At 48.9% G+C, this 48,016-nt stretch carries 48 protein-coding genes (1 of these 48 cut by a window edge); 43 read left to right on the top strand and 5 right to left on the bottom strand.

Annotated elements, in window-relative coordinates; all coding sequences use genetic code 11:
• The 10 genes from traD to traA all read left to right on the top strand — a co-directional run.
• On the top strand, positions 1–1,457 hold the 3' portion of the coding sequence (traD, locus tag ACMHXH_RS05500; protein ID WP_413737752.1) for a conjugative transfer system coupling protein TraD. It extends 364 nt beyond the left edge of the window; the window shows 1,457 of its 1,821 coding nt (coding positions 365–1,821); its start codon lies off the left edge, out of view; its stop codon occupies positions 1,455–1,457.
• A gap of 9 nt (positions 1,458–1,466) precedes the next feature.
• Positions 1,467–2,027, top strand: coding sequence for a conjugative transfer protein (locus tag ACMHXH_RS05505; protein WP_145573973.1), 561 nt, complete (start codon positions 1,467–1,469; stop codon positions 2,025–2,027).
• Positions 2,014–2,649: a DUF4400 domain-containing protein gene (locus ACMHXH_RS05510; RefSeq protein ID WP_258500915.1), complete on the top strand. Its 636-nt coding sequence runs from the start codon at positions 2,014–2,016 to the stop codon at positions 2,647–2,649. Before ACMHXH_RS05505 ends, ACMHXH_RS05510 begins: the two co-directional genes overlap by 14 nt.
• Before the next feature lie 138 nt (positions 2,650–2,787).
• Entirely contained in the window at positions 2,788–3,894 is a 1,107-nt protein-coding gene (locus tag ACMHXH_RS05515; RefSeq protein WP_248953081.1) for a Fic family protein, read from the top strand.
• 189 nt (positions 3,895–4,083) lie between these two features.
• Entirely contained in the window at positions 4,084–4,365 is a 282-nt protein-coding gene (traL, locus tag ACMHXH_RS05520) for a type IV conjugative transfer system protein TraL (protein WP_000433891.1), read from the top strand.
• Entirely contained in the window at positions 4,362–4,988 is a 627-nt protein-coding gene (locus tag ACMHXH_RS05525) for a TraE/TraK family type IV conjugative transfer system protein (RefSeq protein ID WP_096070665.1), read from the top strand. Before traL ends, ACMHXH_RS05525 begins: the two co-directional genes overlap by 4 nt.
• On the top strand, positions 4,972–5,871 hold the full coding sequence (locus tag ACMHXH_RS05530; protein WP_413737783.1) for a type-F conjugative transfer system secretin TraK: 900 nt from the start codon (positions 4,972–4,974) through the stop codon (positions 5,869–5,871). The genes ACMHXH_RS05525 and ACMHXH_RS05530 overlap by 17 nt, the downstream gene beginning before the upstream one ends.
• A complete protein-coding gene (locus ACMHXH_RS05535) occupies positions 5,871–7,160 on the top strand; it encodes a TraB/VirB10 family protein (protein WP_102136958.1) in 1,290 nt (429 codons plus the stop codon). Before ACMHXH_RS05530 ends, ACMHXH_RS05535 begins: the two co-directional genes overlap by 1 nt.
• Positions 7,161–7,234: 74 nt before the next feature.
• Positions 7,235–7,807 (top strand): type IV conjugative transfer system lipoprotein TraV, encoded by a 573-nt coding sequence (traV, locus tag ACMHXH_RS05540; RefSeq protein WP_002011400.1) that lies wholly within the window; start codon positions 7,235–7,237, stop codon positions 7,805–7,807.
• Positions 7,804–8,190, top strand: coding sequence for a TraA family conjugative transfer protein (gene traA, locus ACMHXH_RS05545; protein ID WP_000180225.1), 387 nt, complete (start codon positions 7,804–7,806; stop codon positions 8,188–8,190). Before traV ends, traA begins: the two co-directional genes overlap by 4 nt.
• 40 nt (positions 8,191–8,230) lie before the next feature.
• Here traA and ACMHXH_RS05550 read toward each other — a convergent pair whose 3' ends face one another.
• On the bottom strand, positions 8,231–8,737 hold the full coding sequence (locus tag ACMHXH_RS05550; RefSeq protein ID WP_000512925.1) for a GNAT family N-acetyltransferase: 507 nt from the start codon (positions 8,735–8,737) through the stop codon (positions 8,231–8,233).
• On the bottom strand, positions 8,728–8,994 hold the full coding sequence (locus tag ACMHXH_RS05555; protein WP_000212004.1) for a DUF1778 domain-containing protein: 267 nt from the start codon (positions 8,992–8,994) through the stop codon (positions 8,728–8,730). The genes ACMHXH_RS05550 and ACMHXH_RS05555 overlap by 10 nt, the downstream gene beginning before the upstream one ends.
• Positions 8,995–9,362: 368 nt before the next feature.
• Here ACMHXH_RS05555 and ACMHXH_RS05560 point away from each other — a divergent pair, with 368 nt between their 5' ends.
• The 9 genes from ACMHXH_RS05560 (at position 9,363) to ACMHXH_RS05600 (ending at position 20,394) form a co-directional block, all read left to right on the top strand.
• Positions 9,363–10,055 (top strand): DsbC family protein, encoded by a 693-nt coding sequence (locus tag ACMHXH_RS05560; RefSeq protein WP_001228925.1) that lies wholly within the window; start codon positions 9,363–9,365, stop codon positions 10,053–10,055.
• Positions 10,056–12,458, top strand: coding sequence for a type IV secretion system protein TraC (gene traC, locus ACMHXH_RS05565; RefSeq protein ID WP_413737758.1), 2,403 nt, complete (start codon positions 10,056–10,058; stop codon positions 12,456–12,458).
• Positions 12,451–12,798 carry a hypothetical protein gene (locus tag ACMHXH_RS05570; protein ID WP_024008830.1) on the top strand — a complete coding sequence of 116 codons (348 nt, stop codon included), beginning with the start codon at positions 12,451–12,453 and terminating at the stop codon, positions 12,796–12,798. The genes traC and ACMHXH_RS05570 overlap by 8 nt, the downstream gene beginning before the upstream one ends.
• Entirely contained in the window at positions 12,782–13,294 is a 513-nt protein-coding gene (locus tag ACMHXH_RS05575; RefSeq protein WP_335910082.1) for a S26 family signal peptidase, read from the top strand. Before ACMHXH_RS05570 ends, ACMHXH_RS05575 begins: the two co-directional genes overlap by 17 nt.
• Before the next feature lie 10 nt (positions 13,295–13,304).
• Positions 13,305–14,429, top strand: a complete 1,125-nt coding sequence (locus tag ACMHXH_RS05580) for a TrbC family F-type conjugative pilus assembly protein (protein ID WP_331797660.1) — start codon at positions 13,305–13,307, stop codon at positions 14,427–14,429.
• Positions 14,413–15,441, top strand: coding sequence for a TraU family protein (locus tag ACMHXH_RS05585; RefSeq protein ID WP_208150281.1), 1,029 nt, complete (start codon positions 14,413–14,415; stop codon positions 15,439–15,441). The genes ACMHXH_RS05580 and ACMHXH_RS05585 overlap by 17 nt, the downstream gene beginning before the upstream one ends.
• A 2-nt stretch (positions 15,442–15,443) precedes the next feature.
• The gene (traN, locus tag ACMHXH_RS05590) at positions 15,444–19,136 is read left to right on the top strand and encodes a conjugal transfer protein TraN (RefSeq protein WP_413737761.1); all 3,693 of its coding nucleotides are present in this window, start codon (positions 15,444–15,446) and stop codon (positions 19,134–19,136) included.
• A gap of 82 nt (positions 19,137–19,218) precedes the next feature.
• Positions 19,219–19,701 carry a hypothetical protein gene (locus tag ACMHXH_RS05595; protein WP_335909201.1) on the top strand — a complete coding sequence of 161 codons (483 nt, stop codon included), beginning with the start codon at positions 19,219–19,221 and terminating at the stop codon, positions 19,699–19,701.
• Positions 19,702–19,731: 30 nt separating this feature from the next.
• Positions 19,732–20,394: a hypothetical protein gene (locus ACMHXH_RS05600; protein WP_145573990.1), complete on the top strand. Its 663-nt coding sequence runs from the start codon at positions 19,732–19,734 to the stop codon at positions 20,392–20,394.
• A 90-nt stretch (positions 20,395–20,484) separates the two neighbouring features.
• On the opposite strand, the gene ACMHXH_RS05605 is transcribed toward ACMHXH_RS05600, so the two are convergent.
• A complete protein-coding gene (locus ACMHXH_RS05605; RefSeq protein WP_025574392.1) occupies positions 20,485–21,087 on the bottom strand; it encodes a hypothetical protein in 603 nt (200 codons plus the stop codon).
• A gap of 367 nt (positions 21,088–21,454) precedes the next feature.
• On the opposite strand from ACMHXH_RS05605, the gene ACMHXH_RS05610 reads away from it, so the two are divergent.
• The 12 genes from ACMHXH_RS05610 (at position 21,455) to ACMHXH_RS05665 (ending at position 31,716) form a co-directional block, all read left to right on the top strand.
• Complete coding sequence (locus ACMHXH_RS05610) at positions 21,455–21,781, top strand: plasmid-related protein (RefSeq protein ID WP_145573992.1); 327 nt, start codon at positions 21,455–21,457, stop codon at positions 21,779–21,781.
• A gap of 15 nt (positions 21,782–21,796) precedes the next feature.
• Positions 21,797–22,216 (top strand): single-stranded DNA-binding protein, encoded by a 420-nt coding sequence (locus ACMHXH_RS05615; protein ID WP_145573994.1) that lies wholly within the window; start codon positions 21,797–21,799, stop codon positions 22,214–22,216.
• Positions 22,217–22,295: 79 nt separating this feature from the next.
• Entirely contained in the window at positions 22,296–23,114 is an 819-nt protein-coding gene (gene bet / locus ACMHXH_RS05620; RefSeq protein WP_000414662.1) for a phage recombination protein Bet, read from the top strand.
• Between the two features lie 285 nt (positions 23,115–23,399).
• Positions 23,400–24,416: a YqaJ viral recombinase family protein gene (locus tag ACMHXH_RS05625; protein ID WP_145573996.1), complete on the top strand. Its 1,017-nt coding sequence runs from the start codon at positions 23,400–23,402 to the stop codon at positions 24,414–24,416.
• 209 nt (positions 24,417–24,625) lie between these two features.
• On the top strand, positions 24,626–25,585 hold the full coding sequence (locus tag ACMHXH_RS05630) for an AAA family ATPase (RefSeq protein ID WP_413737765.1): 960 nt from the start codon (positions 24,626–24,628) through the stop codon (positions 25,583–25,585).
• Positions 25,585–26,352 (top strand): hypothetical protein, encoded by a 768-nt coding sequence (locus ACMHXH_RS05635; RefSeq protein WP_088585949.1) that lies wholly within the window; start codon positions 25,585–25,587, stop codon positions 26,350–26,352. The genes ACMHXH_RS05630 and ACMHXH_RS05635 overlap by 1 nt, the downstream gene beginning before the upstream one ends.
• Before the next feature lie 98 nt (positions 26,353–26,450).
• On the top strand, positions 26,451–27,404 hold the full coding sequence (locus tag ACMHXH_RS05640; RefSeq protein WP_145574000.1) for a DUF3150 domain-containing protein: 954 nt from the start codon (positions 26,451–26,453) through the stop codon (positions 27,402–27,404).
• A gap of 61 nt (positions 27,405–27,465) precedes the next feature.
• Complete coding sequence (locus ACMHXH_RS05645) at positions 27,466–27,906, top strand: hypothetical protein (RefSeq protein ID WP_022614431.1); 441 nt, start codon at positions 27,466–27,468, stop codon at positions 27,904–27,906.
• A 69-nt stretch (positions 27,907–27,975) separates the two neighbouring features.
• Entirely contained in the window at positions 27,976–29,631 is a 1,656-nt protein-coding gene (locus ACMHXH_RS05650; protein WP_413737768.1) for a VWA domain-containing protein, read from the top strand.
• Between the two features lie 83 nt (positions 29,632–29,714).
• Positions 29,715–30,212 carry a RadC family protein gene (gene radC, locus ACMHXH_RS05655; protein ID WP_413737770.1) on the top strand — a complete coding sequence of 166 codons (498 nt, stop codon included), beginning with the start codon at positions 29,715–29,717 and terminating at the stop codon, positions 30,210–30,212.
• Positions 30,212–30,553 carry a plasmid-related protein gene (locus ACMHXH_RS05660; protein WP_087504538.1) on the top strand — a complete coding sequence of 114 codons (342 nt, stop codon included), beginning with the start codon at positions 30,212–30,214 and terminating at the stop codon, positions 30,551–30,553. Before radC ends, ACMHXH_RS05660 begins: the two co-directional genes overlap by 1 nt.
• 89 nt (positions 30,554–30,642) lie before the next feature.
• Positions 30,643–31,716: a primase-helicase zinc-binding domain-containing protein gene (locus ACMHXH_RS05665; protein ID WP_262678477.1), complete on the top strand. Its 1,074-nt coding sequence runs from the start codon at positions 30,643–30,645 to the stop codon at positions 31,714–31,716.
• A 184-nt stretch (positions 31,717–31,900) separates the two neighbouring features.
• On the opposite strand, the gene ACMHXH_RS05670 is transcribed toward ACMHXH_RS05665, so the two are convergent.
• On the bottom strand, positions 31,901–32,527 hold the full coding sequence (locus ACMHXH_RS05670; RefSeq protein WP_115389053.1) for a glutathione S-transferase family protein: 627 nt from the start codon (positions 32,525–32,527) through the stop codon (positions 31,901–31,903).
• Between the two features lie 242 nt (positions 32,528–32,769).
• On the opposite strand from ACMHXH_RS05670, the gene ACMHXH_RS05675 reads away from it, so the two are divergent.
• Both ACMHXH_RS05675 and ACMHXH_RS05680 read left to right on the top strand, forming a co-directional pair.
• The gene (locus ACMHXH_RS05675) at positions 32,770–33,372 is read left to right on the top strand and encodes a TetR/AcrR family transcriptional regulator (protein ID WP_115389052.1); all 603 of its coding nucleotides are present in this window, start codon (positions 32,770–32,772) and stop codon (positions 33,370–33,372) included.
• A 61-nt stretch (positions 33,373–33,433) separates the two neighbouring features.
• Positions 33,434–34,447, top strand: a complete 1,014-nt coding sequence (locus ACMHXH_RS05680; RefSeq protein ID WP_115389051.1) for a zinc-dependent alcohol dehydrogenase family protein — start codon at positions 33,434–33,436, stop codon at positions 34,445–34,447.
• Between the two features lie 13 nt (positions 34,448–34,460).
• Here the strand turns inward: ACMHXH_RS05680 and ACMHXH_RS05685 are convergent, their stop codons facing one another.
• Entirely contained in the window at positions 34,461–35,372 is a 912-nt protein-coding gene (locus ACMHXH_RS05685; protein ID WP_115389050.1) for a LysR family transcriptional regulator, read from the bottom strand.
• Between the two features lie 160 nt (positions 35,373–35,532).
• Here ACMHXH_RS05685 and ACMHXH_RS05690 point away from each other — a divergent pair, with 160 nt between their 5' ends.
• The 10 genes from ACMHXH_RS05690 to ACMHXH_RS05735 form a co-directional block, all read left to right on the top strand.
• The gene (locus tag ACMHXH_RS05690) at positions 35,533–36,498 is read left to right on the top strand and encodes an aldehyde dehydrogenase family protein (protein WP_206194664.1); all 966 of its coding nucleotides are present in this window, start codon (positions 35,533–35,535) and stop codon (positions 36,496–36,498) included.
• 356 nt (positions 36,499–36,854) lie between these two features.
• Positions 36,855–38,021: an alkene reductase gene (locus ACMHXH_RS05695; protein ID WP_052324032.1), complete on the top strand. Its 1,167-nt coding sequence runs from the start codon at positions 36,855–36,857 to the stop codon at positions 38,019–38,021.
• A gap of 342 nt (positions 38,022–38,363) precedes the next feature.
• On the top strand, positions 38,364–39,755 hold the full coding sequence (locus tag ACMHXH_RS05700; RefSeq protein WP_006814859.1) for an NAD-dependent succinate-semialdehyde dehydrogenase: 1,392 nt from the start codon (positions 38,364–38,366) through the stop codon (positions 39,753–39,755).
• Between the two features lie 76 nt (positions 39,756–39,831).
• The gene (locus tag ACMHXH_RS05705; RefSeq protein ID WP_115389049.1) at positions 39,832–40,248 is read left to right on the top strand and encodes an organic hydroperoxide resistance protein; all 417 of its coding nucleotides are present in this window, start codon (positions 39,832–39,834) and stop codon (positions 40,246–40,248) included.
• Between the two features lies 1 nt (position 40,249).
• Positions 40,250–41,407, top strand: coding sequence for an iron-containing alcohol dehydrogenase (locus tag ACMHXH_RS05710; RefSeq protein WP_115389048.1), 1,158 nt, complete (start codon positions 40,250–40,252; stop codon positions 41,405–41,407).
• 12 nt (positions 41,408–41,419) lie between these two features.
• Positions 41,420–42,457, top strand: a complete 1,038-nt coding sequence (locus tag ACMHXH_RS05715; RefSeq protein WP_115389047.1) for an NADP-dependent oxidoreductase — start codon at positions 41,420–41,422, stop codon at positions 42,455–42,457.
• A 9-nt stretch (positions 42,458–42,466) separates the two neighbouring features.
• Positions 42,467–43,144 (top strand): type 1 glutamine amidotransferase domain-containing protein, encoded by a 678-nt coding sequence (locus tag ACMHXH_RS05720; protein WP_115389046.1) that lies wholly within the window; start codon positions 42,467–42,469, stop codon positions 43,142–43,144.
• Positions 43,145–43,357: 213 nt separating this feature from the next.
• The gene (locus ACMHXH_RS05725) at positions 43,358–44,326 is read left to right on the top strand and encodes an IS5-like element ISEc68 family transposase (protein ID WP_413737785.1); all 969 of its coding nucleotides are present in this window, start codon (positions 43,358–43,360) and stop codon (positions 44,324–44,326) included.
• 182 nt (positions 44,327–44,508) lie between these two features.
• Entirely contained in the window at positions 44,509–46,098 is a 1,590-nt protein-coding gene (locus ACMHXH_RS05730) for a sensor domain-containing diguanylate cyclase (RefSeq protein WP_413737777.1), read from the top strand.
• 852 nt (positions 46,099–46,950) lie between these two features.
• Positions 46,951–48,016 (top strand): IS3 family transposase gene (locus tag ACMHXH_RS05735; RefSeq protein WP_413737779.1). Its coding sequence is split into 2 segments (ribosomal slippage), with 1,067 coding nucleotides annotated over them: positions 46,951–47,194 and positions 47,194–48,016; the frame shifts between segments, so codons are not numbered across the junction. This gene is flagged as partial in the annotation.

Here is a 48,016-nt window from a genome sequence, read left to right on the forward strand (position 1 = left end):
TGCTTAACCAGGATCATGGCAAGCAAATGGGCTCGACCTGGATTCATGGTGTCGAGCCCAAAGAAGACGATGTGTACCAGCCAGTTGGTCACACTGAGGGGCACACCTTAATTGTCGGAACGACCGGTGCCGGAAAAACCCGATGCTTTGATACGATGATCACTCAGGCCATTTTGCGTAATGAAGCCGTGATTATTATTGACCCCAAGGGAGACAAAGAACTTAAGGATAATGCACAGCGAGCCTGTATTGCCGCCGGTAGTCCTGAACGCTTTGTGTATTTTCATCCGGGTTTTCCAGAGCATTCAGTACGTCTTAATCCCCTGAGAAACTTTAACCGGGGCACTGAAATTGCCAGCCGAATTGCGGCATTAATTCCATCTGAAACCGGTGCTGATCCATTTAAAGCCTTTGGCCAAATGGCACTGAATAACATCGTGCAAGGTTTGTTGCTTACGTCACAACGTCCTGATCTGAAAACACTGAGGCGTTTTTTGGAAGGTGGCCCAGAAGGCTTGGTAGTAAAAGCCGTCACAGCCTGGGGGGAGCAGGTGTATCCCAATTTTAGTGTGGAGATCAAGCGCTTTATCGAAAAGGCCAATACCTTGGCTAAACAAGCCATGGCGATGCTGCTTTTCTACTACGAACGCATTCAGCCCGTTGCCGCCAATACTGATTTGGAGGGGCTATTGAGTATGTTTGAGCATGACAGAACCCACTATTCAAAGATGGTGGCCTCATTGATGCCGGTGCTCAATATGCTCACATCAAGTGAACTAGGTCCATTGCTATCACCGCTTGCAAACGATGTGGATGACAGCCGGCTAATTACGGATTCTGGCCGTATTATCAACAATGCCCAAGTGGCCTATATCGGGTTGGATTCATTGACCGACGCCATGGTTGGCAGCGCCATTGGTTCGTTGCTTTTATCCGATCTCACCGCCGTGGCCGGTGACCGCTATAACTATGGTGTTGAAAATCGTCCCGTAAATATTTTCATCGATGAGGCTGCTGAAGTCGTCAACGATCCCTTCATTCAACTGCTCAACAAAGGTCGTGGCGCAAAAATGCGTTGTGTGATTGCTACTCAGACCTTTGCTGACTTTGCAGCTCGAACAGGCAGTGAAGCTAAGGCTCGCCAGGTGTTAGGTAACATCAACAACTTGATAGCCCTTCGGGTGATGGACGCCGAAACGCAGCAGTATATTACTGACAATCTGCCTAAGACTCGGTTGCAGTACATCATGCAAACTCAAGGTATGTCGTCCAACTCGGACAGCCCCGCGTTGTTTACCGGCAATCATGGCGAACGCTTGATGGAGGAAGAAGGCGATATGTTTCCACCGCAGTTATTAGGCCAGCTTCCCAACCTGGAGTACATCGCCAAGCTTTCAGGTGGCCGCGTGATCAAAGGCCGCATTCCTATTTTAACCAGCTCTACACAGGCAGCATAAGGAGTCTGTATGCATCATTCTGTCTGTCTGAAAATGACAACACTTACCAGTAAAGAAATGCTCGCTCAGTGGCAGCAACATAACCCTCAATTCAAGGAAGCCTTAAGACTGCTTGAAACCGACTGGCCTCATGCTTTGGCTTCAGTGCACTGTTTGGCGGACTATTTAACGGATGCGCTCACTTTAGATGGCCATTCCATCTTTGATTTGTGTCTGTGCAATGGCTTGGGTAGTTATGAAGAAGTCAGTTGTGATGATGACAGTGTACGACTGTGGCATTTCATTGAGGCACTTACCTGGACTGCCGCCAGTGCTTTAACGGGGATTCGCCTGCGTGATCCTGACCATTTCGAGTGGGCTGCCGTAGATGGTGTGTATTTCTACTCCTGGATTCGTAATCGTCCAAATCGGATGGCGTATTTGGCTGAAGGACGCATCGATGTGCGTTATGTCAGCGGTCATACGACGACAAAGCGGCTTCAACAAGTGATTAAAGCCCGGATTATGACGCCAACCGTTGCAGCCATGCTGGCGCGAGTTGAAGAGGATGTTTGGCATGAGCAAGCATAAGTCGGTTTGGCTACTGTGTCTGGCACTGATGCTGGAGATTATTGCTATTGGCGTGTTAGTGCCCGGTGATTGGACTGGCCGGGTCATCAGTAAAGAGAAGCTGATGATCCAAAACCAATTGGGCGCACAAACAAGCTATTGGATTGGTCAAACTAGCCATCGCTGGTATCAGTCATGGATTGTGGATACGCAGGTGGAGCAATCTGTGCGTGATTTTCTAATCCCCACTGAAGAGCAGCGACTGCGCTCTAAAGGGATGGAGAACATGGGAGGCTTTTGGTTTGTCTGGGTAGAAGACCGTATTCAGGCATTTTTTGATGTGTTGTACCAAGTGTTCACTCGATTTGCTTTGCTGATGGTCTGGTTGCCCTTTGCGCTTATTCTCATGTTACCGGCGCTGTGGGACGGATTGATGACCTGGAAGATTAAGAAGACAACCTTTGATTTTTCGAGCCCTATCATTCACCGCTACAGCATGATTATCCTGGGCTCAGGCGTTATTTTGCTGTTTATGGGATTGTTCGCCCCGCTGGCTATTCCACCGGTGGTGTTACCGTCGCTGATCATCGGCTTGGCATTGATGGCGGGGTTGGCGTTAAGTCACTTGCAGAAGAAGATTTGAGGCCTCGGTTAATGGCCACCAAGACAGGATGATATGAATATCTGGCTTATTCCTATCATTATTTGATTCGATTGTGGGTTTGATTCGAATCATGCTATGATTTGAATAGACTGTTATTTAAATCAAAAAGGCGACAAGATGTGGATCTGGCAACAAGCTGATTGGCCAAACTTTATCTGGGATGAAAAAGTCATTGAACCCAAGTTACGCGACATTCGCTTTCACCAAGGAATGTTGTTGGGCAAGATGTCGAGCCAACCTAAAGACCAAAAGCAAAGTATGTTAGACACGTTATTGGCGAACATTATTCATTCGAGTGCCATTGAAGGTGAGAAGCTCAATGCTTTTTCTGTTCGCTCGTCCTTGGCCAATAAGCTTGGTCTTTCTGAAGAAAAACCATTTCCAACTACTGAACGCACTGATGGCTTAGCAGAAATAATGTTAGATGCGGTGGAGAATTTAGACTCGCTGCTCTCACTTGAAAGAATATTGCAGTGGCATAAACGACTGTTTCCTGAGGGTTACACCTTGTTCAATCCTGTTATAGGAGGGCAGTTGCGCGGGGACGAGCCAATGCAGGTTGTGTCGGGAAGAATAGATAAACCCACGGTGCATTTTGAAGCACCGAGCCGAGATGTGCTTGAGTCAGAACTGGACGTGTTTATCCGCTGGTTTAATGACTCTCGTGAGGACCCCGCTTTAGACCCTTTGCTTAGGGCTGCGATAACGCACTTTTGGTTCGTGACGCTCCACCCTTTGGATGACGGCAATGGCAGGATCACCCGCTTACTCACTGATTTGGCGCTGGCCCAGGCTGAGCGTCAATCTGTCCGTTTCTATGCAATGTCAGTGGCGATTTTAGCCAACCGTAAAAGCTACTACGAAATATTAGAGCAATCCCAGAAAGGTGAACTTGATATTACCGCTTGGCTTATGTGGTTTTTAAACACCTTAGGTGAAACATTCACCAATGTGCTTGAAGAAATCGACCAAACGGTTTTTAAAACAAACTTCTGGCGAAATGTCGATCAAACGCGACTGTCCTCGGAACAAGTAAAAGTGCTCAATCGAATGCTTGATGGAGATTTTGACCAAGGCATTAATACGTCGCAATATCATAAAGTGGCGAAAGTGAGTAAGCCAACCGCTTCTCGTCATTTAGCGGCTTTGGTCGAGCTTGGTTGCTTGGTAAAAAGTGAAGCCGGGGGGAGGAGTACTCGTTATAAGCTCGCGCACTTGTGTTAAAAACACGAAGATTGAGAGCCAATTATCGTGCACTAATTGTAACCATTAAGGTTGCGATATCAATCTGATTGTAAGAGCAGAATCACCAAGCCACCTCAAAACCTTCAAGAATTCGGCATCTAGCTGACCACTGAACCTGCCAATCCCAAGGCATTCTTCACTTCTCAATTCAAACAACGAGGAGTGACTATGGAACCTGTGAGTATTCCGTCCTATATCGATGATCCGCCGCACTTCCTGCTTTGGAGTGCCGATGAGATGGCTCCCATTCTGTTGGGGCTAGTGATCGGCATTTTTACCGGTAATGCCTTGGTTTTATGCCTGTTGGGGTTGGTAACAACCAAGCTCTATCGGCGTTTTCGTGATGGTCGCCCAGATGGTTTTATTCTTCACGCCATCTACTGGGCTGGACTGTTGCCCACCAAGGCCAAGACGATCCCTAACCCATTTATCAGGAGCTATCTGCCGTGAAGTTCGACGTGTTTTTAAAATCATGGCAAGGCACGCAATTAGAGAACCGATGGCAGCGGTTCCTGATAGCAGTGCTGGTGCTATCTAATTTGCTGCTTGCGGTAGCGGCATTTTCTCGCAATACCGTGGTAGCTATTCAACCACCAACCTTGTCTGAAACGGCTGAAGTGTCACGAAACCAAGCCACTCAACCTTACCTGGAATCTTGGGGACTCTACCTGGCTGAGCTTATGGGCAACGTGACGCCGGGTAATGTGTCTTTCATCCGGGTTGCCATTGAGCCGCTACTTTCTCCAGCGGTGTACCAGCAAGTGGTCGATGCACTGGAGATTCAGGCAAGACAAATCCGCGAAGACCGGGTCACGCTCAAATTCCAACCCAGACAAGTGGAGTATGAGTATGAAACCGGCCATGTCTTTGTGACCGGTTATTCCTTGGTCTCTGGACCATCTGGAGATGAGCAGCGCCAAACTCGCACCTATGAGTTTGACATCGATATTGAGCAATACCGTCCAAAGCTCAGTTGGATGGATACGTATGAGGGGCAAGCTAGAACGAAGCGAGTTCGTGAAAAGTTGACCCAAGAGCAAAACCGGAGGGTGAATGATGCGAACCAAACTTAGTCGATGGATGACACCAAGCTTAATCGCAATGAGCTTGAGTGGCGTCCTGTTATCTCAAGCTTCTTATGCAGACGTGGAATTGCCGATTGTGCCAGCAAGTGTGATGAAGCAGTCTGCTACTGCAAATCCACCGACTCAAACCAATACGGCTTCAACGGATGTGCCAACAACGCTACTGATGACACCGGGGGTTAATGAACTGATCCCTGTAGCACTTGGCCATCTGAATCGGATTGTGACGCCGTTTGAATCGCCTCAGGTGAGAACAACCAGTGATGCTCAGACGCAAATCAAGGGGAATGTTGTATATGTGGCCACGGACAAAGAATCACCGGTTTCACTTTACATCACTCCGCCTGGTCAGGAAGCGCCTGCGTTATCTCTCACCTTAGTACCTCGTCGTATTCCACCGCGTGAAATCACCTTAGCTATTGATGGTCAGCAGTGGCCTATTAAGGGCGTCGTGAACCGCAAAGCCGCCACTTGGGAAACGGCTCAGCCATACGTCGATAGCTTACGTGATTTACTCAGACGCCTTGCACTAAATGAGTTACCACAAGGCTATGACATCCGTTTGGCTGGCCAAACTGACACAAGCCCGAAATGTTTTCAGCCGGGCTTAAAGTTTGGTTTTAAGCAGGGGCAAATTGTGACAGGCCATTATTTCACCGTCTTTGTAGGACTGGTTGAAAGCTTTGCCGATGAGCCGATAGAAGCCAGTGAGATAGCCTGCAACGCACCAGATATAGTGGCAAGCGCCTACTGGCCTCGCAATATCTTGTTGCCGGGTGAAAAGACTGAGTTGTATGTGGTTGTTCGCAATCATCGTGAAGAAGCGGTGGAAAGTCAGCGACCTTCGCTTCTTGTGGGAGGTGAGCTTTGATGAAAGCACAATGGGAACAAATGAGCCCGAACATGAAGCGGGGTCTATCGGTTGCTGGTATTGCTGGTGGTCTCATCCTTATGGTGATGGTGTTTTCACCTAATCCTGATGATGGCGCGAGCAGTCGGAACCGGCAGGAAACGATCCGGCACATTCTTACGGATACCAATACTCGTGATGTTGGGGTCGATAGTTTGGCTGCGAACGTAAAACTACTCAGTGAGCGCAATGAACAGTTACGTCGTGAAGTTGAGCGCTTGCGTCGTGACGTCGATTCAGGACGGCTAAGCCCAGGTTCGCCTTCTATTCCAAGTGAGGTCAATGCGGAGTTGGCTCGCCTTAGAGCGGAACTTGATGATGTTCGCGCTGGAGGTGATGCAGCAGTTGAAGGCACAAATAGCCGTTTCGAAGTGCCTTTATCTGCCATGGAATTGCCTAAAGACGAAAAGCCACTGCCGTCTAACCCAGACGACTATTTTGCCAATGCGCCGCTGCCTGCTCCGCTCTATCAGCAGCCAGTCAATGGTCAAGGTACACGAGCACGAGATGTTCCATTGCCGCCAATCACGATTCGTATGATTGAGCCTGAAATGGTTGCTGAACCAGAGGTTGTTGTGCAAGAAGCGCCGCCTTTGTATCTACCGGCGGGCAGCATTATCTCGGGTACTTTGATCACGGGTTTGGATGCACCTACTCACGAGTCCGCAAGACGCGAACCTTTTCCTGCATTGCTGAGGATTCAAAAGGAAGCCATTTTACCCAACCGATTTAGAGCGGATATCAAAGAGTGTTTCTTGATCGCCGCAGGTTACGGTGATTTGAGCTCTGAGCGTGCCTATTTGCGAGGCGAGACCATTTCATGTGTGAGAGAAGATGGTGGCGTCATTGAAACACGACTGGATTCTTATGCCGTGGGTGAAGACGGCAAAGCCGGTATTCGTGGCCGATTAGTGTCGAAACAAGGCCAACTGGTGGCCAAATCAATGATGGCCGGATTCCTTCAGGGCTTGGCAGGCGCATTTGATGTGAATCCTGTACCAACGATTCAGACGGGTAATGCCGGTGATACTCAGCTTTACCAGCAAGTCATGAGCCAAGAAGCATTACAAGGCGCTGCGATTAAAGGCACCGGTAAAGCATTGGATCGCGTGGCCAAGTTCTATTTGGACATGGCAGAAAATATGTTCCCAGTCATAGAGGTAGACGCTGCAAGGAAAATTGAAGTCATAGTCACTCGTGGTGCCTCGTTGTCGTTGGCCACTTCGCAAGGGGGAGGTGCAAGAAGATGAAAAAATCCTGCATGTTGCTAACCGATCGAAGTCCGTTTCAGACAATAGGATGTGTATCCAGAGGAGAGTTAACCATGACGACATCAATGCAGAACAACCCAAAGCACCATTCAAAACTGTGGTCTAAAGCTGGATTACTTTTATTGGCAGTCGGCTCAACCTTATTGTCTGGCTGTAGTTCATTGGGTCTTGGGAGTAGTGAATATGGATGCCCAGGTATGCCTGACGGTGTGCGCTGTTTATCCGCTCGTGAAGTCTATGAGCTTACAAGTAATGGGGCTGCACCCAAGACGATTGATGCTGTGGCGACTCGAATTGGTTCTCCCTCTGGGTATTCACAATCTGATTTAGAGACAGGACTGCTGAGCCATCCTGCATTACCTGAGACGCAGCAATCTGCACCTCTTCGCATTCCTTCAAGGGTGATGCGGATTTGGATTGCGCCTTGGGAGGATGACCGTGGAGATCTGAATTTATCCAGCTACGTGTTTACCGAAATTGAACCGCGCCGGTGGGATATTGGGGTGTCAGCACCTCGAACGGTTTCGCCAGTGCTACGTCCACTTCAGACTCAAAGCGATTCAGCCTCAGCGGGAGCTGATGGTAAGCGCGATAACTTGAGTATCTACGGAGAAACTAACGAATGACAAATGCAGTTCGCACTATTCAAACTCAGCGCCTAATGACCATTGGTGCGCTTGGTTTGATGGCGTTAATGATTTCGGAGCCCTCATTTGCGGGCACCGGTGGTGATGCTTTCACTGATGTGTGGGATACCCTAAAAGATTGGACCCAAGGTACTTTGGGACGGATCGTAGCGGGAGCCATGGTTCTGGTGGGTATTGTGGGCGGTATCGCTCGCCAAAGCTTGATGGCTTTTGCTCTGGGCATTGGTGGCGGTATGGGTCTCTACAATACGCCAACAGTCGTTGAAAGTGTTATGTCTGCAACTTTACCTGTTGTTGCCAGCACTCAAGAAGTCATCGGCACAACAGTTCCAGCAATCAGCGCCGTTTTACTGGGCACTTGATAATATTGACGGCTTCTCTTGTGAAAGGGGAGCCGTCATCTCAGTCTATCGACAATGATTTTTCGATATCGCAGATCCTTGCCATGAGGACTAAAGGATCAAACGTCGATTCTTTGAAGCCAAATTTCTTGTAGAACGTTTGCGCACTACCATCAATAGCATGGACTAAAATTCCTGCTCCACCGACAGCGTTCATTGCTTGTACTGAGCGAATGATGCAATCTTTTAAAAGACCTGCTGCAATGCCTTGACCTTGATAGGCGTTATCCACTCCAAGCCTGGCTAGAATCACCATGGGAATGGGATCTGGGCTATTTCTTCTTAATGAACTGAAAGCTTGCTCTCTGGAAACTGATCCCATGGCAATGGCATAGTACCCAGCCACTTGATGGGCGTTAGTGTCATTGACCACATACACTCTCGCGGTTCCCCGCTTTTGACTCTTTAACGCCTGTTTTCTTAACCAAATATCGAGTTCTTCGATGCCACATTGAAAGGCGTTAATCTCGTGCTCATCAGTGAGTAGGGTTGGTGCACTTATTCCCAAGGCGCTTTCCTTTTAAACAGATCTTTCATGCCCTCAAGAGTCTGTGGCTCTGCACGAAGTTCGTTATCAAACGCTTCAAAAGCTTTTGCTTCAAGAACAAAATCCCGCTGTTCTGCCAGTATACTATGCGCTTCATTGAGCGCTGCTTGCTGAATGAACACGGTTCTATCAACTTTTTTTAAACTTGCTGCGGCATCGATGATGTCTCTTACCGATGGCAGTACTCGCATGTTGATTGGGGCTGTCTTTGTAGCCATGACACCATCCTCTGTATATCTATTTAATACACAGTTTAAATGACTTTTCCGTGTAGTCAATGGATATACGAATTGTTGGGCATGAAACTTTGAGAGTAGGTCTGTTTGATTTCGAGGGGATGTCACTCTTTCTGGTTTAAAACATTGCAAAAATTAACACCTAAGGTATGAAAAAAAGGAATCAGCTAAACCAGATGACTTGAGGGGAAGCCTGTAAGGCTGCCAGAATGAAAGCTATACCTGAACTAATAGTGCGTAACAACAAGTGGCACCCTAGCAAGGCATCCAATTCTTCAATCTATCTAACCGAGTCCACATAGGACAACTGCATAGACTGGAGCCTCGATTTACATTAACGAGGACTCCTCATGCGAAAACTATCTCCAATTATTCTGGCGCTTGCGCTGTCTCCTTTGGTTCAAGCTGAACCTGTGTCTGAAGTGTCGCCCGTTGGCAAAATTGACGGCATGGTTTCTTTGCCGGTCACGGGTATGAAAGCGGTCGAAAGCAATGGCCGTATTGTTTTCATGTCAGACAGTGGCCGGTTCGTCATTGATGGCACACTCTATGATGCCTGGTCCAAAAAGCCGCTTACCAGCCTTGAAGAAATTCGAGAAGCGGGAAACACGCTGGACTTAAGTCGTCTTGGCTTAAAAATGGATGATTTGAATCCACTGACGCTGGGTGAAGGCAAAAAGAAAGTGGTGGTCTTTGTTGATCCACGATGCCCGCACTGCCATGAGCTTTTGAAACAAGCTTTACCGCTAACCAAAGAATACACCTTCCAAATTCTCCCTGTGCCAGTGCTTGGTCCTGATTCAGAGCGTCAGGTTCGCCAGCTTGGCTGTGCGCGTGACAAGAAAGCGGCCACCGATGCATTGCTCAATGGTCGAATTAGTAACTTAGAGCAGGATGATGCCTGCAACTTAGAGCCAATGCAGCGTACCTTGGTGACCGCTCAAATCCTGGGCATTCAAGGTGTGCCTTTCATTGTCGCCAATGATGGTCGCATCAGCCGAGGCCGTCCTTATGACCTTTCTGCTTGGTTGGAGGGGATTTAGATGAAAGCCTCTCTGTATTCAGGGCAACGCGCTTCAGAGCTCTTGCCAGTATTGGCCTATTCCGACGATGAGCAACTGTTTTTCATGGAAGACCAAAGTGTTGGCTTTGGTTTTCTATGTGACCCATTGCCGGGTGGTGATGAGTCTGTTGCAGACAGGGTTAATGTTCTACTCAACAACGACTGGCCAAAAGATACTTTGCTGCAATTTGGCCTGTACGCCTCGCCTGATATTCAAACCGACCTTCAGCGCATGATGGGCTTACGGCATCGTCAATCCGATCCATTGCTCAGGGCGTCGATACGCAAACGTGCGGATTTCCTCGATGGGGGCACGGTTCAACCGATAGAAGAATCGACCCAGACTCAGGTACGCAACTTTCAACTGATAGTCACCTGCAAATTGCCTTTGGAAAATCCTATACCGACGGAGCGTGAGTTGAGTCGAGCATCCGCGCTTCGGGCTTCTTTCTCGCAAGCGCTGGCAACGGTTGGTTTTCGCGTCACTGAGATGACTGACCGAAACTGGCTCGCGGCATTAAGTGCGCAGCTTAACTGGGGAAAAGATGCTTCCTGGCGTAATCCATCTCCAATTCGAAGTGAGGGAGATAAACCACTTCGAGAGCAAGTGTTGGATTATGACCGAGCTATCAAGGTGGATAGCCAAGGTCTGATGCTGGGTGATTACCGAGTTAAAACCTTATCGTTTAAGCGCTTGCCTGAGCGGATCTGGTTTGGTCATGCCGCAAGTTTTGCGGGCGATATGATGACGGGCAGTCGCGGTTTACGTGGCAGCTTCTTGTTGAATGTCACTATTCACTTTCCTTCAGCTGAGAGCATTCGCTCTCGCTTAGAGACCAAACGACAATGGGCAGTCAATCAGGCCTATGGTCCGATGCTGAAGTTTGTGCCGGTGCTTGCAGCCAAGAAAAAGGGATTTGATGTTCTTTTTGAAGCCTTGCAAGAAGGTGATCGCCCTATTCGGGCAAATATGAATTTAACGCTGTTTTCACCAACGGAAGAGGCGTCCATCAGCTCTGTTTCAAATGCTCGAACTTATTTCAAAGAACTCGGATTTGAGCTGATGGAAGACAAGTACTTCTGTTTGCCCATTTTCCTGAATGCCTTGCCATTTGGTGCTGACCGCCAGGCGATGAACGACTTGTTTCGATTCAAGACCATGGCGACACGGCATGTGATCCCTCTGTTGCCTTTGTTTGCGGATTGGAAAGGCACGGGCACGCCAGTGATTAACTTTGTTTCCCGTAATGGCCAGATCATGAGTGTATCCCTTTATGACTCGGGCAGTAATTACAACTGTTGCATAGCTGCGCAATCTGGGTCGGGCAAGTCTTTCCTGGTGAACGAAATCATCTCCTCCTACTTATCAGAAGGCGGGCAATGCTGGGTGATTGATGTTGGCCGCTCTTATGAAAAGCTGTGTGAAGTCTATGACGGTGAGTTCTTACAGTTCGGGCGGGACAGTGGCATTTGCTTAAATCCGTTTGAAATCGTTGAGGACTATGACGAAGAAGCGGATGTACTGGTTGGGTTATTGGCCGCAATGGCCGCACCTACGCAGTCATTAACCGATTTTCAGATGGCCAATCTAAAGCGTCAGACCCGTGAACTGTGGGAGAAAAAAGGTCGTGCTATGTTGGTTGATGATGTGGCAGAGGCCTTGAAAAATCACGAAGACCGTCGTGTGCAAGACGTGGGTGAGCAGCTCTATCCGTTTACGACACAAGGCGAATATGGCCGCTTCTTTAATGGCCACAACAATATTCGCTTCAAAAACCGTTTCACCGTTTTGGAGTTAGAAGAGCTCAAGGGACGCAAGCACCTACAACAAGTAGTGTTGCTTCAGCTTATCTACCAAATCCAACAAGAGATGTACTTAGGTGAGCGGGATCGTCGCAAGATTGTGTTCATTGACGAAGCTTGGGATCTGCTGACTCAAGGTGATGTCGGTAAGTTCATCGAAACCGGTTACCGTCGATTTCGAAAATATGGCGGCAGTGCTGTAACGGTAACGCAGTCGGTCAACGATTTGTATGACAGTCCTACAGGTAAAGCCATCGCTGAAAACTCGGCCAATATGTACCTGCTTGGCCAAAAAGCTGAAACCATCAACGCGCTCAAAAAAGAAGGCCGCTTGCCACTAGGTGAAGGCGGTTATGAATACCTGAAAACCGTTCATACCGTCACGGGTGTCTATTCCGAAATTTTCTTTATTACCGAGATGGGCACCGGGATTGGCCGCCTCATCGTCGATCCGTTTCACAAGCTGTTGTACTCGTCCCGTGCAGAAGATGTAAACGCGATTAAACAGTTAACGCGCAAAGGCCTTTCTGTTGCTGATGCCATCTCTCAGTTGTTGAAGGAGCGAGGCTTTGATGAATAAGACCACGCTTTGGCCATTTATGGCCTCTATTACTTTGTCTATTGCTGGTAGCGGTTTAATGACCAGCTGGCTTTTAATGAAAACACTCGAACCCATCCACAGCCAGTTGGCGTTAAGTACGCCCATTGCAGTCGTGGATTTTGGGGAGGCGGTGTTGTCACTGGGCCCCAATGCCAGCGAACAAGACATCGAGTCCAGGTTGCTTCAGACCAATCAGCAAATTGAAAAGCTAAAAGCAGCCGGTTTTATCGTGCTGGATGCCCAAGCGGTGGTGGGTGCTGATGATTCCATATTTGTGCCTGTAGGCTCAAAGGAGGTGTCTCATGCAGATACTCCGTAAAAGAATGCCTTGGCGGCCATATCTCATCCGGTTGACCGTTCTTGCGTTAATCATGGCCTTGGTAGGCACCTACGCCATGATGCGCTACCGAATAGGTATCGATACCCAGCAAGAGCGATGCCTGCCTGATACCACGGTGTATCTGATTGACCTATGGAATAAAGAGCCCGTTAAGGATGGTCTGTATGCCTTTCACTCAAAAGGACTCGCTCCGTTATATAACGACGGTACTCGGATGCTGAAACGCCTAACAGGGATGCCTGGGGATGAAGTCAAGGTGACGCCTGAGCATGTGCTGGTGAACGGTGCTGAAGTCTCTACCGGCATGGCATTAGCCCAGTGTCTTGGTGTAGCGGAATCACAATTTAGCCGCTCATTGACGCTGCAAGAAAACGAATATTGGTTTTCCGGCGAGGCTGCTACGAGTTTTGACTCCCGCTATTGGAATGCCGTTAAGCGCGAGCAGATTGTCGGTCGCGCTTGGCCGCTTTGGTAGGAGGTAGATGATGCAAAGACTATGTCTCTTATTTTTGTTGGTTGCTCCATTGTCTTGGGTTCAAGTTTCCTGGGCACAAGAGCCTTTTCCGTTGTCTGACGAGGACAAAAAGATCGTCGAAATGAGCCGCAGCATTTTACAAAGTGCTGTGCATGGCTCATCTGAATTTATTGAGCCTTTTGCACCGGTTGAACAACCTGTGTCGCTCAAACACAGCGATGAATGGTTGATATTTGCGTCGTCCTCACTGGGGGATTCCTCACTGAAGCAGCTATTTAAAGAGGCCAGTGCTACCGGCGCTATTGTGTTGTTTCGGGGAATTCCTGAAGGAAAGACCTTGGGGGCAGCTATCCGTGATTGGCATACGCTGATGACAGGGCTTGATCCTGTTCCTCAGGTTCGAATCGATCCGAAAGCCTTTGTGCACTGGCGGGTGACTAGCGTGCCTGCCATTTTCCGCATAGAAGATGACAAGGTGACTGCAAGTGCACTAGGGGTTTACAGCAAGGACTGGTTGCAGCGTCAAATTGAAACAGGCAATACCGGTTCATTGGGTCAACGCGGTCCTATTCATTCGATTTTAGAACCGGATTTGATGCAAGTGGCGATGCAGCGTTTACAGTCGCTTGACCTGGGCGCGTTAAAGAAAAAAGCCATTGAGCGTTTCTGGTCTCGCCAAACATTTACTGAGTTACCCAAAGCGACGCAGTATCGGATAAGAATGGTTGATCCAACCATCGTCATGCAGCGGCCACTATTGGATGCCAATGGCCGAACATTGATCCCAGCAGGAACGCGTATTAACCCGCTAAAAGCCTTGCCGTTTACTCAGCAGCTTGTGGTGTTTAATGCGTCGAACGCTGAAGAAGTGGACGCAGTTGCGCATTGGCTTGAGACGCAAGATAGGACACTGCGCCGCATTACGCTTATCACCACGCAGCTCGACCGTACTCAAGGTTGGAATCGCCTCAATGCGATAGAAAAGACATTGGACAGTCCGGTTTACCTTCTCAATGCCTCGCTAAAGCAGCGCTTTGATCTGCAAGTCACCCCATCGTTTGTTCAAGCAAAGGGGCTCGCGTTTGAAATAGAAGAAATTCCAGCAAAGGAGCTTGTTCATGAAAAAGCTCAATAATACGTATCGTCTCATGCGGACTCTCGTTGTCATGTTTGTCCTTGGCGCATCTATTCCTGCAAAAGCCGAACTGACCTGCCCAGACGCGGGTTTATTGTCGGGTAAGTTGCTGACGGATGTTTGCTGGTCATGCATTTTTCCTATCCGGGTTGCCGGTCTTCCTCTTGGCTCTGGCAATGTCCCAAGCGGCGCATCAAACAAGTCGTTTTGCTTATGTGAAGACAACTTAGGTGTACCAAGGCCAGGTATTGTTACCAGCATGTGGGAGCCAGCGCGTCTGATTGAACTGGTCAGAACGCCGGGTTGTTCGCCTTCCCTGGGAGGGATTCGTTTACCGTTAGGTGATAGACGACTGCAAGGTGGTCATGGCGAGGGTGAATACGACACCGGTGATCTTGCTTTCTACCATTACCATTATTACGCCTTTCCGCTTTTGGTCATGCTCGATTTGTTCATGGATGGCAATTGCAATGCCGATGGTTACATGGACTTTGACTTGATGTATTTGTCGGAATTGGACCCAACATGGCTGAACGATGAACTGGCCTTTTTTACTCAGCCTGAAGCGGCTGCCGTTGCCAATCCATTGGCTATATCTGCTTGTACCGCTGACGCAGCTTCATCAACGCTTGGTAAACCCATCGACCAGTTGTTTTGGTGTGCTGGCAGTTGGGGCCATCTCTACCCGTTATCTGGCCATACCTTAGCGTTTGGCTCATTAGCAGAAAACACCAGCCATTTAGCGGCGCGTGCAATCGCGGCTCAACACAGGCGTGGTCTTGCTAGACGAACAATGGGGAACAGTGCGCTATGCCGACCTGTTATCGAACCCATGCTGCCGAAATCCCAATACAAGATGAGTATGTTCTTCCCTGTACCAGAAACTGAAAGTGCGCATGTCATCGGTGAAAGCACCATGAAATGGGGAGAGTGGCGAACGATCCCCGGTGCCGGTGAAGATGCGCTCTACATTTTGTGGCGCTGGCAAGACTGCTGTAACTCGGGAGGTTAACCATGAAACCAACACTTTTTACCCGAGTGTTAGCGGGTGTTTTATCAATCACTATGGCGTGCTTGCCCTTACATGGTGTGGCCGCTGATGTGCAGCGCCAATCCGGCCTAAGCGGACAACAAGAAGGTAAGCAATTGCTGCAAAACTGGACGATGCCCGCACTCAATGGCAATACATTGTCGGTGCCGAATGGCAGTGGTAATGAGTCCATTAACTTGCAAGAGCTTTTCCCTGGTATGGATCAGGGCTCATTGGATGTCTTAACGGGCGTTTATGGCTCTGATGCCAGTATGAATCAATTGGGGACGCAGCGCCAAGAGAGCATGGCATCCGAAAGTGGCGCTACGGGTGAAGCATTTCGCTCGCTCCAGCAAATCAAAGACAGGTCTCGGCCAGATATGGTCAATGATCCGCTTTGGGCATTAACTGACGCGGTTCAAACTGACCCCAATCTATTAACTCAAAGCTTCCCCGGCTGTGAGTCTCAAGGTGAAGGCAGCCCAAATTACCAGCAATGTGACAGGCTCAATACAGCGGTTAACAGCTGCACTATTACTCACGATTACACGGCAGGCATTATTGAGCATGTTTCAGGGCCGATGAACCTTCGCTCTTGTGGTGAGGGGTGTCTTGAAGTTTGGATAGGACGTATTGGCGACAACTACTGGAGTGGTAGTTGTAAAGTGTTCGAACAGGCCATCACACTCAAAGTCGTGAACCCCGATGCGATTACCTCAGCCGTTCTTGAGTACGCAAAATGGGATGACTACATGCAAGTGTGGCTTGGCGATCAGAAAGTCTGGTCTGGGCCGAACAATAACTTTCCACCAGAAACGGCAGGTCGCTGCGAGCTCAGTACCAGTTGGGAGCGCAATCCAAATACCGATCTCACTTCCAAGCTAAAAGCGGTAGAACCAGGTTTAGAAGTGCCGGTAAAAATTCGCGTATCGGTTACGGGCAGTGGTGAGGGGTATGCACGCATCAAGGTGCGTTTTGATCCAACCAAGGTGGTGATGAATGATAGTTGGTCACCACAGTCCTGTATCGAACAAGCAGCGGATATCCCGACGAAGTTTTCAGACTACAGCATTCAATGCACGGATCAGCCGTCTTCAACCAACGGATGTACGGTGGTCAATGGTGTTTCAGTTTGTGAATCCTACTTTGCACCAAGCCCAGTTGCTGGCATATCGCCTTTGTGTCGGCGTGTACAAGTGAGTGTGGATGACGAAAGCTATAAGGGGATTGAAAATCAGGCCTGCCAAGTGCTTGAAGCGAATCCTTCCTGTGGATTCATGTCGTCAGAATGTGCCGAGACCAATGATAAAGGTGAATGCATTCGTTTTACCGATACCTATGACTGTGGATTGCAAACCAGCGATCCAAAGTGTGTGGTATCCAACCTTATACCAAGTAGTTTTGAGGCCTGTGAGCCTACTCAGACGATTACGCCATTTACTGAAACCAAGCATGTACCGGATTACCAAGTTTGCGAGAAGATCAGCACGCTTACTGAGTGTCAGTTAGAACGACGTGTATCCGCTGAAACCCATCAACAAAGCTGGTCTATTGAGCGTGGTTGCTTTAGCTCTGAAACCATCAGTTTCGTTCCACAGTACAGCAGTACTATGCAAACTGGAAACGCGACGCTGAGAGTTTTTGATAATCAAAATACTGAGATAAAAATCACCGAGTCGCCAACTAAGGCAAATGGTTGGAAAACGACACTCTCACTGACGGGCAATAAGGAAACGGTGACTGAGACGAAACCGTCGATTAAGTACCCTGAAATGACGTGTCCAAAAGGAACTTTGGTTGGCTCATTGTGCAAGGTCGTTAATGGGTCGATTATTTCGTGGCATGAACCCCAGGAAGTCACTCGTTCCAGATGTGAGTCTGGCTGGAACAAAGTCGATTTCGATACTTGCAGCCGAGAAGTTCAGAAGTGCTTGGCTCCTGCGAAACTGAGCGCTTCATTGGCCTTCTCTGGCAAATACTTAGAGCAGGAGGTTGTTCATCAATCAAGTGATCCGGGTATAGACCAATGCTTGATGCAAACGGATCAGTTCACTGCGGTGCAGTGGCAGTGTTTGGATACGGGCACAAAACGAATCGACGGGTTAACGGTTGGTAGTGGCGAGTTGGCCAATTTAGGAAGCCTTTATCCGGCGGTTGTTTCGTCTCCTGCTCATTTAACCAGTCGTGGCAGCTCTGATGGACTGGGGTTCTCATGCTGGAGGGCAAGAGCGACCTACAATGCTTCGACTGCTCACCCTGAGTTCAACATGGGCAGCTCAGATAGCTGGATAGATGCCAATGGTAATACACAAACCATCGTCAATAATGGAGAAAACACGACCACCAATACGTGTGCCGCGCTAGAGCAAAACCCAGCCTGCCAGTACGTCAGAACCGAATGCACTGAAGGCGGGGCTGGTCATGAAGGCTTCTGCTATATCCAAAGTCTGGTGTATGACTGTGGACAAAGCGTTGAAGTGCAAAATGCACGAATGGAAACTCAATTCAACTGTGAGGGGCCAGTTCGCTGCATGGGCACTGATTGTTTAGAGCCAGAGTCAATCAAGCAGGCTAACTTTGCAGAGGCCGCCGCGATGCTTAATGCGGCGCAGTTTATGACCAATGATATGTCATGCACGGGCGCTGATGGCCAAGATAACGTCGAGTGTACGGTCTTTAAAGGTAATGCTGGCCAGTGCAAAAAAGCCGTTGGCGGCATAGTGGATTGCTGTGAAAAGCCAAGTGGCGTGTCGTTATCGGATTACATCACGATGATAGTGGCGGTCAACAAGCTTGATACGGCAGTCATGGCCATGAATCCGTCTTCGGCAATCTATGGTTCCTGGAATACGCTCAGGGAGCCAATAACGAGCACTTGGAGTGCGGTCAAAGAGCCTTTTGTGTCTGCATGGGACTCTCTCATGGGGGCTGGGCCATCAACGGCTGCTGGCGCGGGAGCGGAGCAAGCTGCGACTGGCTTTATGCAGGTGTTGACCAACAAAACGGCTGAATGGGTAGGTACGACCTTTGGTTCGGGGGCGCAATCGGCACTGTTTAGTAACGTTGGTGGCGCGGTTGGAGCCGATGGTGTTGTTTCGGGTGGTAACTTCGCGCTGGGTGGCGCTGCTGGCGCGGTTCTGAGTACGGTTATGACGGCCTACATGATTTATTCAGTCACCATGATCCTCATTCAGCTTATCTGGAAATGTGAGCAGAGTGAGTTTGAAATGAACGCCAAGCGGGTATTGAAGAGTTGCCACTATATAGGCTCTTACTGCAAGTCTAAGTTCTTAGGTGCCTGTGTTGAGAAACGGCAATCATATTGCTGCTTTACTTCGCCACTTTCACGGATCATTCAAGAACAAGTGCGTCCTCAATTGGGCCTTGGCTGGGGCAGTGCCAAGTCACCAAACTGTGAAGGTTTGACCGCGAGTCAGTTAAACCAGGTCGATTGGAGCCAAGTCAATCTCGATGAATGGATTGGAATCTTATCGATAACAGGCAACCTACCAGAAATACCGTCACTGGATCTGGAACGACTCACTGGCTCAGGAAGTACGCTAAACGTAGATGGAAATCGTCAGAGTGCCGCAGACAGAGCCATTGAACGGCTAAACGGAATGGATGCTCAGAAACTTCGCAAGGAGGCGACGGAAGAAATTTCGGGGAATAATTGAGCGTATCCATCTAAAACAGCTTTGCCAATAATGTTCCATCTTGGTTACTTTAATGAGCTTATTGCGCCTTAAGGTAACCAATTTGGAACTTTGGGCCTGTTATGCTTTCTGTTCAGCGTGTGCGCAATTTGCTCTGATTTTTTTTACCATTTTCAGACTTAGGAGGCTGCTGCAAAAAGGAAAAGCTGATAGTCTGGCACATATAAAATTTATGATAAAAGGAAAATTAATAATGCCTAATTTCGATCAAAACTTTGAAGCTACTCGTTTGTCTATGCTTTCAAAACAACACCCTGACATTGTGAAGGTGTCGGGTGAGGTGGTGTTTCGTGCGGAAGATGACGAAGACCGCCTAAGCGGAACATCTTGGACTCTTGAAGATGACATTTTTGAGCAGGTCACCGAATCAGGCTTCAAATTACACTTGCTTGAACTTCTGGATAATTTCATAGAATACCGAGGTCAATGTAACGAGCTGCCGAAAAAGGAAGGGATTGTGCGTTTTGGTGGTGGCACTTTAAATATTGAATGGCTACCTAATGGAACTACCCATCTATCCAAATGATGTTTTATAAGAACCAGCCTGAGTTTTCCTATGGATGATAAATATGTTTCAGAAATAGACTGTCTTGATAAGTTAATGGTTGCATGGTCAGAGGCATTCCCGAAGGATTGGTATTTCAACTACGATGGAGTGATTTCAACTGAGGGCTGGGATAGTTGTGGTAAAAAAGTTTTGTTTGTTTTAAAGGAAACAAATGAAGCAAAGCAAAATATTGTCAACGCTATTAATAGAGCTATTGAGGTGAAGGCAAGTGGATGGTGGCGAGGAAAGGTTCTTCGTCGGGTGGGGCGTTGGGCTTACGGACTTCAAAAATATGATGGGGCTGTGCCGTCACTGAGAGATGCTAAATTAAATGAAAAAAATGCAGTTAAGAATATTGCATACATAAATATAAGGAAAACATCTGGAAGTGCGCGAACCGACCAAAAATCATTTGACGCCCATGCCAAAGAATTTGCCCCTTTTGTTCGAAGGCAAATTGAGTTGATTAACCCTGACATTGTTGTGCTTTGCGGCACATATAATCAAGTTAAACGTTACGTATTCCCTGAGCTTAAAAAAGTTAGCGAACGAGTGCATGTTAATGACGGGGTTGTCTTCATCAATGCCTTCCATCCTGCCGCAAGAAAAAAGTCGGCCATGCTTTATCATCAAGTACTCGATAACTACCACGCTTACAAAAATCATATATAACCAATGCTTGAATAGTTATATGCAGCGCAAGCCTTGCGTCGTATCTTGAAAAAGCCCCTTCAAGAGGGGCTGTGTGATGGGAGCCGTTCGCTAGTTGGCGGGAGTATCTGTTTCCTCTTCAGTGATATCGTCATCGGTTGAAGGTACCGCTTGCTCAACTTCTGCTTCTTTACCCTTGGCTTGAGCTGATTTTCGTGCTCGAATTTCGATATCAATAATGCGTCGTGCAAGTTTGATAATTCGCTGTTGCCATGCGTAGTTGCCATCAACACGTTGTTTGTTGCTAAGCACGCTAGACAACCAGAGTGTGTCCATTGAGATCATCAACGCATCGAGTTTGCGAACTAAGCCGACAAACTGGCCAACCTGAGGCGAGCTGATTTTGGCGTTGAAGGTAATCGGGTCGGTGTAGTCAGGTACTTCATCGATGCCGTTGGACTCCATCAGTTTGTCCAAACGAGCTTGTTCGTTGTCTACCGCCTTAGCGCAATCCTCGATCAACTGGCTAATGATCTGTTCCACTTCATCAATTTCGTTCTCATCGCCAATGATGCGCAGGATGACATCGATTCCGTAAAGCGCACTGACCGTCCGTCTAAAAACACGGTCAACGACACGTTGTGCTTGTAAGCTGTTAATTGTGAATGATTGTTCAAAGATGGGTTTTGAGTAATTGGGTTTTGCTTGGGCCATAAGTTTGCTCCTGATATGACAATAATCAGTCCCTAGCCTAATCCTCTGTGAGGTAATGGCCTTTCAGCTAGGTGGAAGAATCGAGCATCTTTCTAACTATCCTGTCTGGATAAGACGGTTACACTGACTATCAAATATTGCTGATCTGTTTCAGTAATATCTGCGCCTGAGAGCATGAGCTCAAAGGAAGCCCGCCGCTGAGTTTTCTCAGTGGTACTAAGAGGTAGCTAGCCTCCTTAAACAAATAGCCTGCATGTTTTTACATGCTCAACCATGCGTTCCTTGCGGTTCGCCTTTTCACCACCCAACTGGGGGAGTTTTCCCCAGTTGGGGGTGACTCCTTCACAACCAAATTAAGGAGTCACCAATGGAATATATCTTCGGATTTATTATCCAAATCGCAGGCATTATGTTGCTTGCAAAACTGAGCTGGTCGCTTTTGCGATTGCTTGCTGGTCAATGCTTGCGCCCGTTTCGATTTGTACTTACTCAAATCAAGCGATTGCTCACACCAACACCAAAACGTCGTCCAATGGCAGTGCCTAAAGCTCCTGGTATGCCCCGTTTGACATCTGCGTTTTACAAAGAGCCACATCAGTACGACATGGCTTTACTCGAAATACCAACCTATCTGCGCCGTCAGTCTTCTTTGCCCAGCCGGGTAGAAACGACTGTGTGCACAGAGTTTAACTAAGACGAGGAGAACATCATGAAAAACCAAGTAACACTCATAGGCTACGTTGGCTCTGAGCCAGAGACGCGAGCCTATCCATCAGGTGATTTGGTGACCAGCATTTCACTGGCCACTTCTGAGAAATGGCGCAACCGTCAATCCAATGAGCTCAAAGAGCATACGGAATGGCATCGGGTTGTTTTTCGAGATCGTGGTGGATTTAAGTTAGGGCTAAGAGCAAAAGATTTGATCCAAAAAGGAGCGAAGCTTTTTGTTCAAGGGCCTCAGCGCACGCGCTCATGGGAGAAAGATGGGATTAAGCATCGATTGACCGAAGTGGACGCGGACGAGTTTCTGCTTCTTGATAGTGTGAACAAAGCATCCGAGCCATCACCGGCAGATGATGCGGGCTCCCAAGGTAATTGGGCACAAACATATCCTGAACCAGATTTTTAACCGAGCGAAAACGCTTTAACCCAGCCGGGAGTACTTTCCCGTCAGGGTCAGACTCCCACTTTGATTGTCGGAGTCCACAATGGAAAAACCAAAGCTAATCCAACGCTTTGCTGAGCGCTTTAGTGTCGATCCAAACAAGTTGTTCGATACCCTAAAAGCAACAGCATTCAAGCAACGTGACGGTAGTGCACCGACCAATGAGCAGATGATGGCGCTCTTGGTGGTTGCAGATCAGTACGGCTTGAACCCTTTCACCAAAGAGATTTTTGCGTTCCCTGATAAGCAAGCTGGAATTATTCCAGTGGTAGGTGTCGATGGATGGTCTCGCATCATCAATCAACACGACCAGTTTGATGGCATGGAGTTTAAGACTTCAGAAAACAAAGTCTCCCTGGATGGCGCGAAAGAATGCCCTGAATGGATGGAATGCATTATCTACCGGCGCGACCGTTCGCACCCAGTCAAAATCACTGAGTATCTGGATGAAGTCTATCGACCACCTTTTGAAGGTAACGGCAAAAATGGCCCTTACCGGGTAGATGGTCCATGGCAGACGCACACTAAGCGAATGCTAAGGCATAAATCCATGATCCAGTGTTCCCGCATTGCGTTTGGCTTTGTGGGAATTTTCGATCAAGACGAAGCTGAGCGAATTATCGAAGGCCAAGCAACACACGTTGTTGAGCCATCAGTGATTCCCCCCGAGCAAGTTGATGATCGAACCCGAGGGCTTGTTTACAAGCTTATCGAGCGGGCAGAAGCTTCAAACGCTTGGAATAGTGCATTGGAATATGCCAATGAACATTTTCAGGGTGTTGAACTGACGTTTGCGAAACAAGAAATATTTAATGCACAGCAACAAGCAGCCAAAGCGCTCACACAGCCTTTAGCTTCTTAGTGCCACGCATTCATTTTACTAACCCTGGCGGGATTATTCTCCTGTCAGGGGGAAGGTCTCGTCATTTTTTGGAGATCTTCCATGACTAAATCAGCCTCACTTTTTCGCTTGGTATTGGTTGTTGCCCTTGTCTTAGGTTCGATTCAAGCCGTAAAGCGGCAATTGATTCGGTTCAAGCAAGTGTTGTTCAGCACCAAACAGCGTTAGCGCAAGCTGCAAAGTAACCACTTAACCCTGAAGGGGAGTTCTCTCCTTCGGGGGAGTCTCCCCCTCAAAGGAGGCAATATGAAGGTTATCGACCTATCACAACGTACTCCTGCATGGCACCAGTGGCGCATTGCAGGGGTTACGGCATCTGAAGCCCCAATTATTATGGGGCGTTCACCCTACAAAACACCTTGGCGATTATGGGCAGAAAAAACTGGATTCGTATTACCGGAAGACCTGTCGAATAATCCAAATGTGCTTCGCGGTATAAGGTTGGAGCCTCAAGCAAGGCGAGCATTTGAGAATGCGCATAATGACTTTCTTCTGCCGTTATGTGCAGAAGCCGATCATAACGCAATCTTTCGAGCCAGCTTTGATGGCATCAACGATGCGGGCGAACCCGTTGAACTGAAATGTCCTTGCCAGTCAGTTTTTGAGGATGTGCAAGCTCACCGAGAACAAAGCGAGGCGTACCAGTTGTATTGGGTACAAGTACAGCATCAAATACTGGTCGCCAATAGCACGCGTGGTTGGTTGGTATTCTATTTTGAGGATCAACTGATTGAGTTTGAAATACAACGAGACGCGGCGTTCTTAACTGAGTTGCAAGAAACGGCGCTTCAGTTTTGGGAGTTAGTTCAAACTAAAAAAGAACCGCCAAAATGCCCTGAGCAAGATTGTTTTGTTCCCAAGGGTGAAGCCCAATACCGTTGGACATCGCTGTCTCGACAGTATTGCTCAGCACACGCCGAAGTGGTCCGACTGGAAAACCACATTAAATCTTTGAAAGAGGAAATGCGAGATGCTCAGTCGAAATTGGTCGCTATGATGGGTAACTACGCTCATGCCGACTATGCTGGGGTCAAACTCAGCCGCTACATGATGGCAGGTGCGGTGGACTATAAGCAATTGGCCACCGATAAATTAGGCGAGCTGGACGAACAGGTTTTAGCTGCTTACCGAAAAGCGCCACAAGAGCGGTTGCGTATCAGCACCAATAAGCCAGAGCAGCCCGTTGAAACACCAATCAAAATCAGTCTTGAGCAAGAGAACTTGGTTCTGCCAGGTGACTCGCCGAGCTCATTTTACTTTTAACGTTCACTTGGAGCCGATTTCGGCTCCTTTCTCATGCGCTTACATCGAGAGCATCAGAAAGCAGTTTCACTCGTAGCCAATGCTGGGTACGAATGATAGAGCGAGCTGAACTCTTATATACACAGCCATACCACAATCAACACACCACCCGACGGGGACTTCATTCCCTGTTGGGGCATGGGGCCTCGTCAAAACAGATGAGGTTTACCATGACTGAACAATCCCCATTTTTGGTTCAAGTGAATCAAGCGTTTAATGTCCCGGCTCCTGATGCTTTCGTTCTGGAAGGATTTAGTGCCGACACTACCCATCCAAACATTCCCGTTCGCAAGGACGAGTATGTTTTTAGAAAAGAAGACTTACGTGACGTATTGGCGTTCTTGTCTCACCCAGAAGGTGACGGTTTGTATATTACAGGCCCCACGGGATGCGGTAAGACCTCGCTAATTTGCCAAGTTGCTTCTCGATTGAATTGGCCTGTTCAGCAAATTACTGCGCATGGTCGATTGGAGTTGTCCGATCTTATCGGTCACCACACGCTGGTTAATGGCAACATGACCTTTGTGTATGGACCGCTAGCACTGGCTGTAAAGCATGGCCATTTGCTGATCATTAATGAAATGGATCTTGCTGAGCCTGCTGAATTGGCTGGACTCAATGACATTTTGGAAGGTGCCCCGTTGGTCATCGCACAAAATGGCGGTGAGATCATCATGCCACATAACAAGTTTCGTTTTATCGCTACCGGCAACAGTGCGGGCAGCGGTGACCAGACGGGCTTGTATCAAGGTGTGCTTCAACAGAATTTGGCTTTCCTTGATCGCTTTAGAATCATTGAAGCGACCTATGCAGAGCCATCTGTAGAGGAAGCCATTCTGGAGAATGTTACGCCGGGCTTGCCAGAGGTCTTTCGCCAAAAAATGGTGAAAGTGGCTGGTGACATTCGTCGTCTCTTTATTGGGGGCGCGGATGGCGGTGCAGAGCTTAGTATCACCATGTCCACTCGGACCTTGGTGCGCTGGGCAAAGTTAACACTTGCTTTTAAAGGCGCTCCTAACGCAGTGGAGTATGCACTGGTTCGGTCTTTGACGGCTCGTGCTGAGTTGGAGCAACGTGAAGCCATTCACCGTATTGCCGCTGATGTCTTCGGTGACCACTGGGAGGATTGATGATGGAAAAGTGCTTTGCTCTTTACCGTTACAGTCATTCTGATGGGACAGCCAAAGAATGGGCCATTTACGTTGGATCTGATACCCAGGAGATTGAAGTTCGGTTTGGAAAAGCTGGTCAATTGTCGCAGCAGCGATTGATTGACTCGACTGATCCTAACGCAGAAGCAGACCGACGAATCAATGAGAAAATCAACAAGGGTTATCGATTGGTTGGACACGTCGGCATTGATCATCAAGGGCGGCCATTTGAACTTTCAAATGCGCTTGATAGCGTCGCGTGCGCCAATAACGTCAGTTGGGAGTTTCGTACTCGCAAGGACGTCAATGGCCAAATCTCGCTGGCGCAAAAAGCGTTGTTCGATATGGCAAAGCTGCTTGAAGCCTATGGCTTGGCTGTTATTGATGAAAACCAGGTCAGGATTGGAGCATGGTCATTAGGGTTTTGCAAAAGCGGATTACCTAGTACCAATCAAATCAGCATGGTGTCAGGTGAAGGCGCTGGCATTGTTAACACTGATGATGGCCCGTGGCCATTGTTGCTGTTACTGGCCTTTAAGCGTCAATTACCAGCATTGTGTTCACTCACAGTAGCGAGTCCTGAAGGGATAGAGGTATCCGACCAACTGAAGTTGGAAAAAGATGTATTGCGGTTGCTAGGCAGTGATTTAGAGCGGGTTCGCCCGATAGCTGAAGCACTGGACTTAATGCCTGTGAAAATCGATCTCAACCAATCGTCGCCTGATTCGCAAAATTACTATTTCTGATAGTGATGTTGCCATTAGCGCGTCAACTACTACCACCCAAACGGGGGCCATTGCTCCTGCTGGGAGTGGTGCGTCCCCATCTCGCATGAGGATGCACTATGAGTATTCAAACCCTCGACAAACTTTTGATTTGTCACATCGACTGTTCCATCTGGAGCGGTAGAAAAAAACTAAGGCCTGAAGATTTCAGACTAGCCAATGGCAGCCAACTTCCACCGAAGGATGTTGCCAGCTTAGGGAGTAAAAAAATTTGCGACCCTGAGGCATTGGCGAACTTTGAAAGGCTTAAGAAAGAAGCGCAGCGCTTGTGTGAGCAAGTCGGTGTGCGGTTTTTAGGTGGCTATGCCGTCCCTGAAGACCGAATTGATCAGATTGTTCCAGAGCTTGACCGGATCGGTCAGGAGTTTGCGCAGTGTAAGCAGTTGTTCTTGGACAACTATGATCAGGTGACGTTTGACTGGGTTGCAAAACACCCGGAATTTGCAGATGCAATCCGACGTGCATTATCACCCGTCGAAGACGTGGAACAACGGCTTCAGTTCGATTATGCCATCTATCGAATGCAACCGGCTGAACAAGCTGGAGGCTTAGATGACAAGGTCAATGGTATGGGACACACCCTCTTTAGGGAGGTGGCTCGTGATGCCAATGAACTGTTTGAGCGTTCCGTTGCAGGAAAGAATCAAATCAGTCAGCGAGCCCTTAATCCGCTCAAGCGATTAAGAGACAAGTTGGATGGTTTGTCCTTCCTGGATCATCGAGTTCAGCCGATGGTTGAAGCGATGGACAATTTATTTGTTCGTCTGCCGAAGACCGGCCCTGTGACAGACAATCTCTATTACGAACTGATGGCGACCATTTTAATTTTGTCTGATCCAGACAAGATGAGAATGCACGGTGAAGGTCAATTGGATATCAGACAACTGATGCCCAAACCTGAACCCAAACCCGCACAGCCAGTATCTGCTCAGGCAGATAACTTACGTGCAATACCACAACCAACCGTCAGACCAAACCTTGGTTCGACTGTACCAAACTCATTTTATTTCTAACGTCCTTGAGGGCATGTTGCCCTTAAGGGCGCATGTCCTCTGAACTATGTAAGAGGAAATTATGCAATCAACCATCCATAACCCCAGCCAACTGAACCAGTTTGAAGCACATTTTCGTGGTGTGACTGATGCGGTTGAAAGTGAATCGATACCAGAAGTGGCGTGTTGTCGAACGTTAGTACAACGGTCGTACTCAACACATAGTGTCTTGATCCCCAAGAACCCTGTTTTGATCGCAGATGCGGACGCACAAGGAGTTTGGGTAACGGCCATGGTATTTGTTCCAAACATGGCATTGCAGCAAACCGCTTATGAGCGGGCCTGGCTGCAATATCAACACGAGGTGTCTACTCAGTTACAAGACCAGTACGGTCTGACATTGGATGACATCCTGAGTTTAGACCAGCTTAAAACGTCATTTGAGCAGCACGAGAGTCCAGCTCAATTGGTGGCTTGGTTAGGTCAAAAATACGACCTGGATAAGCTAAAAGCACAGGTTTAAACACTTACATTCCCAGCGGGGAAACGCTCCCGCTGAGGGAGTATTCCCCCTAATGATTAGGAGACTCCCATGAATCATCCATTAAAAAACGCACTGCCAATCGTTGCCGCCGCTTATGGCGAAAAGTTTGGTGTGAAGGTGCTTATTCAAGGACAAGATGCGTTTACCGATGGTGAGCGGATTGTGATCCCAACAGCAAACCCAGACGACCCACACTATCAACAGATAGCTTGGGGTTATCTGGCTCATGAAGCGGCGCATATTCGGCATACCAATTTTGACATGGTGAAGAAGGCGTCGTCTAAGCCGATCCGTAAGGCACTTCTCAATATTATTGAGGATGTGCGCATTGAAAACGAATTGGCAAAGGATTACCCCGGAACCCGGCGCAGTATTTCGCAAGTGATTGAGTACATGGTGGACACACAGCAAATGTGTGTACCTGAACAGCCTGAGCCTGCATCTAACTTGCAAGCCTGGTTGTTGTTTCGCTTGAGATGCCATTTTCTGGGCCAGAAAGCGCTGACGCCTTTGTATCAAGCTGTTGATGAAAGAGTGAGACAACTCTTTCCTGCCGCAGCGATGAGCCGGTTAAGCGCCATGCTGACAGCAGTGCCTAGCCTGGCATCTACAGGTGAAGTGCTGAAACTTGTCGATGCCATCGTTGCCATGTTGGAAGAAGAATCTCGTCCACCACAGGATGAGTCTGATGCTGATGGCGGTGATGACATTGGACAAGATGTGAGTAATGACAGCAATAGCAGTAGTGACAGTCAAACCCCGGAAACAGGTTCGTCTGCAACAGGGGATGCTGCTGAAACGAGTGATTCTGATAACTCTGATCAAGCTGACAATTTGCGACAAGCCTTAGAGGCCAGTGCCGCTCAGTTTGAACCCGATACCTTTGCCCAAGTGGCAGAAGTGTTGTCGGAACAAGCTGAAGGACATCTGGGCGTCACACCACTCAGTTTGCCCCAAGCAGAGCAGGCTATGTTGGGTGATGAGGCTATCTTGACCTTATCGGCGTCTGAGTCTGCTCAAATTCGAGCCCGACTTAGGGGCATGGTTCAGTCCAGTCAGGACAATCGGAATCATGCCAAACGGCACGGTCTTCGAGTGGCAACCCATCGTCTTGCCGCTTCACAAGCCGGTGAGTCGAGATTGTTTATTCAAAGGCAGCCGCGCATTGCGCCCAATGCTGCTGTGCACTTGCTTGTCGATATATCGGGTTCAATGGGTAAGCCCATTGGCGAAGGTAATCGAAAGTACTTTCATGTTGCTAATGAAGCCGCTTTGGCTTTGGCCATGGCACTGGAAGGCATACCGGGTGTTGTACCTGCGGTCAGTTATTTTCCTGGTATTCATCAGGAAGTTTCTATCGCGTTATTGCCCAAGCAATCGGTTCGACATCGGGCCGCCAGTTTTGACCAAAAACCACGAGGTTGTACGCCTATGGCACAAGCGATGTGGTTTGCGGCAAACAGTTTGTTAGCGCAAAAACAGAAGCGAAAGCTAATGATAGTGCTAACGGATGGTGACCCAGATGATTGGGCTGCCACGCATGACATTGTTGACCGGTGCAGACGAAGTGGCTTTGAGCTGCTGGGAATAGGGATTCAAACACGCAGTGTTGAGAAATTCTTTCCTCAAAGCATCGTGATTAACGACGTCAAAGATCTAAAGCGTGAGTTATTCGAAGTAACACAACAACTGTTAATTCAGTAACCACATCAATTTTACCACCCTGCGGGGACGATTCCGTCCCCTTCAGGGCATGGGTTCGTCTCCGCTTTTTTTTGGAGACTCCTATGAAAAACAGAAAGTTCTTAGCTGGCGAAGAAGCCGGTACTTACATCGTTCCTGAGCAAGTGACTGAAGCGGATATTTTAGATATGGCGCTTAAGCTTGCCCGTGGTCGATTGAGTAAAGGTCGAAAAATTGAACAGCCATCGTCGGCGTTCTCATACCTGCAAACACTGATGCACGAGTATGAGCACGAGGTTTTTGGTGTGCTGTTTCTTGATACAAAGCATCGCGTCATTCGATTTGAAGAGCTGTTCAAAGGCACTTTAGATGCGGCGAGCGTGTATCCAAGGGAAGTAACAAAACGAGCGCTAGAACTTAATGCGGCAGCAGTGATACTGGTTCATAACCATCCATCGGGTGATCCTGAACCCAGTTTAGCTGATAAACGCATTACTCATCGACTTCGTGACGCCTTGTCACTTGTTGATATTCGAACGCTTGACCATGTTGTGGTCGCATCCGAGGGCTGCGTTTCGCTTGCCGAGCGCGGTTATCTTTGATGAATGGGCGCATTGCCCATTCTCCTCCATCACAAAAGCAGTCCCATCAACACACATCATCACAGCTCGAATTTCTATTTGAGTTTGATGATGCCCCAGTCACTTGGTCTGACACGGAAATCTGGCAGTTACGCGAAGGCATTCTATTGGATGCGATCCGTGTATTGCTGGATGGTCGCGTCAGTACTCGGTTGCGCAAGGATGTGTTGTCGTGGATTCAAAATGACGAATTAGCGCCATTTTGCTTTCGTGTTTGCGCAATGGCTGCGGTTGTCGATCCTGATGTGCTTCGTGATTCCATCATGTGGCTATTAAGACGACATGGTATCCAGCTTGACTAACGTTCCTGCATTAACCAAACGGCTGAATGCAGGACCCAAGCTGACTTACCACCTGTGGTAGGAGTCGGCTTTTTACTTAAGGAGGTTATATGGCGATACCTTTACAGATTGAAACAGTGAGGCCATATCTTAATGGTCAATGGCTTCAGGTATTGGCGGCATTGGTGCCAGAACTTGATGCCGCTATTGCTCGAAAAGGCCGTCATGTGGCTTGCCCTGTTCATGGCGGTCGTGATGGCTTTAGGCTGTTCAAAGATGCTGAATATACCGGAGGTGGCGTTTGTAACACCTGCGGTATCTTTCATGATGGTTTTGAACTGTTGTCTTGGATCAATGGATGGAACTTTGCTCAGTCTATTGAGGCAATCGGCCAGGTTCTTGGTATTCAACCCGGACAAATACAAGCGCCTACTCGGCCAATACCGAGTAACGCTGTTGATTGGAAGGCTAAAAAGCAGGACGAGGACAAAGCGATTATCCATCGCTTGAATCAAACCTGGGGAGAAACGCTATCTCTTGCAGATACTCGTGCGCAACCAGTTTGGAACTACTTGCATCGTCGTGGCATTGTGACGCGGCTTCGCCCTGAATGGGATTCGGTGCTGAGGTTTCATCCAAGCTTGCCTTACCATGATGAAGATGGTCTGTTTATCGATAGCTACCCAGCGCTGCTAGGTAAAATCGTTACTCAGCAAGGGCGTTCGGCCACGTTTCATCGGATCTACCTAAGTGAAGATGGATTCAAAGCGCCGGTTGAAAAGCCTAAAAAGATGATGCCGATACCAAGTGACAGAACAATCACAGGTGGTGCCATTCCGATAGGTGAGCCTGGTGAAGTACTAGGTGTTTCTGAAGGTATAGAAACGGCCCTAGCGGTAACCAGAGCAACGGGGCAAACATGTTGGTCGGTTGTGAATGCAACGCTACTGGCTAGGTTTGAACCACCAAGTAATGTGAAAATGCTGTACATCTGGGCAGACCACGATCTCTCTGAGACCGGCCTGAATGCAGCGAATGAACTCAAGAAAAAAGCCTGGCAAAAAGGCATTCTGACACAAGTCTTGATCCCTCCGATACCAACGTCACTCGGCGTGAAAAGTTGGGATTGGAATGATGTGCTGAATGTTTACGGTGCCATGGGCTTTCCGAAAGTTCATCTCTGATCCAAGGGGCTTCGGCCCCTTTTTTTGCGCCTTGCATATTTGAAAAAACATGGAGAATGAAAAATAGATAACCAATAGGAGAAACAAATATGATGGTATTAACCCTGTTAACAAAGCAGATTGATGGGAAAGCTCGGCCATTGAAGAGGTGCTAAACACCTCAATCAGACCTACAGGTTTTATACTAGTTGGCTAAACGGTAGGTACCACCTCTGGTTAAGGCAGATTGGTATGCGGGGCGGGCTTGGAGCCGTTTGATCCAAGCTGTCAGGTTGGGGCGTTGGTGTAATAGACCAAATGAGCCTGCAATCTCCCCAACAAAGCTCATCTGGATATCTGCGGCACTGAACAGTTCATCTAGCAGAAAGGTTTTACCCTCCAACGAAGCTTCAACAAAACCCAAATGATTATCTAGTTCGCTGTTTATGCGCGGCTGCAGAGCTGCACCTCCATCTCCCAGAGGATCAACATAAACCTTCAACAGCAGAGGAAGCATTGCTGATCCCTCAGCGTAGTGAAGCCATTGCACATATTGCTCATACGCCCGGCTTTCAGGAGTAGGGTGCAGGAGGTCTCCAGCATATTTTCTGATGAGATAATCAATAATTGCCCCGGATTCATGGATGATGAAATTGCCGTCTTCAATGACCGGCGACTTACCTAATGGGTGAATGTGCAACAGCTCTGGTGGCGCCAAATGTGTAACCGAATCACGCTCATAGCGTTTAATGTCGTACTCAAGGCCTAGCTCTTCGAGCAACCAGAGAATACGCTGTGAGCGCGAATCGTTTAAGTGATGAATGAGGATCATATATAACTCCGGAAGATTTGTGCGAGATGAGTGAAGAGGCGGTTTTGCTGGGTGACTACCCACTCAAGTGTTAGATTGTTACTATCTCACATCATATACGACCAGTCTAATCATAATGCACCGCCGTCTTGCAGCCAAGCGTAATAAAAGTATTCGGTCGAGCGTTTGTTTTCCATAGGTTTCCGTGCACAACCAGAGTCTCTAGTCTAGACAATTGGTCTAGTCCGGCTTAGAATCTACCTATGAAATCAAAAGTTAATGTTCACGATGTACGTAGTCATATCTTGGAAACCGGCCAGTGTATTATCAGTGGTAAAGGGTTTAGTGCTGTCGGATTGAGCGAAATTCTGAAGACCGCTGGTGTGCCTAAAGGGTCCTTTTATCATTATTTTGGATCCAAAGAGGCCTTTGGTGAGGAATTACTAAAGAGCTATTTTTCCGGCTACCAAGCGTCTCTGGAGGCACTGCTCTCTCGACCGGGTTTGTCCGGAGCAGAGCGATTGATGAGTTACTGGGAAGCCTGGCTGGAAACTCAGTCGGCCTGCGACCCGAAAGGCAAGTGTCTGGCGGTCAAACTTGCAGCCGAAGTTAGCGATTTATCCGAAACTATGCGTATTGTGTTGCAGCAGGGAACAGATCGAGTTATCGCAAGACTTGCCCGAGCGGTTGAAGACGGCATTGCTGATGGCTCGTTATCTGCTCATCTGGATGCGAAAACGACAGCGTCAACTCTCTATCAATTATGGTTGGGTGCGAGCTTGCGTGCGAAAATCACACGCAGCCGTGAGCCCATGGAGTCTGCGTTTGAGGCAACACAAGGTTTGCTGGGGTTAAAAAAGAACTAATCGGTAAAAATTTTCATCCAGTTATAGACGACCAGTCTATTTATAAAAATAGGGAATCCTTATGAGAGCAGTTGTTCTGCGGGCCCCGGGTGGGCTGAATCAATTAGAGCTGAGAGATCTGCCCGATCCTGGTCAACCTGGAGTGGGACAGATACGCGTGGCAATACATGCAACCTCCCTCAATTTCCACGACTTACTGGTCGCTAATGGGAGTATCCCAACCACTGATGGGCGAATTCTAATGTCTGACGGTGCGGGAGTGGTCGAGGCTGTGGGTGAAGGCGTGACTGAGTTCGCTGTTGGCGAAAGTGTTGTGTCTAGTTTTTTCCCTCAATGGCAGGACGGTCGCGCATTTGATGATGTGGGCAGTTTCCGAAGAACGCCAGGTGATGGAATAGACGGTTACGCGACTGAGTATGTGGTGCGGCCAGCACACTATTTTACCCATGCGCCTTCGTGTTGGGGCCATTCCGAAGCAGCGACGATCACCACAGCTGGCCTGACAGCATGGCGGGCTTTGGTGGTTGAGGGGGGAATCAAGGCCGGTGATAGTGTGCTGTTGCTCGGCACCGGGGGGGTATCTATTGCAGCCTTACAGATTGCCAGAGCCATGGGCGCGCGCGTCATCGTAACCTCCTCCTCTGACAAAAAGCTTGAAAGGGCTCGGTCTCTTGGGGCAACCGATGTTATTAACTATCGGACGAATCCTGATTGGGGTACTGAAGTGCTCGAATTGACGAATGGACGGGGTGTTGACCACGTTGTTGAGGTCGGTGGACCTGGCACGCTTGCACAGTCCTTGCAGGCGGTTCGCGTTGGCGGCCACGTAGCTTTGATTGGCGTGTTGACAGGACGAGGTGGCGATGTACCCACCTCGTTGTTGATGGCCAAACAGGCTCGCTTGCAAGGGTTGGTGGTTGGCAGCCGTCGTCAGCAGCAGGAATACGTTGCAGCGTTGAAACAAAACAATCTTCGCCCAGTGATCGACTGCAGTTTCCCTCTAGATCGTTTAGCGGATGCTTTTCGGCTTCAGGAAAGTGGTAGCCACTTTGGCAAAATCGTTGTTGAGTGGTAGCCGCAGGGCACTCCTATAGTTTAGTGCTTTCTTGCGCCGGGAATGCCTGCTGGAGAAGTGACAGTATCCACTTGTGCAGCGGGTCCCGGCTTGAGCGAGGGTGCCATGCGGCAATGACATCGAAGCAGGGTGGCGAGTCATCGAGCAGGATCGGACGAACCAGCGGATTCGGCAGAATGCGTGAGGGCAGGAAGGCTATGCAGTCGGTTGAGGCGATACAGGCCGGTGCAGCTGAGAAGCTCGGTACCGACATGACGATATTTCGGCTGTAGCCCTTGCTCGCAAACCAGTCATCCGCTGAACCGATCAGGTTTGCCCTTGTCGGGGAGACGATAATCTGAGGCAAGTCGGCAATGTCTCCAATGGAGAGTTGCCGGTTTTGCAATGGAGAGTCGCTCCTTGTTACGCAGATGTGGTGCTCGGAGAACAACCATTTCGTTTGACAATTATTGGGGACGAACGCCGGAAAGGTTAAAGCCAGATCGAGGTCTCCAGAGGTCAGGAGCGGATACAGTCTATCGCTTTCAAAGTCCCTGATAATCAGCTTTAGCCCTGGAGCTTGAGCTCTTACCTTCGCCATCAACCTGGGCAATATAACTGCCACAGCATAATCCGTTGCGGATATCGCAAAGGTCGTTTGCACCTCGGCAGGATCGAACCTGTCAGGCGGTGCTAATGCCGCAAGACTCTCGAACACTGCATTTACTCTTGGCTCAAGCTGTTCGGCGAGTGGCGTGGGAATGATGCCCTGTGCGGAGCGCAAGAATAGATGATCTTGAAACGTGTCCCTTAGCTTGCTCAGTTGAGCGCTTACAGCCTGCTGAGTAAGGCCCATCTGGGCGGCGGCACGTGTCACGTTTCGCTCTTTTAAGAGTGCTTTAAAGACCCGTAGCTGCTTTAGGTCGATCAGACTAATATCATTCATATTTGTATTTGTAACAAATAATTACTGTTTCTGTTTGTGATATTACCACCGTAACATTGCCCTTGTCATGACTCGGTACCAGGTGCACGCGCAATTTTGAGTGCTAGTTCGCTATGGATTGTGTTTGGAAACGATGTTTCGGCAAAGGTAGGAGCAGAGAATGAGTCATAGTGCCACTAAAGAGAAAGCGCTAGAGAATATTAAGCCTAGCTATCGAATGCTAATTGGCGGGCAATGGGTAGACAGCCGGTCTCGCCGGATGATCCCAACGGTTAGCCCTGCCACAGGAGAAACATTCTCACATTTGCAGATGGCCAGTAGCGAAGACGTGGATTTGGCTGTAAAGGCTGCTCGTGAGGCTTTTCCCCGTTGGAGCAGCACATCTCCGATGGAGCGTCAGCGCGCGTTGCTCTCGATAGCGGACTTGCTTGAGGCTCGAGCACAAGAGTTTGCGTACTTAGAAACTCTGGATAACGGTAAGCCTTTGCGGGAATCCAGCCAAATCGATATCCCGCTGGCCGTTGATCATTTTCGTTATTTCGCGGGTGTTGTTCGCTCGCATAGCGACGAGGCAACGCAACTTGATAATCAGACTCTGAGTTTGGTGTTGAGTGAGCTTATAGGTGTCGTCGGGCAGATTATTCCGTGGAACTTTCCTCTGTTGATGGCGGCCTGGAAGTTGGCTCCGGCCCTAGCGGCTGGCAACACGGTTGTTATCAAACCATCAGAGATGACCTCGATTACTTTGCTCACTTTGGGAGAGATTCTTAACGAAGTATTACCTCAAGGAACCGTCAACATTGTTACCGGCGACGGTCCTGAGGCTGGACAAGCGCTACTTGATCACCCCGATGTCGACAAGTTGGCATTTACCGGATCGACAGCCGTTGGATATCGCGTAGCTAAAGCCGCGGCTGAAAAGCTAATACCGGCGACTCTAGAGCTGGGTGGAAAATCGGCCAACATTGTGTTCCCGATGCGAATATCGAGAAGGCTTTGGAAGGGATTATCATATCGATTTTCCTCAATTAGGGAAAAGTGTGTGAGTCCGGCGCTTGACTGTTTGTCCATCGGGCTATCTTTGACGAATTTATTGGTGTGCTTAAGGAGCGTTTTGAGGAGATAAAAGTTGGAGATCCTTGGACCTTAACACTCAAATGGGAAGGCAGTTCAGCCAGCAACAGATGGAAAGGATCCTCGGCTATATCGATCTGGCGACTCAGGAAGGCGCAAGGATAATTATTGCGGGAGCGACTGGTTGTTGCGAGTCTGGCCCGTAGTTGCTTTATCTCTCCGACGATTATTGTAGATGCCAGCAACAAAATCCAGTATTGGTCGGGAGGCTCACAAAATGGTGCTGGATAGTTACACCGAGAAGAAAAATATTATTATCAGCCTGAATGAGTCCGGTCTGGGGCTCTTTTAATGTAATGGAGCACTGTTTGCTCCGGTATGAAAACTTTATTTAAAGGAAATAGCGTTATGAATGTAAACCCTCTTTTTGAGCCCTTTCGTCTGGGTTCGCTTGAACTGAAAAATCGTATTGTTCTGCCGCCTCTCACGCGTTCAAGAAGCACTCAGCCAGGAAATATTCCGAACGATCTGATGGCTGACTACTATGCGCAGCGGGCTTCTGCTGGCTTCATGGTCACAGAAGGCACGCAGATAGAGCCCAGAGGTCAGGGGTACGCTTGGACGCCGGGTATTTTTACAGCGGCACAAATTGAGGGTTGGAAAAAAGTAACCGGCGCTGTTCATCGTGAAGGCGGCAAAATCTTTTGTCAGCTGTGGCATGTAGGGCGAGTTTCTCATAATTCTCTTCAGCCGGACGGACAGGCTCCGGTAGCACCCTCAGCCATTCGTGCAGAAGGTGTGAAAGTGTTCGTAGAAACAGCACCAGGGGAGGGCGCACTGGCTGATCCGGATGAGCCCCGCGCACTTTCAACCGAGGAAATTCAAGAGCTTGTGAAGCTATATGCTCGCGCTGCTCGTAACGCCGTGGAAGCCGGCTTTGATGGCGTAGAAATCCACAGCGCGAATGGCTATCTGGTTAACCAGTTCATCTCAGAGCATACTAATCATCGGACGGATCAATACGGCGGAAGTTTGCGGAACCGCCTGCGCTTCCTGGAAGAGATTGTGGCCGCAATTTCAGAAGAAGTGGGGGCTGAGCGCTTGGGAGTGAGGTTTGCTCCCTTATTCGAGAGCACGGAAGAGGCACGTGTTTATCTGGGATTGGTTGAAACAGACCCTCACGAAACCTACCTAGAAGCGGCAAAATTGTTAGAGCGCATGGGTATTGCCTATATTTCTATCGCTGAAGCCGACTGGGACAATGCACCAGAATTGCCTGACAGCTTCTGCAGTGCGCTCCGAGGTGCTTTTAGTGGCGCTCTGATTTATGCAGGCCGATACACTCCGGAGAAAGCGCTTCGTATGCTTGATGCTGGATACGGCGACTTGTTCGCTTTTGGGAAGCCGTTTATTGCAAACCCGGATTTACCGTATCGAATACGGCAAGGGCTGCCTTGGAACGAGGTTGATCCCACAACAATGTACGGTGGAACTGACAAGGGATATGTCGACTACCCCACCTACGATTCGCAGGCTGCCTCGGCGCCCAGAATACCTGAGAAGGTGTCGGACTAAATTTATCATCGTTCTGGATATGCGGGACATGTTGATAACGTCGGCACGGGCCTGTCCAGTTTATGGTGGAAAGGTGTGGCATGTTGAAATACTGATCCGAGAGAATTCATGAGGCGGACTAACGACCTTTTGAGGGGTTGTTACCCTTAAAGATTATAGTTATTTCAAAAAAATTATAGACGACTGGTCTATTCGAGGTTAAGCTGAAACTTGGCATGATAAGCAATTAGATTTCATGTTTTTATTTTCCCGGTCATCTAGATGACCGGTCTAGTAGTTTGCGGGTTATGAATAAACTCGAGATTTACAACCCAAACGCGCCCCACGCGAAAGGATTTAATTATGGCTTATGAAACACGAAACCCTTACACCGGCGAACTCTTGGAAGCGTACCCGGACGCGACCGATACTGAAGTTAATCAAGCTATTGAAAATGCTCATGCGGCATTTTTATTGTGGAAGGAAACTGAGTTTGCAGAACGTGCCTGTGTAATGCACTCCGCCGCAACCATATTACGTCGTGACGTCGATTTTTTTGCCAAGTTGTTGACAGTTGAAATGGGCAAGCTTGTCTCCGAAGCTAAAGCCGAAATCGCCTTGTCAGCGGATATCTTTGACTATTATGCCAACAATGCAGAAGCCTTACTGGCGCCTGAAAAGCTGCCAGTAGCCAATCCCGATGAAGGTGATGCTGTTCTGTCCGCAGAGCCTTTGGGGGTCTTGTTGGCAATTGAGCCGTGGAACTTTCCGTTTTACCAAGTGGCTCGTATTGCAGCGCCACAATTGTCTGCTGGCAATACCATGTTGCTCAAGCATGCCTCGAATGTTCCGCAGGCAGCTGCAGCATTCGAAAAATTAATGTTGGAGGCGGGTTTGCCCCAAGGGGCGTTCAAAAACCTTTATGCGACACGTTCGCAAATCGAAACCATCATTAACGATCCACGTGTCCATGGCGTTGCGCTGACCGGATCGGAAGGTGCGGGCTCGATTGTTGCCTCACAGGCAGGCAAAGCACTGAAGAAATCCACGCTCGAACTTGGAGGCGCAGACGCGTTTGTGGTGTTGGCCGATGCGGAAATGGAGAAGACCATTAATTGGGCGGTCTTTGGACGGCACTGGAATGGCGGTCAAGTCTGTGTCTCTTCTAAGCGCATGATCGTCGTTGATGACGTATATGACCAATTTTTTGAAGGTTACACCGCCGGCGTTGCGAAGCTTCGGGCAGGTGATCCGGCGGATCCTACCACGACGTTAGCGCCCCTGTCTTCCGAGGCTGCTGCAAACGAGATTAAAGACAAGATACGCCAAGCAGTTTTTTACGGAGCTACGGCAACGGAAGTTGGGCCAAAGGTTCCCAGTTCGGGTGCTTTTGTACAACCGACCATTCTGACTAATCTTTCAGAAGATAACCCGGCTCGATATTGGGAATTCTTCGGCCCAGTCTCGATGCTGTTTCGTGCGAAGGATGAGGTAGATGCAATACGCATTGCCAATGATTCACCGTTCGGGCTTGGCGGGTCTGTATTTACTGCCGACCCAAAGCGTGGTGCTGATGTTGCGAAACAGATTTCTACTGGGATGGTCTTTGTAAATCACCCGACCATGGCCAAGGCTGACTTACCTTTCGGTGGTATCGGGCGGTCGGGCTACGGTCGAGAACTGATCGGGCTCGGAATCAGGGAATTCGTCAACCACAAGCTCATTTCGGTGGTTGATATTGATGCGCCATTCTAGATGGTGAAGCACTAAACGATGCCCTCGAGGTATTTTGTTTTTAACCGTTCGATAGTCGAAAGAGGAGTGATAGATCATGAAAATCTTCTACAAAACCGCGGCGACGGCAACGGGCGGACGCTCGGGAACTTCAACCCTGAACGACGGCAGCTTTTCGGTCCAAATGGTTCGACCCGATAGCGATGAAGATGGCGTAAACCCTGAACAACTGTTTGCACTTGGTTATGCGGCCTGTTTCGACAGCGCGATGGAGATCACCGCAAAACAGCTCAAACTGAATGCCAAGGGGGCAAAAACTTCAATCGAAGTGGGTATCGGCCAACGATCCGATGGCGGATACGGGCTTGACCTCGACATCACTGCTCACTTGCCGGGCATGGCCCGCGAGGACGCACAACGCCTGGTCGAGGCGACACATCAGCTTTGCCCCTACTCCAATGCTACCCGCGGAAATATTAATGTCCGCTTACATATTGAAACTGAAGGAAACTGATATGAAAAATTTCAACTTTCACAACCCTACCAGAATTTTGTTTGGCAAAGGCAGTATTGCGGAGCTGAAAGATCAGGTTCCCGCTGATGCGAAAGTTTTGATTCTATATGGCGGTGGCAGTGCCGAACGTACGGGTGTGCTGGACCAAGTACGCGAAGCTCTTGCTGGCCGGGCAATCCTGGAGTTTGGAGGTATTGAACCTAACCCACGCTATGCTACAACGCTAAAAGCAGTTGAGATGATTCGCGAAAATGCCGTTACTTTCTTGCTTGCCGTTGGCGGCGGGTCGGTCATCGACGCCACCAAGTTTATTGCGGCGGCGGTAAAGTATGACGGTGACGCCTGGGACATTCTTACCTCACGTGGATCAGTCATTACCCAAGCGGTGCCGTTTGGCTCTGTGTTGACGCTACCAGCTACGGGATCCGAGATGAACTCTGGCGGGGTGATTACCAACCCAGAAAAAGAGGCAAAACTGCCGTTTAGTAGCCTTTATTGCTACCCGGTTTTCTCGGTTCTGGATCCGGAGGTCACCTACACTCTGCCATCTCGCCAGATTGCCAATGGTGTGGTGGACGCCTTTGTTCATACGATCGAACAGTATCTTACCTATCCAGTGGCCGCGCGGGTTCAGGACGGCTTTGCCGAAGCCCTGCTGCGCACATTGATTGAACTTGGCCCCAAGGCGCTTGAGACACCCGAAGATTATGACATTCGTGCCAATTTGATGTGGACTGCGACCATGGCTCTGAATGGGCTTATTGGTGCAGGTGTACCTCAAGACTGGGCCACTCATATGATTGGGCACGAAATTACTGCACTGAATGATACGGACCACGCCCGCACGCTGGCGGTTGTGCTGCCATCATTGATCGATGATCAGCGCGAAGCTAAACGTGAAAAGCTTCTCCAGTATGCCAGCAATGTCTGGAATATCCGCGAAGGATCCGATGATGAACGAATTGACGCGGTAATCGAAGCAACGCGCGGTTTCTTCGAGCAGATGGGTATCAAGACTCGGTTAGGCGACTATGACGTTGATGCTGACGGAATCAATCACATCGTTAGTGCCTTAAAGGAACACGGAATGACTGCACTTGGGGAACATAACGCTATCGGCCCCGATGAAGCTCGTCGCATTCTTGAAGCTGCTTTGTAGGAGGAGTCGAACATGAAACAAACAGACACCGCAAACCGCAAGCTCGTGTTGGCGAAGCGCCCTACGGGCGAGCCGACTCTGGACACACTAAGGCTAGAAGAGGAGGCGATTCCTTCTGTCGGTGACAATCAGATGCTTTTGCGTACCGAGTACTTGTCACTCGACCCGTATATGCGCGGCAGAATGAGTGATGCGCCTTCTTATGCTGCACCGGTTGAGGTCGGCGATGTCATGGTTGGCGGCACGGTTGCCAAAGTGGTTACTTCGAAGCTTGATGGCTTCGCGGAGGGCGACTGGGTGCTTAGCTTCAACGGCTGGCAGGATTACGCTCTTTCCGATGGTGAAGGGGTTACTAATCTTGGCGTTTCGCCAGAGCACCCATCCTGGGCACTTGGGATCTTAGGCATGCCTGGGTTTACCGCCTGGGCTGGCCTGACGCAGATCGGTGAGCCCAAACCCGGGGAGACAATTGTGGTGGCCGCGGCGACGGGTCCGGTCGGCGCAACCGTAGGCCAAATTGGCAAACTGCTGGGCTGCCGTGTTGTTGGCATCGCAGGCGGGCCGGAAAAATGCGCCTATGCGGTTGACGAGCTGGGTTTCGATGCATGCATCGACCACAAGGCACCAGACTTTGCGGATCAGCTTGCCAAGGCCAGTCCGGACGGCATCGATGTCTATTTCGAAAACGTGGGCGGCAAGGTTCTGGATGCGGTGATCCCGCTTTTGAACCCGCATGCGCGTGTGCCGGTGTGTGGACTGGTCTCGCAATACAACGCCACCGAACTGCCCGGCGGGCCAGACCGAATGAATTGGTTAATGGGGCAGATTCTTCGGAACAAGGTAAAGGTTCAAGGATTTATCATCTTTGACAGTTTCGGTCACCTATATCCGGAATTCGCCAAACAGATGGGTGCTTGGGTGGAAAGTGGAAAAATCAAGTATCGCGAAGAGGTCATTGGTGGCTTGGAAAATGCCCCGGAAGCCTTCATCGGCCTTCTCAACGGCGATAACTTTGGCAAGCGCGTGATCCGCGTTAGCACCACAAAATAGGGGAATTACATGAAAATTCTGATGATACTCACGTCCCATGACGAACTTGGAGACACTGGTAAAAAAACAGGCTTCTGGCTGGAGGAATTTGCCGCGCCCTATTACGTCTTCAAGGACGCTGGGGCCGACATCACCCTGGCCACGCCCAAGGGTGGACAGCCTCCCATTGACCCGTCCAGCGATAGCCCGGACGCACAGACTGACGACACTCATCGTTTCAAGGGCGATGCCGAGACGCAAAAGCATCTTGCGACTACGCTGAAACTGTCTGACATAACAGAAGTCAGGTTCGATGCAATCTTCTATCCCGGTGGCCATGGCCCGTTGTGGGACCTGGCCGAAGATGCTGACAGCAAACGCCTGATCGAAGCCTTTGCCGCCGCTGACTTGCCTGTTGGCGCCGTCTGCCACGCCCCCGCCGTATTCCGCCACACTCAAGGCACAGACGGCAAGCCCTTGGTCTCAGGGCGACGTGTGACAGGCTTCACCAACACAGAAGAAGAGGCTGTTGGCCTGACCAACGTTGTGCCCTTCCTGGTCGAGGATATGCTCAAAGCCAATGGTGGCAATTATGAGAAAGGCGCCGATTGGGCCAGCTTTGTGCTGCGGGACGGCAAACTCGTCACCGGTCAGAACCCTGCCTCATCCGCTGCCGCCGCGCACGAGATTCTGGCGTTGCTGAAATAACGGAAAACGACGACCGAATTGATCCAGCGCCACTATGAAGCCTCCTTCTATTCCGAATAGGTCGGGATAGAAGGAGGGGGACTTCGTACATCGTTCAGTCAGGGAGAAAACGCATGAGAATAATCAATCCAAGGGAAGGTGCGAATAAGTCCGAGATGTGAGATCATCGTGTTGTAACCTGAACCCAGAATGAGTAACCGGATGAGCTAGCAACTGACTTTTGCCGACAGTGAGTTTTCCAGTAAACGCCGCCAGACCCGCAAAGAAGTTTTCCTTGGCAGAATGGATGACTTGCTTCCCTGGGACAAATTACTTGGCGTTATCGAGCCTGTGTATCCCAAGGCCGGTAATGGTCGCAGGCCCTATCCGCTGGAAACCATGCTGCGTATTCACTGCATGCAGCAATGGTACAACCTGAGCGATGAGGCCATGGAAGATGCCCTCTATGAAATCGCCTCCATGCGCCAATTTGCTCGCCTGTCACTGGATAAAGCCATTCCAGACCGCACTACCATCATGAATTTCCGGCATTTGCTGGAGCAGCATGAACTGGCCCGCAAAATCTTCAGTACCGTTAATCACTGGCTAGCAGAGTGTGGCGTTCTAATGACCCAGGGCACCTTGGTGGATGCCACCATCATTCAAGCCCCCAGCTCTACCAAAAACAAACACAACAGCCGTGATGAAGACATGTACCAGACCAAGAAAGGTAACCAGTGGTACTTCGGCATGAAAGCGCACATTGGCGTGGACGCCAAAAGTGGCCTGACCCACAGTCTGGTGACCACGGCGGCTAACGAGCACGACCTCAATCAGGTTGGCAAGTTACTGCATGGCGATGAAGAATTTATCTCAGCCGATGCTGGTTATCAGGGGGCCGAAAAGCGCGATGAGCTCAGCGATGTCAGCGCAGACTGGCTTATCGCCAAGCGTCCCGGCAAAGTGAATGCATTGAAGCAACACCCGCGCAAGAACAAGCTGGCCATCCGTTACGAATACCTGAAAGCGAGTATCCGAGCGAAGGTTGAGCATCCATTTCGGATAGTAAAATGTCAGTTTGGTTTCGTCAAAGCCAGGTACAAGGGGCTGGCTAAAAATGACAGTCAACTGGCGATGTTATTCACCCTGGCGAACCTGGTTCGAGTTGACCAATTGATACGGGCACAGGCGAGATCTACCTGAAATGAGGAAATTGGCCTGAAACAGGGCCAAAATCAGCCACGAAGAGACGATTTTGGGCTTAAAATTGGAAAATTGAGCCACAGGACGTCGATAAAGGACGGTTTGGGGCGTCATATCGGGAGCTGCGGACCACTTAATCGCAGCTTCCTTAACTTGACCACTACAAATGGGTGACTTAATTTATGGAATATGTGGGTGAATCAAAACGGATGAAAGACAAGTTGAATTTGAGGCAACTTATTCTGATTCTAAGCATCTTTAGTGTATTGGTCACTCTTCTGAACGCTTTTTACTCCATATATCGTGTCCAACATGACCTCATTGTCACCAACACCATTGAATCCAATCGTGTTTACGCTGAAAAAATGGCCGAAATGACGGACACTTTCATTGAATCAGCTTTGTCTCAATTGGAGTATAGCGCACTTACGCTTGGGAGTAGGATAGGTGATTCAGATGCGTTGCAACAAGAAGTAGATCGATTAAGAACCCAAACTGACTCTTTTAACTCTGTAGTCATCGTCAATGCGAAAGGGGTCATCATTTCCGTTTCACCAGAAACAACACGAGTGAAAGGTGTCCAATTAACAACAGACAGTTCGCTACAATCGTTGAACGCTAAGGCTCCAATCGTCACGAATCCGTTCGTATCCCCGGCAGGTAATTATCTAATAAGTATTTCGTACCCTATCTTCTCCGCACAAAAAGAGTATTTAGGTTACGTTAGCGGGAGCATTTATCTCGATAAGAAAAACATATTAATGAGCATACTTGGGCACCATGGCTACAGAGATGGGTCATACCTCTATGTTGTGGATAAAAATCGGACATTGATTTATCACCCTAATAAACAACGAGTGGGAGAAGTCATTGTCAATAATGAAGCAATAAATGAGGTGATTCAGGGAGAGAAAGGTGGGAAAGTTATCATTAACTCTCAGGGTATTGATATGCTTGCTGGGTACGCACCAGTCAATTATTCTGGTTGGGGGATAGTTGCTGAGAAATCGGAAAGCCTCACTCTGTCAGTGCTTAATGACCAAATGTGGAGTGTATTTGTGGCAACGCTTCCAATTGGTGCGCTCACGCTTTTAATTATTTGGATATCTTCGGTTTTTATCTCAAAACCATTATGGCAATTAGCGAGTGTCGTCAAAAACTTTGAAAGCCACACTTCGACTAAACGAGACTTAAATAAAGTGAAACCTTGGTATTTTGAAGCGTCACACCTGAAGCGTTCATTCGTCAGTACATTCAATATTGTATCCAACACAATTGATCAACTGCACCTCGATACCTTAACTGATTCTATGACTGGGTTGTTAAACCGCAGAGGTTTAGATAAGGCCATTGATAATTTGCGTATACAAAACACTCCATTTTCTGTGCTCGCTCTGGATGTTGATTACTTCAAAAAAGTGAATGATACCTTTGGTCATGATGTCGGTGATACTTTACTCATCAGTGTGGCAAATATGATCAAGGCGCAGGCGCGAGAGGTGGATATTGTCTGCCGATCTGGCGGAGAAGAGTTCATGGTTTTTTTAGTTAAAGCAGACATACGTCAGGCTGAGTACGTTGCCGAGAGAATTCGAAAGTCCATTGAATCCAATGAGTTTGATGTCGTAGGTCACGTGACGATTTCTATCGGAGTATCCCAATGGTTAGCCGAAAGAGAGCCGATTAGCGCCATTCTTAAAGGTGCTGATGATGCACTTTACCAAGCAAAACATAACGGTAGAAATAGAACTGAGGTATATAAGTTCAGATGATAAAATAAATGGATACTGATCTGAACACTCATCTAAGCGAGTTTGTCATACTTTAGATAATTTTTACTTAATTGTGCTACAACAGTTTTGCCCAGAAACGTGTTACAAAGAGTGGTCAAGTGTGTGTACCATTTTCCCATTTTAAATCTGTGCTTGACGCGTGCTAAAGAGATCCAATGAAATCATATTTCATGGTCCTTGATATCCAAAAAAATCCTCTTAAATGCAAGTAATTACAAGAGCTTAAGATGAATTCAAAATCCGTTGCCTTCGGGCGTAGCGGTTCAAGTCCGCTCACCGGTACCATACATAGAAAGGTCGCTTTTATAGCGGCCTTTCGTCGTTTTAGGTGTTTGAAAATGTTCTAATTTTCAGGTGCTTACCTCAAAACTCCTTTCCTGCTATCGCCTCTTTTCTTCCCAAAATAGACTCCCTTTATCTGTCTTAGAATTTCTCCCATGGTCCATATATGGTTCATCGCATGACGATTCTGTGCACAAGGGAATCCCAGTAAATCCAACAAACTCCGGTGACTGCTAACTCGTAAGCTAGTATTACCAAGGGCTGCGGAGTGGACGAACCATGGTCGTACCATGGTGACTTTACGGTGCTATGCGCTTCTGGTTTGGCTGCTATGTGGTTTCTGATCGTTTTGACGGATTGTCGAAAACCGTTTTGTTATGGGTAGAGAAGTGGACCCCGATGGTTGGACACATAAGCTAATTTCTTAAGTGGTTGATCTTGCTCATGCAGCGTATCTTTGTCTGCCGAAGTAGACTTCATCAGGAGTGATCCGCCCCGATAGTTTTGGACACCACGCTAAGCGAGTAAAATCGTTTAACGAGGTGAACAATGACATCAAAGACCAAACGACAAACCTATACATCTGAGTACAAAGCTGAAGCCCTTAAGCTAGCAAAAATCAAAGGGGTAAGCGCCGCCGCTAAAAAGCTGGGTATATACGACTCCCAACTCTACAACTGGCGTAATGCCGCAGAGAAGAATACGAACACCAGTCAGCGCGAAGCTGAGCTCACGGCCGAAGTGGCGCGACTCAAACGCCAGCTCGCAGAGCAAGCAGAGGACCTCGCCATTCTAAAAAAGGCGGCTACCTACTTCGCGAAGAATCAAAAGTGAACCGGTTTGCATTCATGCTTGAGCACCAGCATCGCTTCTCGGTAAAGCGTATGACTGTTGTGCTCAAGGTCTCGCGTAGTGGGTATTATGCATGGCGTAACGCCAGCTCCGAGCTTGGTAAACGACAACTGAAACGTGATGACAGGGATAGGAAAATCAAGGCCGCATTTGACGCCAGCAAACAGCGCGATGGTGCCCGACGCATTCAGGCCGAACTGGCAGATGACGGCGAGAGAGCCAATGTAAAAACCATTGCTGATAGCATGAGACGGCAACAGCTCGTGCCCAAAGCAGCCCGCAAATTCAAAGTGACGACTAACAGCGACCATCGCCTTCCTGTAGCGCCAAACCTGCTTGGGAGAGACTTTACCGCTGCGGCGCCCAATGAAAAATGGGTGGGCGACATCACCTACCTAATGACCAGCGAGGGCTGGCTGTACTTGGCCGTTATCATCGACCTTTACTCACGCGCTGTCGTAGGGTGGGCGATGAGCCCCCGAATGACAGCTGACTTAACCTGTAATGCGCTCCGTATGGCACTGTTTCGTCGCGGCATGCCCACAGGAGTCATCGTTCACAGCGATAGAGGCAGCCAGTACTGCTCACACGCTTATCGAAACCTAGCTTTGGCGCATGGTTTGAAGATAAGCATGAGCCGTAAAGGGAATTGTTGGGATAATGCTTGCGCCGAAAGCTTCTTCCACTCGTTGAAGGTTGAAGCGGTGCAATACGAGCCAATCATGAATCGAGAAACAATGCGTCGGGCTGTGTTTGAATACAT

Source organism: Shewanella sp. BJSY2023SW001, assembly GCF_047314685.1.
Taxonomy (GTDB): Bacteria; Pseudomonadota; Gammaproteobacteria; order Enterobacterales; family Shewanellaceae; genus Shewanella; species Shewanella indica.

What these genes read in the sequence shown, in the direction of transcription:
- ACMHXH_RS05505 (WP_145573973.1), top strand. Translation starts at nt 1,467, where the DNA reads ATGCATCATTCTGTCTGTCTGAAAATGACAACACTTACCAGTAAAGAA.
- ACMHXH_RS05635 (WP_088585949.1), top strand. Translation starts at nt 25,585, where the DNA reads ATGATGGAAAAGTGCTTTGCTCTTTACCGTTACAGTCATTCTGATGGG.
- ACMHXH_RS05580 (WP_331797660.1), top strand. Translation starts at nt 13,305, where the DNA reads ATGCAAAGACTATGTCTCTTATTTTTGTTGGTTGCTCCATTGTCTTGG.
- ACMHXH_RS05645 (WP_022614431.1), top strand. Translation starts at nt 27,466, where the DNA reads ATGCAATCAACCATCCATAACCCCAGCCAACTGAACCAGTTTGAAGCA.
- ACMHXH_RS05510 (WP_258500915.1), top strand. Translation starts at nt 2,014, where the DNA reads ATGAGCAAGCATAAGTCGGTTTGGCTACTGTGTCTGGCACTGATGCTG.
- ACMHXH_RS05730 (WP_413737777.1), top strand. Translation starts at nt 44,509, where the DNA reads ATGGAATATGTGGGTGAATCAAAACGGATGAAAGACAAGTTGAATTTG.
- ACMHXH_RS05535 (WP_102136958.1), top strand. Translation starts at nt 5,871, where the DNA reads ATGAAAGCACAATGGGAACAAATGAGCCCGAACATGAAGCGGGGTCTA.
- ACMHXH_RS05695 (WP_052324032.1), top strand. Translation starts at nt 36,855, where the DNA reads ATGAATGTAAACCCTCTTTTTGAGCCCTTTCGTCTGGGTTCGCTTGAA.
- ACMHXH_RS05720 (WP_115389046.1), top strand. Translation starts at nt 42,467, where the DNA reads ATGAAAATTCTGATGATACTCACGTCCCATGACGAACTTGGAGACACT.
- ACMHXH_RS05665 (WP_262678477.1), top strand. Translation starts at nt 30,643, where the DNA reads ATGGCGATACCTTTACAGATTGAAACAGTGAGGCCATATCTTAATGGT.
- bet (WP_000414662.1), top strand. Translation starts at nt 22,296, where the DNA reads ATGGAAAAACCAAAGCTAATCCAACGCTTTGCTGAGCGCTTTAGTGTC.
- ACMHXH_RS05605 (WP_025574392.1), bottom strand. Translation starts at nt 21,087, where the DNA reads ATGGCCCAAGCAAAACCCAATTACTCAAAACCCATCTTTGAACAATCA.
- ACMHXH_RS05700 (WP_006814859.1), top strand. Translation starts at nt 38,364, where the DNA reads ATGGCTTATGAAACACGAAACCCTTACACCGGCGAACTCTTGGAAGCG.
- traL (WP_000433891.1), top strand. Translation starts at nt 4,084, where the DNA reads ATGGAACCTGTGAGTATTCCGTCCTATATCGATGATCCGCCGCACTTC.
- ACMHXH_RS05640 (WP_145574000.1), top strand. Translation starts at nt 26,451, where the DNA reads ATGAGTATTCAAACCCTCGACAAACTTTTGATTTGTCACATCGACTGT.
- ACMHXH_RS05610 (WP_145573992.1), top strand. Translation starts at nt 21,455, where the DNA reads ATGGAATATATCTTCGGATTTATTATCCAAATCGCAGGCATTATGTTG.
- traC (WP_413737758.1), top strand. Translation starts at nt 10,056, where the DNA reads ATGAAAGCCTCTCTGTATTCAGGGCAACGCGCTTCAGAGCTCTTGCCA.
- ACMHXH_RS05705 (WP_115389049.1), top strand. Translation starts at nt 39,832, where the DNA reads ATGAAAATCTTCTACAAAACCGCGGCGACGGCAACGGGCGGACGCTCG.
- ACMHXH_RS05515 (WP_248953081.1), top strand. Translation starts at nt 2,788, where the DNA reads ATGTGGATCTGGCAACAAGCTGATTGGCCAAACTTTATCTGGGATGAA.
- ACMHXH_RS05555 (WP_000212004.1), bottom strand. Translation starts at nt 8,994, where the DNA reads ATGGCTACAAAGACAGCCCCAATCAACATGCGAGTACTGCCATCGGTA.
- ACMHXH_RS05530 (WP_413737783.1), top strand. Translation starts at nt 4,972, where the DNA reads ATGCGAACCAAACTTAGTCGATGGATGACACCAAGCTTAATCGCAATG.
- ACMHXH_RS05685 (WP_115389050.1), bottom strand. Translation starts at nt 35,372, where the DNA reads ATGAATGATATTAGTCTGATCGACCTAAAGCAGCTACGGGTCTTTAAA.
- ACMHXH_RS05585 (WP_208150281.1), top strand. Translation starts at nt 14,413, where the DNA reads ATGAAAAAGCTCAATAATACGTATCGTCTCATGCGGACTCTCGTTGTC.
- radC (WP_413737770.1), top strand. Translation starts at nt 29,715, where the DNA reads ATGAAAAACAGAAAGTTCTTAGCTGGCGAAGAAGCCGGTACTTACATC.
- ACMHXH_RS05625 (WP_145573996.1), top strand. Translation starts at nt 23,400, where the DNA reads ATGAAGGTTATCGACCTATCACAACGTACTCCTGCATGGCACCAGTGG.
- traV (WP_002011400.1), top strand. Translation starts at nt 7,235, where the DNA reads ATGACGACATCAATGCAGAACAACCCAAAGCACCATTCAAAACTGTGG.
- ACMHXH_RS05570 (WP_024008830.1), top strand. Translation starts at nt 12,451, where the DNA reads ATGAATAAGACCACGCTTTGGCCATTTATGGCCTCTATTACTTTGTCT.
- traA (WP_000180225.1), top strand. Translation starts at nt 7,804, where the DNA reads ATGACAAATGCAGTTCGCACTATTCAAACTCAGCGCCTAATGACCATT.
- ACMHXH_RS05650 (WP_413737768.1), top strand. Translation starts at nt 27,976, where the DNA reads ATGAATCATCCATTAAAAAACGCACTGCCAATCGTTGCCGCCGCTTAT.
- ACMHXH_RS05690 (WP_206194664.1), top strand. Translation starts at nt 35,533, where the DNA reads ATGAGTCATAGTGCCACTAAAGAGAAAGCGCTAGAGAATATTAAGCCT.
- ACMHXH_RS05615 (WP_145573994.1), top strand. Translation starts at nt 21,797, where the DNA reads ATGAAAAACCAAGTAACACTCATAGGCTACGTTGGCTCTGAGCCAGAG.
- ACMHXH_RS05710 (WP_115389048.1), top strand. Translation starts at nt 40,250, where the DNA reads ATGAAAAATTTCAACTTTCACAACCCTACCAGAATTTTGTTTGGCAAA.
- ACMHXH_RS05715 (WP_115389047.1), top strand. Translation starts at nt 41,420, where the DNA reads ATGAAACAAACAGACACCGCAAACCGCAAGCTCGTGTTGGCGAAGCGC.
- ACMHXH_RS05600 (WP_145573990.1), top strand. Translation starts at nt 19,732, where the DNA reads ATGGATGATAAATATGTTTCAGAAATAGACTGTCTTGATAAGTTAATG.
- ACMHXH_RS05670 (WP_115389053.1), bottom strand. Translation starts at nt 32,527, where the DNA reads ATGATCCTCATTCATCACTTAAACGATTCGCGCTCACAGCGTATTCTC.
- ACMHXH_RS05560 (WP_001228925.1), top strand. Translation starts at nt 9,363, where the DNA reads ATGCGAAAACTATCTCCAATTATTCTGGCGCTTGCGCTGTCTCCTTTG.
- traN (WP_413737761.1), top strand. Translation starts at nt 15,444, where the DNA reads ATGAAACCAACACTTTTTACCCGAGTGTTAGCGGGTGTTTTATCAATC.
- ACMHXH_RS05660 (WP_087504538.1), top strand. Translation starts at nt 30,212, where the DNA reads ATGAATGGGCGCATTGCCCATTCTCCTCCATCACAAAAGCAGTCCCAT.
- ACMHXH_RS05630 (WP_413737765.1), top strand. Translation starts at nt 24,626, where the DNA reads ATGACTGAACAATCCCCATTTTTGGTTCAAGTGAATCAAGCGTTTAAT.
- ACMHXH_RS05680 (WP_115389051.1), top strand. Translation starts at nt 33,434, where the DNA reads ATGAGAGCAGTTGTTCTGCGGGCCCCGGGTGGGCTGAATCAATTAGAG.
- ACMHXH_RS05675 (WP_115389052.1), top strand. Translation starts at nt 32,770, where the DNA reads ATGAAATCAAAAGTTAATGTTCACGATGTACGTAGTCATATCTTGGAA.
- ACMHXH_RS05575 (WP_335910082.1), top strand. Translation starts at nt 12,782, where the DNA reads ATGCAGATACTCCGTAAAAGAATGCCTTGGCGGCCATATCTCATCCGG.